57 protein-coding genes and 2 pseudogenes (2 of these 59 cut by a window edge) are annotated in these 54,408 nt (G+C 71.2%); 34 read left to right on the top strand and 25 right to left on the bottom strand.

What is annotated here, in order from left to right:
* The 4 genes in view from ACIBTS_RS35815 to ACIBTS_RS35800 are tightly spaced (at most 5 nt apart) and all read left to right on the top strand, a layout consistent with a single transcriptional unit that may run on beyond the window.
* Positions 1 to 428: the 3' portion of a redox-sensing transcriptional repressor Rex gene (locus tag ACIBTS_RS35815; protein WP_399324863.1), read on the top strand. It extends 337 nt beyond the left edge of the window; 428 of the gene's 765 nt are visible here — the last part of the coding sequence; its start codon lies off the left edge, out of view; its stop codon occupies positions 426 to 428.
* Complete coding sequence (locus ACIBTS_RS35810) at positions 425 to 2,170, top strand: glutamyl-tRNA reductase (RefSeq protein ID WP_399324862.1); 1,746 nt, start codon at positions 425 to 427, stop codon at positions 2,168 to 2,170. Before ACIBTS_RS35815 ends, ACIBTS_RS35810 begins: the two co-directional genes overlap by 4 nt.
* Positions 2,171 to 2,175: 5 nt before the next feature.
* Positions 2,176 to 3,135, top strand: a complete 960-nt coding sequence (gene hemC / locus ACIBTS_RS35805) for a hydroxymethylbilane synthase (RefSeq protein WP_399324861.1) — start codon at positions 2,176 to 2,178, stop codon at positions 3,133 to 3,135.
* Positions 3,132 to 4,838 (top strand): uroporphyrinogen-III synthase, encoded by a 1,707-nt coding sequence (locus ACIBTS_RS35800; RefSeq protein WP_399324860.1) that lies wholly within the window; start codon positions 3,132 to 3,134, stop codon positions 4,836 to 4,838. Before hemC ends, ACIBTS_RS35800 begins: the two co-directional genes overlap by 4 nt.
* Positions 4,839 to 5,180: 342 nt before the next feature.
* Here ACIBTS_RS35800 and ACIBTS_RS35795 read toward each other — a convergent pair whose 3' ends face one another.
* Positions 5,181 to 5,360, bottom strand: a complete 180-nt coding sequence (locus tag ACIBTS_RS35795) for a DUF397 domain-containing protein (RefSeq protein ID WP_399324859.1) — start codon at positions 5,358 to 5,360, stop codon at positions 5,181 to 5,183.
* Positions 5,357 to 5,557, bottom strand: a pseudogene (locus tag ACIBTS_RS35790) (Scr1 family TA system antitoxin-like transcriptional regulator); the annotation flags it as partial. The gene ACIBTS_RS35795 and the pseudogene ACIBTS_RS35790, both read right to left, overlap by 4 nt.
* Positions 5,558 to 5,562: 5 nt before the next feature.
* On the opposite strand from ACIBTS_RS35790, the pseudogene ACIBTS_RS35785 reads away from it, so the two are divergent.
* Positions 5,563 to 5,718 (top strand): annotated as a pseudogene (locus ACIBTS_RS35785) (helix-turn-helix domain-containing protein); the annotation flags it as partial.
* Positions 5,719 to 5,899: 181 nt separating this feature from the next.
* Here ACIBTS_RS35785 and ACIBTS_RS35780 read toward each other — a convergent pair.
* Positions 5,900 to 8,182 carry an N-acetylmuramoyl-L-alanine amidase gene (locus ACIBTS_RS35780; protein WP_399324858.1) on the bottom strand — a complete coding sequence of 761 codons (2,283 nt, stop codon included), beginning with the start codon at positions 8,180 to 8,182 and terminating at the stop codon, positions 5,900 to 5,902.
* A gap of 252 nt (positions 8,183 to 8,434) precedes the next feature.
* Between ACIBTS_RS35780 and hemB the strand changes: the two genes are divergently transcribed.
* On the top strand, positions 8,435 to 9,427 hold the full coding sequence (gene hemB, locus ACIBTS_RS35775) for a porphobilinogen synthase (RefSeq protein WP_399324856.1): 993 nt from the start codon (positions 8,435 to 8,437) through the stop codon (positions 9,425 to 9,427).
* 11 nt (positions 9,428 to 9,438) lie between these two features.
* On the opposite strand, the gene ACIBTS_RS35770 is transcribed toward hemB, so the two are convergent.
* The gene (locus tag ACIBTS_RS35770) at positions 9,439 to 10,176 is read right to left on the bottom strand and encodes a DUF4232 domain-containing protein (protein ID WP_399324855.1); all 738 of its coding nucleotides are present in this window, start codon (positions 10,174 to 10,176) and stop codon (positions 9,439 to 9,441) included.
* Positions 10,177 to 10,364: 188 nt separating this feature from the next.
* Between ACIBTS_RS35770 and ACIBTS_RS35765 the strand changes: the two genes are divergently transcribed.
* Positions 10,365 to 11,768, top strand: a complete 1,404-nt coding sequence (locus ACIBTS_RS35765) for a helix-turn-helix domain-containing protein (protein WP_399324854.1) — start codon at positions 10,365 to 10,367, stop codon at positions 11,766 to 11,768.
* Here ACIBTS_RS35765 and ACIBTS_RS35760 read toward each other — a convergent pair.
* From ACIBTS_RS35760 to ACIBTS_RS35740, 5 genes are all read right to left on the bottom strand, one after another.
* Positions 11,708 to 11,944 (bottom strand): hypothetical protein, encoded by a 237-nt coding sequence (locus tag ACIBTS_RS35760; protein ID WP_399324853.1) that lies wholly within the window; start codon positions 11,942 to 11,944, stop codon positions 11,708 to 11,710. The genes ACIBTS_RS35765 and ACIBTS_RS35760 overlap by 61 nt on opposite strands.
* 136 nt (positions 11,945 to 12,080) lie before the next feature.
* Positions 12,081 to 12,926 carry a DUF4253 domain-containing protein gene (locus ACIBTS_RS35755; RefSeq protein ID WP_399324852.1) on the bottom strand — a complete coding sequence of 282 codons (846 nt, stop codon included), beginning with the start codon at positions 12,924 to 12,926 and terminating at the stop codon, positions 12,081 to 12,083.
* Positions 12,927 to 13,049: 123 nt separating this feature from the next.
* On the bottom strand, positions 13,050 to 13,259 hold the full coding sequence (locus tag ACIBTS_RS35750) for a hypothetical protein (protein ID WP_399324851.1): 210 nt from the start codon (positions 13,257 to 13,259) through the stop codon (positions 13,050 to 13,052).
* Positions 13,260 to 13,449: 190 nt separating this feature from the next.
* Positions 13,450 to 14,262 carry a MerR family transcriptional regulator gene (locus ACIBTS_RS35745; RefSeq protein WP_399324850.1) on the bottom strand — a complete coding sequence of 271 codons (813 nt, stop codon included), beginning with the start codon at positions 14,260 to 14,262 and terminating at the stop codon, positions 13,450 to 13,452.
* An 83-nt stretch (positions 14,263 to 14,345) separates the two neighbouring features.
* Positions 14,346 to 14,975 (bottom strand): TetR/AcrR family transcriptional regulator, encoded by a 630-nt coding sequence (locus ACIBTS_RS35740; protein ID WP_399324849.1) that lies wholly within the window; start codon positions 14,973 to 14,975, stop codon positions 14,346 to 14,348.
* A 102-nt stretch (positions 14,976 to 15,077) separates the two neighbouring features.
* Between ACIBTS_RS35740 and ACIBTS_RS35735 the strand changes: the two genes are divergently transcribed.
* Positions 15,078 to 16,130, top strand: a complete 1,053-nt coding sequence (locus ACIBTS_RS35735; protein WP_399324847.1) for an aldo/keto reductase — start codon at positions 15,078 to 15,080, stop codon at positions 16,128 to 16,130.
* 40 nt (positions 16,131 to 16,170) lie between these two features.
* On the opposite strand, the gene ACIBTS_RS35730 is transcribed toward ACIBTS_RS35735, so the two are convergent.
* On the bottom strand, positions 16,171 to 16,611 hold the full coding sequence (locus tag ACIBTS_RS35730; protein ID WP_399324846.1) for a hypothetical protein: 441 nt from the start codon (positions 16,609 to 16,611) through the stop codon (positions 16,171 to 16,173).
* On the opposite strand from ACIBTS_RS35730, the gene ACIBTS_RS35725 reads away from it, so the two are divergent.
* Positions 16,573 to 17,466, top strand: a complete 894-nt coding sequence (locus tag ACIBTS_RS35725) for an Lrp/AsnC ligand binding domain-containing protein (RefSeq protein WP_399324844.1) — start codon at positions 16,573 to 16,575, stop codon at positions 17,464 to 17,466. The genes ACIBTS_RS35730 and ACIBTS_RS35725 overlap by 39 nt on opposite strands.
* A gap of 148 nt (positions 17,467 to 17,614) precedes the next feature.
* On the opposite strand, the gene ACIBTS_RS35720 is transcribed toward ACIBTS_RS35725, so the two are convergent.
* The 3 genes from ACIBTS_RS35720 to ACIBTS_RS35710 are packed head-to-tail and all read right to left on the bottom strand — an operon-like array spanning position 17,615 to position 19,507.
* The gene (locus ACIBTS_RS35720) at positions 17,615 to 17,770 is read right to left on the bottom strand and encodes a hypothetical protein (protein WP_399324842.1); all 156 of its coding nucleotides are present in this window, start codon (positions 17,768 to 17,770) and stop codon (positions 17,615 to 17,617) included.
* Entirely contained in the window at positions 17,739 to 18,689 is a 951-nt protein-coding gene (locus tag ACIBTS_RS35715) for a helix-turn-helix domain-containing protein (protein ID WP_399324840.1), read from the bottom strand. Before ACIBTS_RS35715 ends, ACIBTS_RS35720 begins: the two co-directional genes overlap by 32 nt.
* Complete coding sequence (locus tag ACIBTS_RS35710) at positions 18,686 to 19,507, bottom strand: peptidoglycan-binding protein (protein ID WP_399324839.1); 822 nt, start codon at positions 19,505 to 19,507, stop codon at positions 18,686 to 18,688. The genes ACIBTS_RS35715 and ACIBTS_RS35710 overlap by 4 nt, the downstream gene beginning before the upstream one ends.
* A gap of 271 nt (positions 19,508 to 19,778) precedes the next feature.
* Between ACIBTS_RS35710 and ACIBTS_RS35705 the strand changes: the two genes are divergently transcribed.
* On the top strand, positions 19,779 to 20,162 hold the full coding sequence (locus ACIBTS_RS35705) for a peptidase inhibitor family I36 protein (protein ID WP_399324838.1): 384 nt from the start codon (positions 19,779 to 19,781) through the stop codon (positions 20,160 to 20,162).
* 78 nt (positions 20,163 to 20,240) lie between these two features.
* On the opposite strand, the gene argS is transcribed toward ACIBTS_RS35705, so the two are convergent.
* Positions 20,241 to 22,007 carry an arginine--tRNA ligase gene (gene argS, locus ACIBTS_RS35700; protein ID WP_399324837.1) on the bottom strand — a complete coding sequence of 589 codons (1,767 nt, stop codon included), beginning with the start codon at positions 22,005 to 22,007 and terminating at the stop codon, positions 20,241 to 20,243.
* A gap of 142 nt (positions 22,008 to 22,149) precedes the next feature.
* On the opposite strand from argS, the gene lysS reads away from it, so the two are divergent.
* Positions 22,150 to 23,922, top strand: a complete 1,773-nt coding sequence (lysS, locus tag ACIBTS_RS35695; RefSeq protein ID WP_319673516.1) for a lysine--tRNA ligase — start codon at positions 22,150 to 22,152, stop codon at positions 23,920 to 23,922.
* A gap of 76 nt (positions 23,923 to 23,998) precedes the next feature.
* On the opposite strand, the gene ACIBTS_RS35690 is transcribed toward lysS, so the two are convergent.
* From ACIBTS_RS35690 to ACIBTS_RS35680, 3 genes are all read right to left on the bottom strand, one after another.
* Positions 23,999 to 25,303, bottom strand: coding sequence for a DUF2637 domain-containing protein (locus ACIBTS_RS35690; RefSeq protein WP_399324836.1), 1,305 nt, complete (start codon positions 25,301 to 25,303; stop codon positions 23,999 to 24,001).
* A gap of 76 nt (positions 25,304 to 25,379) precedes the next feature.
* Complete coding sequence (locus ACIBTS_RS35685; RefSeq protein ID WP_399324835.1) at positions 25,380 to 26,375, bottom strand: DUF3558 domain-containing protein; 996 nt, start codon at positions 26,373 to 26,375, stop codon at positions 25,380 to 25,382.
* A gap of 118 nt (positions 26,376 to 26,493) precedes the next feature.
* Positions 26,494 to 27,348, bottom strand: a complete 855-nt coding sequence (locus ACIBTS_RS35680) for a DUF3558 domain-containing protein (RefSeq protein WP_399324834.1) — start codon at positions 27,346 to 27,348, stop codon at positions 26,494 to 26,496.
* A gap of 236 nt (positions 27,349 to 27,584) precedes the next feature.
* Between ACIBTS_RS35680 and ACIBTS_RS35675 the strand changes: the two genes are divergently transcribed.
* The 3 genes from ACIBTS_RS35675 to ACIBTS_RS35665 all read left to right on the top strand — a co-directional run bounded on the left by ACIBTS_RS35675 (position 27,585) and on the right by ACIBTS_RS35665 (position 29,814).
* Positions 27,585 to 28,778 (top strand): RtcB family protein, encoded by a 1,194-nt coding sequence (locus ACIBTS_RS35675; RefSeq protein WP_399324833.1) that lies wholly within the window; start codon positions 27,585 to 27,587, stop codon positions 28,776 to 28,778.
* 494 nt (positions 28,779 to 29,272) lie between these two features.
* On the top strand, positions 29,273 to 29,506 hold the full coding sequence (locus tag ACIBTS_RS35670) for a hypothetical protein (protein ID WP_319677403.1): 234 nt from the start codon (positions 29,273 to 29,275) through the stop codon (positions 29,504 to 29,506).
* The gene (locus ACIBTS_RS35665) at positions 29,494 to 29,814 is read left to right on the top strand and encodes a hypothetical protein (RefSeq protein WP_319346828.1); all 321 of its coding nucleotides are present in this window, start codon (positions 29,494 to 29,496) and stop codon (positions 29,812 to 29,814) included. The genes ACIBTS_RS35670 and ACIBTS_RS35665 overlap by 13 nt, the downstream gene beginning before the upstream one ends.
* A 19-nt stretch (positions 29,815 to 29,833) precedes the next feature.
* On the opposite strand, the gene ACIBTS_RS35660 is transcribed toward ACIBTS_RS35665, so the two are convergent.
* Positions 29,834 to 30,049: a hypothetical protein gene (locus ACIBTS_RS35660; RefSeq protein ID WP_399324832.1), complete on the bottom strand. Its 216-nt coding sequence runs from the start codon at positions 30,047 to 30,049 to the stop codon at positions 29,834 to 29,836.
* Entirely contained in the window at positions 30,046 to 30,822 is a 777-nt protein-coding gene (locus tag ACIBTS_RS35655) for an SDR family NAD(P)-dependent oxidoreductase (protein ID WP_399324831.1), read from the bottom strand. The genes ACIBTS_RS35660 and ACIBTS_RS35655 overlap by 4 nt, the downstream gene beginning before the upstream one ends.
* A gap of 148 nt (positions 30,823 to 30,970) precedes the next feature.
* Here ACIBTS_RS35655 and ACIBTS_RS35650 point away from each other — a divergent pair, with 148 nt between their 5' ends.
* A complete protein-coding gene (locus ACIBTS_RS35650) occupies positions 30,971 to 31,417 on the top strand; it encodes an ester cyclase (RefSeq protein ID WP_399324830.1) in 447 nt (148 codons plus the stop codon).
* 117 nt (positions 31,418 to 31,534) lie between these two features.
* On the opposite strand, the gene ACIBTS_RS35645 is transcribed toward ACIBTS_RS35650, so the two are convergent.
* The gene (locus tag ACIBTS_RS35645) at positions 31,535 to 31,873 is read right to left on the bottom strand and encodes a YnfA family protein (protein ID WP_319677957.1); all 339 of its coding nucleotides are present in this window, start codon (positions 31,871 to 31,873) and stop codon (positions 31,535 to 31,537) included.
* Between the two features lie 123 nt (positions 31,874 to 31,996).
* Here ACIBTS_RS35645 and ACIBTS_RS35640 point away from each other — a divergent pair, with 123 nt between their 5' ends.
* From ACIBTS_RS35640 to ACIBTS_RS35595, 10 genes are all read left to right on the top strand, one after another.
* Positions 31,997 to 32,506, top strand: coding sequence for a hypothetical protein (locus ACIBTS_RS35640; RefSeq protein ID WP_399324882.1), 510 nt, complete (start codon positions 31,997 to 31,999; stop codon positions 32,504 to 32,506).
* 57 nt (positions 32,507 to 32,563) lie between these two features.
* Positions 32,564 to 33,037 carry a MarR family winged helix-turn-helix transcriptional regulator gene (locus ACIBTS_RS35635; RefSeq protein WP_319677943.1) on the top strand — a complete coding sequence of 158 codons (474 nt, stop codon included), beginning with the start codon at positions 32,564 to 32,566 and terminating at the stop codon, positions 33,035 to 33,037.
* 7 nt (positions 33,038 to 33,044) lie between these two features.
* Positions 33,045 to 34,079: a permease gene (locus ACIBTS_RS35630; protein WP_399324829.1), complete on the top strand. Its 1,035-nt coding sequence runs from the start codon at positions 33,045 to 33,047 to the stop codon at positions 34,077 to 34,079.
* On the top strand, positions 34,076 to 34,906 hold the full coding sequence (locus ACIBTS_RS35625) for a TIGR03943 family putative permease subunit (RefSeq protein WP_399324828.1): 831 nt from the start codon (positions 34,076 to 34,078) through the stop codon (positions 34,904 to 34,906). The genes ACIBTS_RS35630 and ACIBTS_RS35625 overlap by 4 nt, the downstream gene beginning before the upstream one ends.
* Positions 34,907 to 35,096: 190 nt before the next feature.
* Positions 35,097 to 36,188 (top strand): LLM class flavin-dependent oxidoreductase, encoded by a 1,092-nt coding sequence (locus ACIBTS_RS35620; protein ID WP_319676859.1) that lies wholly within the window; start codon positions 35,097 to 35,099, stop codon positions 36,186 to 36,188.
* Complete coding sequence (locus ACIBTS_RS35615; RefSeq protein WP_399324827.1) at positions 36,185 to 36,784, top strand: FMN reductase; 600 nt, start codon at positions 36,185 to 36,187, stop codon at positions 36,782 to 36,784. Before ACIBTS_RS35620 ends, ACIBTS_RS35615 begins: the two co-directional genes overlap by 4 nt.
* A 117-nt stretch (positions 36,785 to 36,901) precedes the next feature.
* Positions 36,902 to 37,603 carry a response regulator transcription factor gene (locus tag ACIBTS_RS35610; protein ID WP_399324881.1) on the top strand — a complete coding sequence of 234 codons (702 nt, stop codon included), beginning with the start codon at positions 36,902 to 36,904 and terminating at the stop codon, positions 37,601 to 37,603.
* Between the two features lie 56 nt (positions 37,604 to 37,659).
* Positions 37,660 to 39,123: an ATP-binding protein gene (locus ACIBTS_RS35605; protein ID WP_319676862.1), complete on the top strand. Its 1,464-nt coding sequence runs from the start codon at positions 37,660 to 37,662 to the stop codon at positions 39,121 to 39,123.
* A gap of 221 nt (positions 39,124 to 39,344) precedes the next feature.
* A complete protein-coding gene (locus ACIBTS_RS35600) occupies positions 39,345 to 40,034 on the top strand; it encodes a hypothetical protein (RefSeq protein WP_399324826.1) in 690 nt (229 codons plus the stop codon).
* A gap of 124 nt (positions 40,035 to 40,158) precedes the next feature.
* The gene (locus ACIBTS_RS35595) at positions 40,159 to 40,821 is read left to right on the top strand and encodes a sigma-70 family RNA polymerase sigma factor (protein ID WP_399324825.1); all 663 of its coding nucleotides are present in this window, start codon (positions 40,159 to 40,161) and stop codon (positions 40,819 to 40,821) included.
* Between the two features lies 1 nt (position 40,822).
* Here the strand turns inward: ACIBTS_RS35595 and ACIBTS_RS35590 are convergent, their stop codons facing one another.
* Complete coding sequence (locus ACIBTS_RS35590; RefSeq protein ID WP_399324824.1) at positions 40,823 to 42,253, bottom strand: helix-turn-helix domain-containing protein; 1,431 nt, start codon at positions 42,251 to 42,253, stop codon at positions 40,823 to 40,825.
* A gap of 172 nt (positions 42,254 to 42,425) precedes the next feature.
* On the opposite strand from ACIBTS_RS35590, the gene ACIBTS_RS35585 reads away from it, so the two are divergent.
* Positions 42,426 to 43,808 (top strand): MFS transporter, encoded by a 1,383-nt coding sequence (locus ACIBTS_RS35585; protein WP_399324823.1) that lies wholly within the window; start codon positions 42,426 to 42,428, stop codon positions 43,806 to 43,808.
* 124 nt (positions 43,809 to 43,932) lie between these two features.
* A complete protein-coding gene (locus ACIBTS_RS35580) occupies positions 43,933 to 44,784 on the top strand; it encodes a PaaX family transcriptional regulator C-terminal domain-containing protein (RefSeq protein WP_399324822.1) in 852 nt (283 codons plus the stop codon).
* 100 nt (positions 44,785 to 44,884) lie between these two features.
* Here ACIBTS_RS35580 and ACIBTS_RS35575 read toward each other — a convergent pair whose 3' ends face one another.
* Together ACIBTS_RS35575 and ACIBTS_RS35570 are read right to left on the bottom strand one after the other, a co-directional pair.
* On the bottom strand, positions 44,885 to 45,718 hold the full coding sequence (locus ACIBTS_RS35575) for an SAM-dependent methyltransferase (protein WP_319675825.1): 834 nt from the start codon (positions 45,716 to 45,718) through the stop codon (positions 44,885 to 44,887).
* Between the two features lie 147 nt (positions 45,719 to 45,865).
* A complete protein-coding gene (locus tag ACIBTS_RS35570) occupies positions 45,866 to 46,150 on the bottom strand; it encodes an SHOCT domain-containing protein (RefSeq protein WP_399324821.1) in 285 nt (94 codons plus the stop codon).
* Positions 46,151 to 46,494: 344 nt separating this feature from the next.
* Between ACIBTS_RS35570 and ACIBTS_RS35565 the strand changes: the two genes are divergently transcribed.
* Positions 46,495 to 46,866 (top strand): hypothetical protein, encoded by a 372-nt coding sequence (locus ACIBTS_RS35565; RefSeq protein ID WP_399324820.1) that lies wholly within the window; start codon positions 46,495 to 46,497, stop codon positions 46,864 to 46,866.
* Between the two features lie 356 nt (positions 46,867 to 47,222).
* On the opposite strand, the gene ACIBTS_RS35560 is transcribed toward ACIBTS_RS35565, so the two are convergent.
* On the bottom strand, positions 47,223 to 47,645 hold the full coding sequence (locus ACIBTS_RS35560) for a DUF6325 family protein (protein ID WP_319675827.1): 423 nt from the start codon (positions 47,643 to 47,645) through the stop codon (positions 47,223 to 47,225).
* Between the two features lie 179 nt (positions 47,646 to 47,824).
* On the opposite strand from ACIBTS_RS35560, the gene ACIBTS_RS35555 reads away from it, so the two are divergent.
* From ACIBTS_RS35555 to ACIBTS_RS35545, 3 genes are all read left to right on the top strand, one after another.
* Positions 47,825 to 49,159 carry a hypothetical protein gene (locus tag ACIBTS_RS35555; RefSeq protein ID WP_399324819.1) on the top strand — a complete coding sequence of 445 codons (1,335 nt, stop codon included), beginning with the start codon at positions 47,825 to 47,827 and terminating at the stop codon, positions 49,157 to 49,159.
* A gap of 196 nt (positions 49,160 to 49,355) precedes the next feature.
* Positions 49,356 to 49,655 carry a hypothetical protein gene (locus ACIBTS_RS35550; RefSeq protein ID WP_399324818.1) on the top strand — a complete coding sequence of 100 codons (300 nt, stop codon included), beginning with the start codon at positions 49,356 to 49,358 and terminating at the stop codon, positions 49,653 to 49,655.
* A 171-nt stretch (positions 49,656 to 49,826) separates the two neighbouring features.
* A complete protein-coding gene (locus tag ACIBTS_RS35545; protein ID WP_399324817.1) occupies positions 49,827 to 51,245 on the top strand; it encodes a DUF2252 domain-containing protein in 1,419 nt (472 codons plus the stop codon).
* Between the two features lie 238 nt (positions 51,246 to 51,483).
* On the opposite strand, the gene ACIBTS_RS35540 is transcribed toward ACIBTS_RS35545, so the two are convergent.
* Complete coding sequence (locus tag ACIBTS_RS35540; RefSeq protein WP_399324880.1) at positions 51,484 to 52,110, bottom strand: TetR family transcriptional regulator; 627 nt, start codon at positions 52,108 to 52,110, stop codon at positions 51,484 to 51,486.
* Between the two features lie 163 nt (positions 52,111 to 52,273).
* Here ACIBTS_RS35540 and ACIBTS_RS35535 point away from each other — a divergent pair, with 163 nt between their 5' ends.
* The 3 genes from ACIBTS_RS35535 to ACIBTS_RS35525 all read left to right on the top strand — a co-directional run.
* Positions 52,274 to 53,407 (top strand): FAD-dependent oxidoreductase, encoded by a 1,134-nt coding sequence (locus ACIBTS_RS35535; RefSeq protein ID WP_399324816.1) that lies wholly within the window; start codon positions 52,274 to 52,276, stop codon positions 53,405 to 53,407.
* 192 nt (positions 53,408 to 53,599) lie between these two features.
* A complete protein-coding gene (locus tag ACIBTS_RS35530; protein ID WP_399324815.1) occupies positions 53,600 to 54,013 on the top strand; it encodes a peptidase in 414 nt (137 codons plus the stop codon).
* A 335-nt stretch (positions 54,014 to 54,348) separates the two neighbouring features.
* Positions 54,349 to 54,408 carry the 5' end (the start) of a response regulator transcription factor gene (locus tag ACIBTS_RS35525; RefSeq protein WP_399324879.1) on the top strand. The gene runs 681 nt beyond the window's last position, so 60 of the gene's 741 nt are visible here — the first part of the coding sequence; it begins with the start codon at positions 54,349 to 54,351; its stop codon lies off the right edge, out of view.

The following is a 54,408-nucleotide window of genomic DNA, read 5'->3' as shown; positions in this document are numbered from 1 at the left end:
GGTTCGCCTCGCGCGGCTTCCGGGTCGCGGCCCTCATCGACGCCGACCCGGCGATGGCCGGGAAGCAGGTCGCAGGGATCGCCGTGCAGCACAGCGACGGCCTGGAGAAGATCATCTCCGACAACGGCGTCTCCATCGGCGTCATCACCACCCCGCCGTCCGTCGCCCAGCAGGTCTGCGACCGGCTCGTGGCCGCCGGCGTCACCTCCATCCTGAACTTCGCGCCGACCGTGCTGACCGTCCCGGACGGCGTGGACGTGCGCAAGGTCGACCTCTCCATCGAGCTGCAGATCCTCGCCTTCCACGAGCAGCGCAAGGCCGGCGAGGAGGCCGCGGCGGCCGACAGCGCCGTACCCACCGTCGTCAGCCGCGACGACACCACCGACCAGGGGCCCGACGGGGACGTACCCGCCGTGATGCCGGCATGAGTCTCCTCGTCGTCGGACTGAGCCATCGCAGCGCCCCCGTGAGCGTGCTGGAGCGGGCCTCGCTGTCTGCGGACGCCCAGCTCAAGCTGCTCCAGGACACGGTCGCCGCCGAACCGGCCGCCGAGGCCGCCGTCCTCGCCACCTGCAACCGCATCGAGCTGTACGCCGACGTGGACAAGTTCCACGCGGGCGTCGCCGAGCTGTCCACGCTGCTCGCCCAGCACAGCGGGGTCGGCCTGGAGGAGCTCACTCCTTATCTCTATGTGCACTACGAGGACCGCGCCGTCCACCACTTCTTCTCGGTGGCCTGCGGCCTGGACTCGATGGTCGTCGGCGAGGGCCAGATCCTCGGGCAGATCAAGGACGCGCTGGCCCGGGCGCAGGAGCTGCACACCGCCGGCCGGCTGCTGAACGACCTGTTCCAGCAGGCCCTGCGGGTCGGCAAGCGCGCCCACTCCGAGACCGGCATCGACCGCGCCGGGCAGTCCCTGGTCACCTTCGGCCTGGAGCAGCTCGCCGCGGGCGCGGACGTGCGGGACTGGGCGCGCGGCAAGCGGGCCCTCGTCATCGGCGCGGGTTCCATGTCGTCGCTGGCCGCCGCCACCCTCGCGCGCGCCGGGGTCGCCGAGGTCGTCGTCGCCAACCGCACCCTGGACCGGGCCGAACGGCTCGCCCAGATACTCGGCGAGGCCGACGGCACGGACGTGTCGGCCCGCGCGGTACCGATGGAATCGGTGCCGGCCGAGCTGACACGTGCCGATGTGGCCGTCTCCTGTACCGGGGCGACGGGCCTGGTCCTGACCGCGGAAGCGGTCGCGACGGCCGTCGAGGGACGCACGGGCACGCCCGTCGCCTTCGCCGAGGACGCCGTGCCGACGGACCCGGACATACAGGTACGGCCGCTGCCGCCGACCTCCGTCGGCGCCGACGAGAACTGCCCGCTCGACCTGGCCGCCGCACCGCAGGCCGCCGCACCGCAGGCCCCCGTGCAGCAGTCCGGGTTCTCCGTGATGGGGGAGGCCGCCGTGGCCGGCATGGACGCGGCGACGCTGGAGCAGCACGCCGCCTGGGTCGACAACGCGACCGTGGACCGGCGCCTCGCCACCCGCCGCAGCCCCGAGGCCGACGCCGAGCTGATCAGCGCGCTCGCCGCGCTCGCCGCCACCGTCGGCCGCATCCCCGAGCGCCGCAGGCCCGAGCCGGTCGCCACGCCGGTGCGGCCCGAGCCGGTCCTCTTCCTGCTCGACCTGGCGATGCCGCGCGACGTCGACGCGGCCGCGCACCGGCTCGCCGGGGTACGGCTCGTCGACATCGAGTCGCTCGCGGAGGCCTCCGCCGACGCGCCGATGGCCGCCGACGTCGACCAGGTGCGGCGGATCGTCGCCGACGAGGTCGCCGCGTTCGGCGCCGCGCAGCGGGCCGCGCACATCACACCGACCGTGGTCGCCCTGCGCGCCATGGCCGCCGACGTCGTCGCCGGCGAGATCGCCCGGCTCGACGGGCGGCTGCCCGGCCTGGACGCCAAGCACCGCGCCGAGATCGCGCAGACCGTGAAGCGGGTCGTCGACAAGCTGCTGCACGCGCCGACCGTACGGGTCAAGCAGCTCGCGGCCGAGCCCGGCGGCGCCGGGTACGCGGACGCGCTGCGGACCCTGTTCGACCTCGACCCGGAGACGGTGGCCGCCGTGTCCCGGGCCGAGGACAGCACCGAGAAGAACGCAGAGAACCGAGGGCCGGCATGAGCGGCATGAGTACGAGAGCACTGAGACTGGGGACCAGGCGAAGCACCCTCGCCAAGGCCCAGTCCGGGCAGGTCGCGGAAGCCGTGAGCCAGGCGACCGGACGGCCCGTCGAGCTTGTGGAGATCACCACCTACGGCGACGTCTCCCGCGAGCACCTCGCGCAGATCGGCGGCACCGGTGTCTTCGTCACCGCGCTGCGGGACGCGCTGGCGGGGGGCGAGGTCGACTTCGCGGTTCACTCGCTGAAGGACCTGCCGACCGAGCAGCCCGAGGACCTGGTCCTGGCCGCCGTACCGGTGCGCGAGGACCCTCGCGACGCGATCGTCGCCCGGGACGCGCTGAAGTTCACCGACCTGCCGCGCGGGGCGCGCATAGGCACCGGTTCGCCGCGCCGCATGGCCCAGCTGAACGCGTATGCGCGCACCCACGGGCTGGACATCGAGACGGTGCCGATCCGCGGGAACGTCGACACGCGGATCCGGTACGTGCAGGACGGCGAGCTGGACGCGGTGGTGCTGGCCGCGGCCGGCCTCAGCCGCATAGGCCGCCTCGACGAGGTCACCGACTTCCTGTCGGTGGACACGGTTCTGCCGGCTCCCGGCCAGGGAGCACTGGCGATCGAGTGTGCGGCGGACAACGCTGCGCTCATCGCCGCGCTCGGAGAGCTCGACGACCCCTTCACCCGGGTCGCCGTGACCGCTGAACGGTCACTGCTCGCCGCCCTGGAGGCCGGTTGCAGCGCCCCTGTGGGCGCGCTGGCCGACCTCCTGGCCGACGGGCAGATTGTCAAGGAAATGCGCCTGCGGGGCGTCGTCGGCACCACCGACGGCACCCGTATGGTGCAGCTGTCCACCACCGGTCCCGTGCCCGAGACGCATGACCAGGCAATGACGCTCGGTCGCGAACTCGCCGCCGAGATGCTTGCCCAGGGCGCGGCCGGTCTGATGGGGGAGCGAGCACAGTGAGCCCCACCACTCTTCCAGCCGCCGGTCCTGAACACGGGCACGTCACCTTCCTGGGTGCCGGACCCGGGGATCCGGGACTACTGACTCTGCGCGCCGTGGAGGCGCTGGCGCACGCGGACGTCCTCGTCGTCGAGCACGAGGTGCTCGACGTCGTACGGTCGCACGCGAGGCCGGGCGTCGCCGTCGTGAACGCGGAAGCGGGTCCTTCGTCGGACCCTCTTCCGGGCACGGGCGCGCCCCTCCCGACGGTCGTTGACGGCACGTCAACAACCGCTGAGGTACCCGCTGTGCGCGATGCCGCACATCTTGTCATGGAGGCCGCGCGGGGCGGCAGGCGGGTCGTCCGTGCGGTGTCCGGGGACCCGGGACTGGATACGTACGCGGCGGAGGAAATGCTCGCGTGCGCGGCGGCCGGCGTTCCCTTCGAGGTGGTACCCGGTGTCGCGGCCGCCGTTGGCGTGCCCGCGTACGCCGGGGTGCCGCTGCGCGACGCGCAGGGCGCGGACGTCCGGTTCGTGGACGCGCGCACGGCTTCGGACCGTTGCTGGACCGAGGTCGGGGCGTCGGACGGGACCGTGGTCGTCTCGACGACGCTCGACTCCGTCGCCTCCGCCGCCGGTGAGCTGGTGTCGGCGGGCCGCAAGCCCGATACGCCGATGACGGTGACGGTGGCCGGTACGACGACCCGGCAGCGGACGTGGAGCGCGACCCTCGGGACCATCGCGCAGACGCTGAAGCAGGCGAAGGCGCTGCCCTCGCCCGAGGGCGGTCGGCCGGTCATAGTCGTGGTCGGCGAGCGTTCCGCCCCTGCCCAGCGCGACCAGCTGGCCTGGTTCGAGTCCAAGCCGCTGTTCGGCTGGAAGGTGCTCGTGCCGCGCACGAAGGAGCAGGCGGTGTCGCTCTCCGACCAACTGCGGTCGTACGGGGCCGTGCCGCACGAGGTGCCGACGATCGCCGTCGAACCGCCGCGGACCCCGCAGCAGATGGAGCGGGCCGTGAAGGGCCTCGTCACCGGGCGCTACGAGTGGATCGCCTTCACGTCCGTCAACGCCGTCAAGGCGGTGCGGGAGAAGTTCGAGGAGTACGGGCTCGACGCGCGGGCCTTCGCCGGGATCAAGGTCGCGGCGGTGGGCGAGCAGACGGCCAAGGCGCTGGTCGCGTTCGGCGTGAAGCCGGATCTCGTGCCGAGCGGGGAGCAGTCCGCTGCCGGGCTGCTGGAGGACTGGCCGCCGTACGACCCGGTGTTCGATCCGATCGACCGGGTGTTCCTGCCGCGTGCCGACATCGCCACCGAGACGCTGGTCGCCGGGCTGATCGAGCTGGGCTGGGAGGTCGACGACGTCACCGCCTACCGGACCGTGCGGGCCTCGCCGCCGCCGGCGGAGACCCGCGAGGCGATCAAGGGGGGTGGCTTCGACGCCGTTCTCTTCACGTCGTCGTCCACCGTGCGGAACCTGGTGGGCATCGCGGGCAAGCCGCACAACGTGACGGTGATCGCGTGCATCGGCCCCGCCACGGCGAAGACCGCCGAGGAGCACGGGCTGCGGGTCGATGTGATGGCTCCGGAGCCGTCCGTGCAGGCGCTGGCGGAGGCGCTGGCCGACTTCGGGCTGCGGCGTCGGGCCGCCGCCCAGGAGGCGGGCGACCAGGTCATCCGGCCCAGCGAGCGGCGGCCGGGGGCGCGGCGCAGGCGGGCCACGTAACCCCGGACCACCGTCCGTGCTGAACCCGCCCCACCCGTAACACCCGGTGCGCCCCGCCGTCTCCGTCGGAGACGGCGGGGCGTTCTCGTGAGCAGAACTCGTGAGCAGAACGGGGGGCTTCGAAGTCGAGCGGTGCAGCCGTCATGTGACTGGTGGATTCGTGCCATACGCGGCCTACTGAGCGGCTGGTCAGCACACCCGGAGCCGGCCCAGATCCACCGATCGCTGCCCGCGGGCCTCGGTATCGCACCGCCCAACTGAGAGCCTCGCATGAGCGTGCGTGCGGGCGGGCTGACCCCCGTCCGGGGCGGTCGGTACGGGAGTACAGCCGACGCGCACGCGTCAGTGGCTGGACGCGTACGGCAGGAAGGCCGCCCAAGCGCTGAGGGTGAGGGCGAGGCGGGGGCCGACGGGGTTCTTGGAGTCGCGGACGAGGACGTGGCTCTCGTCGGGGATGGCCATCTCGACGCAGTCGGGGCCGCTGGACGTGCTGTAGCTGCTCTTTATCCACTCCAGCTTCATGTCTCTCCAAGCACTTTCGTGATGAGGGCCATTGAGTCCCGTGGGCTGAGAGCCTGTGCCCGGATGATTCCATACTGGAATTCGAGGAGTTGCACCTCTTTCGGCTCGGCGATCACACGACTGATGTGCGCCACCTCGACGTGGCCAACGGTGGTGCCGTCCGTGATCCTGAGCAACCTGAACGGTCCGTCGAGCCCGCGAGCTGTCGCTGACCGCCATCGGACTGGCCACCCACATCCTGTCGCTACCGGAGGGCGCCCCGGTCGGTATCCGTAGCCTGGCCGATCGCTTCCCCGAGGGCCGCGACCGAATCGCCTTCGCCCTGCGGGAGCTGGAGGCGCACGGCTACCTGGAGCGGGGCGCTGCGGCGGCGCGCGTCGCGGGAGCAGCCCGGCAGGCACCTCAGGAGGACGACCCAGGCGCCGTCCGGCCGGTGGGCCACGACCTTTCCCGCGTGGCCCTCGCCGAATAGGGAGCCCACAAAGCGACGGCCTTCACGATCAGAGGTGATCGTGAAGGCCGTCGGCGTTTTCCGGGGGCTACTTGATGTACACCAGACCGTCCGTGGTGACCGTCGGGCGGCCGCTGGTGCCCACGACCACGATCTTGATCGTGTGCTTGGCGCTGCTCGACCAGGTCTTGGTCCAGATCGCCTGGCGGTACAGCGTGGTGGCCGACTTCAGGTCGACCGTCGCGACCTTCGTGCCGTCGACGTAGACGTACGCCTGGCCGGAGGTGGTCGCGCGGGAGACCACCCAGGCGGCGGAGCGGCCGGTGAAGGTCCAGGTCAGGGCCGCGCCCTTGGAGCCGCTGGAGTAGGACGCGCCGCCGAGGTAGCTCGTGCTGGAACGGGCGGTCCAGCTGCCGGACTTGACGGCGGAGGTCTCCTGAAGGATCACCGGGGTGGAGGAGAGGGAGGCCGTGCGGTAGTTGCCGGCGTAGTCGTTGGCCCGCAGCGACCAGGTGGTGGCGGTGCCGGGCTTGGCCGTGCGGGCGGAGCTGGTGACGGTGGGGCCGAAGGTCGCGGTGGTGGGCGCGAGCAGCTGCACGGAGCGCAGGGCCTTGTCGTCGGCGGCCTTCCAGCCCAGGGTGACCGGGACGGCGGTGGTGCTGACGGTGCCGGTGCGCAGGGACAGCGTCGGCGCGGTGGTGAAGGTCGGCGCCGTCGTCTCCGCCACGACGTTCAGCGCGGCGGTCGTCGTCGTCTTGCCCGACTGGTGCACCGCGCGCACGGCGACGGTGTGGCTGCCCAGCGGCAGGGTGGCGCTCGCGGAGGTGGCCGTGCCCGTGACGGTGGCCACGGCACTGCCGTCGGCCAGCAGCTCGAACTTCGAGATCAGCGAGCCGGGCGTGGTGGCCGTCCAGTTCACCGTGAGGGCGCCCTTGGTGTAGTACGTCGAGCCGGACAGGCTCGCGCCACCGGCCACCGAGGTGACCTTCAGGCCCTGCACCGGGCCGGCCGCCCAGGCGCGGATGGTCGGCAGCTGGTCGTAGAGGAGACCGCCGGGGCACTGCGTGTTGTAGCCGTCGCGGTGGCCGGAGATCCGGTTGAAGGTGTAGAGGCTGCCCGAGGTGAAGCTCTTGGAGAAGTAGTTCGTCTGGGTGGCGCCCGCGGTGAGCTGGACGGTGCCGGCCGGGTCGGCGCCGTACTGGCCGAGCTTCCAGGCCGCGAGGCGGGCGATGGAGGTCAGCGCGGCGTTGGTGGCGGTGGTCTGGGTGTAGTCACCGATGACGGCGACGGCGTCGGCCTCGCGGTTCCAGCCGTAGGTGTGGGCGCCGAGCACCGGCAGGTCCACACCGCCCTTGCGGCCCTCGTACAGGGTTCCGCACTTGTCGACGAGGAAGTTGTAGCCGATGTCCTTCCAGCCGCTGACCTGCACGTGGTACGCGTAGATGCTGCGGATGATCGACGGGGTCTGGTCGCAGGTGTAGTCGTTGGTGCCGTCCGTGTGGTGCACGAACATCGCCTTGACGTCCTTGTTGTACTCCGGCGCGTCGGGGCTGATCGACTCGTCGGCGCCCCAGTCGGCGCGGGAGCGGATCGGCGGCTCGGGCACGGTGGACTTCGGCGCGGTGGGCGGGGGCGCGACGGTGGCCGACGGGCTCGTCGTCGGGGACGCGGTGCCCGTCGAGGCGCTCGCCGTGACCTCGGGCGCGGTGTCCGTCGGCGACGCGGAGACGGTGTCGGTGGGCGCGGCGGAGACCGTGTCGGACGGCGACGCCGAGGCCGTGTCACCGGGCGAGGAGGACGCGGAGGGGGCGGGGTTCGTGGTGTCGGACGCCGTCGGGGCGGGCGTGCCGTCCATGACGAAGCCGGCCGGCTCGGCGCCGGTCTTCGTCTCGGCGGCGGTCGCCACGCCGGGATCGACCAGGTTGACCTGCAGCCCCTTGGGCAGCGCGGCGCTGGTGCCGTTCTTGCGCACGACCTGCACCTGGACGCCGTCGGACGGGCCGACCCAGACCGGCTCGGACGCGCCGCGCACCTTCGGGCCCGGCCTGTCCAGCGGGTCGACGTCCAGTTCCAGGTCGTGCCAGGCGCTCCACTGGCCGGTGGCGACGCTGCGGGTGCGCACCTGTGCGGTGCCGACGAGTCGCTTGGCGCCGCCGGTCCAGGTGACGCCCAGCAGCGAGAACTGCTCGGTGTCCGTGCGCGGCATCTCCCGCCGGTCGGCCGAGGACGCCTTCAGCGCGAGGTCGTAGACCTTCACCGGCCGCTTGGGCCGGGCCGAGTGATCGGGGGACGGATTGGCGGCGGCGTAGGTCACCACGCCTCCCCCGCCCAGGACCACCGCACCGAGCGTCAGCCAGGCCCGTCTCTTCATGCTCAGCGGTCTGTACGCACGCGTTCCACCCCGACGCCGACGTCGACTCACGACGAAATCCACCCCTGTAGTCACAACTCTGGTCACATAGGGCGCACCTGACACACAGGTAGCCAGTACAGAGAGCGCTGCCTGCCTGAAAAACGTCACACGTGTCCGGGTCGAGATGATGTGGATCACTCGCCGTTGAAGGGCTCGCGGGCCGACTCGGCGTCGGCAAAGGCGGGGCCGGGACGGGCGTAGCGTAGGGGCATGACGAAGTACGGATCCTTCCCCGGTTCGCGTCCTCGGCGGCTGCGGACCACCCCCGTCATGCGGCGTATGGTCGCGGAGACCCGGCTGCATCCGGCCGACTTCATCCTGCCCGCGTTCGTGCGGGAGGGCGTGAGCGAGCCGGTGCCGATCCAGGCCATGCCCGGGGTCGTGCAGCACACGCGCGACAGCCTGAAGAAGGCCGCGCTGGAGGCCGTGGAGGCCGGGGTCTCCGGGATCATGCTCTTCGGGGTGCCGGAGGAGTCGAAGAAGGACGCGCTCGGCACGCCGGGGACGGATCCGGACGGAATTCTCCAGGTCGCCATCCGGGACGTGCGGGCCGAGGTCGGGGACGACCTGCTCGTCATGTCCGACCTGTGTCTCGACGAGACGACCGATCACGGGCACTGTGGCGTGCTCGACTCCGAGGGGCGCGTCGACAACGACGCCACCCTGGAGCGGTACGCCGAGATGGCGCAGGTGCAGGCCGACGCGGGGGCTCATGTCGTCGGGCCCAGCGGGATGATGGACGGGCAGGTCGGGGTCGTCCGGGACGCCCTGGACCAGATCGGGCGGGAGGACGTCTCGATCCTCGCCTACACCGTCAAGTACTCGTCGGCCTTCTTCGGGCCCTTCCGGGAGGCGGTCGGGTCGTCCCTGAAGGGCGACCGGAAGACCTATCAGCAGGACCCCGCCAACTTCCGGGAGTCGATGCGCGAGCTGGCGCTCGACCTGGAGGAGGGGGCCGACCTGGTGATGGTCAAGCCGGCCGGGCCCTACCTGGACATCCTGGCGAGGGTGGCGGACGCGGTGCACGTGCCCGTCGTCGCCTACCAGATCTCCGGCGAGTACTCGATGGTCGAGGCCGCCGCCGAGAAGGGCTGGATCGACCGCGACCAGGCGATCTTCGAGGCGCTGACCGGCATCAAGCGGGCCGGGGCGCGCAACATCCTCACCTACTGGGCCACCGAAGCGGCCCAGAAGCTGCGGTAGTCCGCCTGCCCCTACCAGCCGAGCACGTCGTCCTGGTTCTGCTGCCAGTACGTCACCTTCAGCGAACTGTCGTAGTAGACGCCCTTGGCGGGCAGGGACGGCATCGCGGACGCGCCGCCGTCGCTGTTCGGGGTGTAGCCCTGGAAGGCGACGGTCAGCTTCTTCGCCGTCGTGCCGCCGTCGCCGCTGCCGTCGGCGGCCGACAGCAGGACGGCCGCGTAGCCGGACTCGCCGGGGGTGAGCGTCGTCACCGCCTGCGGCTGCGTCTCCTTGTCGGCCTGCGGGGCCCACTGCATCTCGTCGAAGCGCAGGATCGGGTAGTAGGTCAGGTCGCATGTCTTGGAGCCGGTGTTGGTCACCGTGAGCAGCATGTGGTTGAGCGGGCGGGACATCGGCTGGGCGGTGACCTTGGTGTTGGAGCCGTTGCAGAGGACGCGGGTCGGGGCGGCGTCGGAGCCGGAGCCGGCTCCCGTGCCCTTGCCGGTACCGGTGCCGGTGCCCTTGCCGGTGTGAGCGCCGGCGCCGGTCGAACCCGTGGTGTCCTTCGCGGGGGTCTTCGCCGGGTTCTCGGAGGCGCCTGCCGGCGTCGTCGTGGACTGCGTCGGCTGGGTGGCGGAGTGCGTCGCCGTCGATGACGCCGGGTGCGACGCGCCCTCGTCCTTCACGCCTGTCCCGTTCTCGCAGGCCGTGAGCGCCAGGGCGGTCAGGGCGGTGAGGGCGAGCAGGTGGCGGGTGCGGCGGATACGCATGATGAAGTCCTCTTCCGGGATGGCGAGTTGAAGCGATGTGCTTCGATGGCCAAAGCTTGTGAGGGGATCCGTCCCGGACGCCATGACCTGTGGCCGATCAGGGATGCTGGAACGCCCACAACGGGTTTGACCAGGGGAAACAAGCCGTCCCTGGAACGCGGGGATGGGACATGGAGAGTGGGGAAACGGTGTCTGCGAGCGAGTTCGCCGAGCTGCTGCGGGAGCTCAAGGAGCGGTCCGGGCTGAGCTACGGGACGCTCGCCAAACGGCTCCACATGAGTACGTCGACGCTGCACCGCTACTGCAACGGGGACGCGATCCCCACGGACTACGCGCCCGTGGAGCGGCTGGCCCGGCTCTGCAAGGCGTCCCCGCAGGAGCTCGTCGATCTGCATCGGAGGTGGGTGCTGGCGGACGCGGGGCGCGGGAGGAAGACGGCGGGCGCGGCGGAGGGCGGTGCGGCGGAAGGCGATGTGACGGAGGGCGGTGCGGCGGAAGGCGGTGCGACGGAGGGCGGTGCCGTCGAGACCGGCGGCCTGGAAGCCGGCGGCCTGGAAGCCGGCGTTGAGGAAACGGTTCTCGGTGAGGCAACGGTTCCTGAGGGGGACGGTGGTGTGGGAGGCGAGGAGATCGGTCCTCCCCGGCCTGCGCGAACTCCCCGCCCCGCGCGTCGTGTGCGGCGTTCCCTGGTGCTCGCCGGTGTCGGTGTCGTGGCCGCCCTCGGGTCCGTCGCGCTGGTGCTGTCGCTGACCCTGCCGTCCGGCGCATCGGGCGAGGGCGGCGGCGGGGGCGCCGCGGCGGCCGGGGAGTCCGTGCAGCAGAAGGGAAAGCGGGGCGTGTCGCCGTCTCCGTCGGCGTCCGCCTCTGCCTCCGCGTCCGCGACGGCGACGCCGTCGGACTCTGCCTCGGCCTCGGGGTCGGCGTCCCCGTCGGCCGCCGCCCGCGGCGCGGGTTCCGGGATGCAGGCGGACGATTCCGTCCCGCTGACGGTCAACACCCGTCCGTACGCCTGGGTGGACCCGTGTAGCCAGCACTATCTGATCCGGAGCGGGCCGGACAAGGTCGCACCGCCGCCCGTGGAGCAGGACGCGCCGGCGTGGGTGTCCGCGCACGGGGCCGTGTCGGCGGGGGAGCAGTTCCTGGAGATCACCGTGCAGGGGACCGGTGCGCAGACGGTGGTCGTGGACAAGCTGACCGTCCGGACGGTCAGCAAGGGCGTGCCGCTCGCCTGGAACGACTACGCCATGGGCTATCCGGGCGTCGGCTGCGGTGGCGGGATGCCGACGCGGGCCTTCTCCGTCGCCCTCGACGCGGCGCGGCCGGCGCTGGTGCCCGAGGCGGGGCACCGGGACTTCCCGTTCAAGGTGAGCGAGTCCGACCCGGAGGTCTACTACGTCACGGCCGACGCCTCCGCCTACGACGTGCGCTGGTATCTGGAGCTGTCCTGGACCAGCGGTTCGCGGCACGGCACCGTGACGATCGACGACGAGGGCAAGCCGTTCCGCACGAGCGGCTCCAACGGGCGGCCCGACTACGAGTTCCCGCTCGGCGGTTCCGCGTGGCAGCGGGCGGGGGCATCTCCTACGCCGTAGGAGGCGGAGCCGGTCAGAGGGCAAGAGCCCGTCAGGGTGCCGGCGCTGGACGGGCCCTCGTCGCGCAGGCCCTGGCCGTCGTCGCACGCGGTGAGGGCGAGCGCGGCGACGGCCGTCAGCGCGGCGGCGAGCAGGCGGACGCGGGTGCGGGTGCGGGGGGTGGGGCGAGTGGGCATGGGGCAAGCCTGGGGCGTAGAGCCCGCCGTCTTCCACCTGCGCGGCGCAACTCGGGACGCCGGTCCGGTCCCATCGTGTCTGACCTGCGAGAACGGCGTCCCTTCGGGACGGGATGTGGGACGCCGTTCCCCCGGGTCAGTCCCACCGGAAGGACCAGGCGGGCTCGCCGATCAGCTCCTCGGCGTAGGCGCGCAGGGCGTCCGGGCCGTTCCGGGTGATGGGGTCGGGGCAGAACGCGAAGTGCTCCGCCGCCACCGCCTCGGCCTCCGCGAGGGTGGCCGGCGGGGCCGCGACCGACACGACAAGGGTGTCGAAGCCGAGCGCGACCACCCGTATGCCGAAGCGGTCCTCCCAGGAGCGCAGGACGGCGCAGAGGCGGGCCACGTCGTTCTCGTGGTTCAGGGGGCCGGTCCAGCCGATCGCAGCCGGGATGTCGGCGGACCGGCGGGCCGCGACCAGGGCGAGGTGCGGCTCCTTGAGCCAGGTCCGGGTGCCGTCCGTCAGCGAGTCGGCGATTGCGGCCGCGCGGGCGTCCGGGGTGGCGGTGGGGGAGGTTGCGGGCGCGAGGCCGGGCCAGTCGGAGCCGAAGGGCTCGGTGCCCTCGGCGAGCTCCCCCTCGGCGAGTTCCCCCTCGGCGAGTTCCTCCTCGGCGTTGTCCTCCCAGTACTCCGCGAGGACGTCGTCGGCGTCGTGGTCCCCGGGGTAGGACATCTCGTCGGGCATCAACTCCCAGTCCGTGGGGCCGCCCTGAGGGTCGCCCACGTCCACGAGGACCGGGAGCAGACCCGCGCGGGCGGCCTGCGCGCCGATGGCCTTCCAGGTGCCGGGCGAGGCGGCCTTCTCCGCATGCCACAGCAACGGCTCGTGCCACGGCCCGTCGTCGGTCGTGTCGATCAGTCTCCCGGGCGGGAGTTGCAGCCCCAGGGAACGGCCGCTCGGGTCGGTGGCCAGCCTGGGCAGCGGGTTGGGAAGAGTCGCCATGGAGGTGACTGTAGGGGCAGCCACTGACATTGCCGTGGGCGGGCGGGCGGCGACGGCCGAGGCCCGGCGGCCCCTTCGCGGGGGCGGCCGGGCCTCGGTGGGAGTGGGAGCGGGTCGCCGGCGTCAGCCGAAGGCCTTGACCGTGTTCCAGTCCACCGCCAGGACGGTTTTCACCGGGGCGTTGGTGTTCGTCCGCGAAGCACGTCCGTGCTGACAGCGCCGCATCGTTCGCTGGTCCTTCGTCGGTTCGCCGAATGGGTGGCGGACGGAGCGATGGACGAACCGGGCGAGCCGCCGCTGAGCCCAGAGGCCCGCCGCTGGCTCGACAGCCACTAGCGCCACTGTCACTAGCGCCACTGTCACCAGCGCCACTGTCACCAGCGCCACTGTCACCAGCGCCCCACTGTCACTGGGGTCATGGTCGGCCGGTCACACCGGCCTCATCGGTCAATCCCGCCCCGCTGGGTGTCATCCAGCGGGGCGGGCGAGCCAAATCTGGAGAGCCTGGCCGGCCCTTCTCTTGTCAGGCCTTGTTCACCGGTTCCTGGAGTTCGGTGACCCACTCGTCGTGGTTGTCGGGGCATTCCAGGTTGATTTCTCGGGGGTAGCCGACCGAGCGGTAGCCGTTGGCGTCGATCCAGCGGCCGAGGGTCTGGACGGTGGGCAGAACGGTCTCCATCGAGCCGCGGTGCATGACGGTCGCCGCCTGCTCGACGGGCGGCAGGTCCACGATCTGCAGCCCGTCGTCCTCACTGAGGGGCGCGCAGACCTCGACACCCGCGTGGATGAGGATCCCGCCGTCCGGCGCGTCCTCGTAGTAGGCGACCCCGGGCCCGGATGGGGCGATACCTGCCGCCTCCAGACGCCGGAACAGCTCGTCGTAAAGCGGCTGGACAACCGGGCCGATGGTGTCGAAGTCCGGTGCCACTGCGGTCAGTTCGGCCAGCCGCACGCTCGGCAGGCTCTTCAGTACGACATCGTTGCTGGGCATCTGCCCCTCGCTCTCGATCGAGCGGAGTCTCGCCTCGACTTGGGTCAGTCGGCCCGCCGCGGCCGTCATCGCCGCCTCCAGCTCGGCGCGCCGCAGCCGGAGCATGGCGCGCAGCTCCTCGGTGGTCACCTTCTCGTCCAGGATCGCCTGGACCTGCTGGAGGGTGAAGCCGAGGTCCTTGAGCGCGATGACGCGGTTGAGGCGGGCCAGCTGGGCGGCCGTGTAGTGGCGGTAGCCGGTGGCAGGGTCGACGTGGGCCGGGCGCAGCAGGCCGGTCGCATCGTAATGACGCAGCATCCGGACCGAGACGCGACCGTGCCGGGCGAAGTCTCCGATGGTGAACATGATGTCTCCGAGTTGACCGCCTGACACGGTGTGAGGGTCAAGAACACTGCGCGTTCTTCTTCGAACCGGTTGATGGGAAGCCGTCACGCGCGGCCTTCGTCGCCCCGCCGGTACGCTCCCGCACGCGCTGCCGCCACTGCGGCCTCGGCGGCTCGGTCTGCGGCGGCTTCGTCGAGGCGGTCGCTGCTTGTCAGCAGGCGGTAGTAGAGGGGGGCGGAGACAGCACGGATCACCTCGTGGACATCGGTGTCCTCGGGCACTTCACCCCGGTCGATGGCCTGTTGGACGCAGGGTGCCCACTCCTTGACGCGGATGTCGTAGAAGCGGTGCAGGGCCTCGGCTGTCTTCGCCTCGCAGGTGGCGGCGGCGATCACTGCCTTGAACAGCGCTCCTTGCCGCGGGTCGGTCAGAGTGCGCTGCACGAGCCGGGCGTTGGCCTTGAGATCACCGAGCAGCGAGCCGGTCTCGGTACGTGGCAGTGACTGATCGGCCATGTCCAGCAGCAGATCGGCCACCAGGCCGGTCACTGTTCCCCAGCGGCGGTAGACGGTGGTCTTGCCCACCTCGGCGCGGCGTGCGATGTCGGTGAGGTCCAGGTGGGCAAAGCCGTGCTCCGCCAAGGCGTCCCCAGCTGCCTTCAGCACCGCCGACCGCACCCGCGCCGTGCGCCCACCTGGACGGACGGTCCCCGGATCCGCACCCTCAAACCCCATAACGGGACTCCAGTTTCATTAATTACTCGCACCTGCTACGTTGAGGATCACATTAACGGAACTGCAGAACCATTAGCTAGTCGGGCGACGAGAGGAACAGTCATGGAATACCGGCGGCTGGGCGCATCCGGCCTCAAGGTCCCCGCGCTGAGCTTCGGCGCCGGCACCTTCGGCGGCCAAGGGCCGCTGTTCGGCGCCTGGGGCAACACCGATGCGCAAGAAGCCCGCCGTCTCGTGGACATCTGCCTCGACGCCGGGATCACGATGTTCGACACCGCCGACGTCTATTCCAGCGGGGCCTCCGAGGAGGTGCTGGGCGAAGCGATCAAAGGCCGCAGGGACCGGGTGCTCGTGTCCACCAAGACCGGCCTGCCGATGGGCGACGGCCCGGGCGATGCGGGCTCCTCTCGTTCGCGCCTGATCACCGCCTGTGAGGACGCCCTGCGCCGGCTCGGCACCGACTACATCGACCTGTTCCAACTGCACGCCTTTGACGCCGGCGCGCCCATCGAGGAAGTCCTGTCCACCCTCGACGATCTCGTACGAGCAGGGAAGGTCCGCTACCTCGGAATCTCCAACTTCTCCGGCTGGCAGGCGATGAAGTCCCTCGCGAGCGCGGAGAGATACGGCCACCCGCGCTATGTCGCACATCAGGTCTACTACTCACTCATCGGCCGCGACTACGAATGGGAACTGATGCCACTCGGGCTCGATCAGGGCCTCGGGGCCCTCGTCTGGAGCCCGCTCGGCTGGGGACGGCTCACCGGCAAAGTCCGCCGCGGCCGGCCGCTGCCGGCCAACAGCCGACTGCACCACACCGCGGACTACGGCCCGCCGGTCGAGGACGAACACCTCTACCGCGTGGTCGACGCCCTCGATGAGATCGCGCAGGAGACCGGCAAAAGCATTCCGCAGATCGCCATCAACTGGCTGCTGCAGCGACCGACCGTCTCCTCCGTCATCATCGGTGCCCGCGACGAGAACCAGCTTCGCCAGAATCTCGGCGCCGTCGGTTGGACGCTCACGCCCGACCAGACGGCGAAACTCGATGCGGCGAGCGGCAGGACGGCGCCCTACCCGTACTTCCCCTACCAGCGTCAGGAAGGCTTCGCCCGCCTCAACCCACCAGTTGTCGCACCTCCGCCTGCAACATGACACCGGCGTCACTCAATAAGTGCCCTCAGGTGTGCGTCCCTCAGGTGTGCGTCGGCGGTGTCGCAGACTCGGCCGCTGCCGGGGCCGCGGGGGCGGCGGTGCGGTGGGAGGTCATCGCGGCGGCGGCGATCGCGGTCGCGGCCAGGATCGCCACGGCGGTGGCCAGGGCCGCCTGCGCGGCGGCGTGCGGCGCGTCTGCGCCGGCAAGGTAGATGCCGCCGGCGACCGCGACGCCGAGCGTGCCGCCGAGTTGCTGGACGGCGTTGAGGAGCCCCGCGGCGGAGCCGGTCTCCTGCGGTCCGACGCCGTCCAGCGCGGTGGTGAAGAACGGTGGCGTGAACAGGCCGGCGCCCAGGCCCGCGACGGCGAGCGCGAACGGCAGGGCCGAGGGGTACGCGTCGGGGGCCGCTATCGCCGCCTGTACGCGCAGGCGGGCCTGCGGGTGGTCGCGCTGCCCGCGCCGCGCAGCTCCGGCACCCACCAGTGGTTCGTGCGGCTGACCGCCGCGACGCGTACCGCGCACGACATCGCAGTCGCGCTCGCGCGCCGCCCAGACACTTCGTGGGTGCGGCTGACCTCCGGCGGCACCGAAATCGTGGCGATCATCCACACCACGCCCGCGGGCCCGGACGCCCACGCGCTGCTGCTGCGCGACATCCCGCGCACCGCGGGGATCACCGCGGTCTCCGCGCACTACTTGCTGCACACCTACCTCGGAGGGCCGACCGCGTGGCGCGGCCGTGTCGACTCCCTCGACGCCGCACAGCAGGCGCGGCTGCGCGCCGAGAGCGGCACAGGCCCCGGACCGGACACCGCCCGCGCGCACACCACCGCGGCGGCCCACGGCGAGCCGGCGGCAGGAGCCGGGCCGGAACCAGGCACGCCCGGGTACCTGCTCACTGACGCCGATCGGCTGCTGCTGGACGCGCTGCGCGACGACGCCCGCATCAGCTATGCCGACCTTGCCGCCGCGACCGGCTCGACCGCGTCCACGGTGGCCCGCAGGCTTGCCGAACTGCGTGTGCGCGGCGCGTTGTTCTTCGACGTGGACGTCGACCCGGCGCTGCTGGGTGTCACCGTCTCAGCGTTACTGTGGATGCAGGTAGCGCCCGCGCACCTGGACGACGTCGCCACCGCGCTGGCCGGGCACGAGGAACTGGCGGTGGTCGCGGCGACGACCGGTCCGACGAACCTGGTCGCGCACGCGCTGTGCCGGGACGCCGAGGAACTGCACCACTACCTGACCCGGAAGGTGGCGTTGGGCGCGATCGCGCGGATCGAGACCGCGCCGGTGCTGCGCACCTACAAGGCCGCCGCGACGCTGCGGACCGGCTGAGCAGGGTGGGCCGCCAAGTCCGGCTTCAGAGCCCGCCTGCCCTGCTCGATCGACGCGAGGGGGGTGCGGGAACGCGAGCTCGGGAAGGTGGTGTGGTGCGAGTTCGCGGGACCGCTCCAGGAACTGGTACCGGACGTTAGGCCGGCGGTCAGCGGGGCTTTCTTGTGCGCAGGCGATGCGTCAGCCAGATGCCCAGGCCGATCAGCGGCAGCACGACGGCGGCCGGGATGAGCACGCCCGCCCCGCCGATCAGCAGGAAGCCGATCAGCGCCTCACCGACCGACGGGTCGTCCTGGCCGCCCAACTGGCCCTCCCTGCGCCCGTGTTCCTGATGCCGGCATCTCGGGGGACGCGTGCGTGCCAGGAGTCGGTTCCGACGTGGCCCGGTCCACCATGGCCTGGAAGCATTCCCTCTTGCCGCCCGTCGCAGGGAGGAAGCAGGCCCGGATGACCGTTCCCGCGCGGGTCGTCGCCATGAGGGTGTGGACGTAGGTGTCCGCCTCGATGCGGTTCCTCACCCGGGCTAGGTGGCCGCGTAGTTCGACCTCGTCGCCGATTCGCGTGCCCCACATCCGTACCCATGTGGCCCCGCACATCTCGCTGTACCGCAGTTGTACCGAGGCTCCGGTGGCGGTGACGTGCTCGGCCAGGGTCTGGGGCGCGGGGCCGCACTGCATGACCAGCGGGTCCTTGCCCTCGCAGCCGGTGTCCCGGCAGCGTGGGCCGGTCGCGGACGGGGACGCCGACGGCGATGCCGACGGTCGTGCCCCCTCACTCCCGTGCGGGAGGAGAAGAAGGGTCAGTACGACCGCCCCGAACACCAGGGCGGACACCGACACCAGGACCGCCACGGCCGTCGCTCCCCGGTGACCGGCGGCGTCCGTGGTGCCTCCGGGAGCTGGAGTCGGGGTCGGCGTCGGGGACGGGGAGGGTTTGGTTGTCGTGGTCGTCGGCGTCGGCTCCTTCGGGGCGTCGCTCCACTCCGACTGCGCGAGGTCCCGCAGCGCCAGGTAGCGGCCGGGCGGTTCACCGGCCAACCTGCACAGCTCCTGGACCGCCGGTCGCGGCGGCAGCGTCCTGCCGTTGAGGTAGCGCTCCCAGGACGACTTGCTGAACGTGGTCTTCGCCGCGAGCCCGGCCAGGCTCAGACCCGTGCGTTCCTTCAACTCCCTCAGTCCGGCGGCCAGCCGGGCGCTCTCCGGTGACGGTTCGGGCCTGGTCATCCGCGGAGCGCCTTCCAGGTGAGCGGCCCGACGATGCCGTCGCCCTCCAGACCCGACCGCTTCTGCATGGCCTTGACCGCTCGCCGGGTCAGCGGACCGAACATGCCGTCGATGCCCCCCGGCGAGATGCCCGCCCGGCGCAGCAGGCACTGCGCCTCGGCCACCTCGGGACCGCTGTTGCCGGTGGCGATCTCGGCGTCCTGGGTGCGGCTGATGCCCGCGTACCAGAGCCCGCCGACCCGCTCGATGCGGCAGTTGTACGCGGGAGTCGACGACGACGCCCCGGCGGTGGACGGGCCCGGAGGAGCGACCGCGTGGTCGCCGCCGTGGTCGAGCCGCATGATCAGGAGGACCGCGGTGGAGACGGCCAGGACCAGGGCCACCACTCCCGCGACGAGCGCGATGTGCAGCGAACGCCCGGGAACGAGCGCGCTTGCGGCCCCCTCCTCCGTACCCACAGCCCGCACCGCCGAAGCCGCCGAAGCCGCCGAAGCCGCCTGCGCCGCCGAAGCCGCATGCGACGCCGGCGTCGACGTGGTCGTCCCCTGTGCGGCGCTCCACGTCTCGGCCGCGACCTCGTGCAACGCGAGCAGCCGCACGGGGTCGACGCCGCCGATCCGGGCCAGTTTCTCCACGGCGTCCCGGGGCGGCAGCGACCGGCCGCCCAGATACCGCTCCCACGACTTCTGGCTGTACCCCGTCTTGGCCGCCAGTTGGCGCATGCTCAGCTCGCCGCGATCCGTCAGCCCGCGTAACTCCGTCACCAACTGCCGCACACGCGGATCGAGTTCGGCGGACAGCGCTTTGCGACGCGCCATGTTCCCTCCCCCAGATGCGGTCATGGACCGTGGTCAGCGGCCCCCCGCTGCGTCGCATTCTGCATGAGCGGCTCACCGTCTGCACATGGTCTGCCACAGCCGTCCCGCCGCAGCGTCCCGACGGATGGCATCCACGCAGGTCAGCGGGTGGGACGTCCCAAGAAGCCGTCACTTCCGCGGCGGCCGTGGCGGCCCCTGCTCCCCGCCCCCAGTCTTGTTTGCGAGCCGGCCGGTGCGGTCGGCCCGCTCATGTCTCCAAGGGGGTAACAGCATGCGTATGACCAGGAAGTTCGCCGCCATGACCAGCGGCATCGTGCTGACCGGTGGTCTGCTCGCCAGCAGCGCGGGCATCGCCAGCGCCGGTCAGGCCGCGCCGCGGGCGGCGTCCGACTGCCCGTCGGGCTGGTTCTGCGTCTGGTCCGGAGCGAACTACACCGGCCACATGCAGAAGGTCGAGGGGTCCAACGACGACCTGACCCAGTACTCGGTCTTCCAGGACTTCCAGTCCTGGTACAACCACGGCCGGTCCTGCGACTTCAAGTGGTACTCGGAGAAGAACCACCACGGATCCAGCGGCATCTTCAAGAAGGGCGACAAGGACACCAACTACGGGCGCTACTACATCAAGTCCAACACGTGGGTGAACTGCAGCTGACCCGTCGCCCCACCGGCACACCACGGCGGCGCCCCTCGGGGGAGGGGCGCCGCCCTGCCGCATGCGTCCCGGAGCGTCTCAGAGCCGCTCGGGCGTCCGGATGCCCAGCAGCGCCATGCCCCGGTGCAGGGTGCGGGCCGTCAGGTCCACCAGGAACAGCCGGTTCTCCGTCTGCTCCATGGTGTCGGCCTTCAGCACCGGACACTGGTCGTAGAACGTCGTCAGGTGCGAGGCCAGCTGGTAGAGGTATGCCGCCAGCTTGTGCGGCGCGTACTCCGCCGCGACCTCCGCCAGCAGCTCGCCGAACTGGTCCAGATGCAGGCCCAACGCCCGCTCCGCCGGGGCCAGTTCGAGCTCCGGGTGGGCGGCCGGGCGGGCCTCGCCCGCCTTGCGCAGGATCGACTGGATACGGGCGTACGCGTACTGGAGGTACACGGACGTGTCGCCGTTCAGCGAGACCATCTGGTCCAGGTCGAACTTGTAGTCGCGGACCGCGGACGTCGACAGGTCGGCGTACTTCACCGCTCCGATGCCCACATACCGGCCGTTCTCGACGACCTCCTCGTCCGTCAGCCCGACCTTCTCGCGCTTCTCGCCGACGACGGCCGTCGCCCGGTCCACCGCCTCGTCGAGGAGGTCGACCAGCTTCACCGTCTCGCCCTCACGGGTCTTGAACGGCTTGCCGTCCTTGCCCAGGACCGTGCCGAACGCCAACTGGTGCGCCTTGACGTCCTCGTTCAGCCAGCCCGCTCTGCGCGCCGTCTCGAAGACCATTCTGAAGTGCAGCGACTGACGGGCGTCCACGACATAGAGCAGCGTGTCCGCCTTGATGTTGAAGACACGGTCACGGATCGCCGACAGGTCCGTCGCCGCGTAGCCGTAGCCGCCGTCCGACTTCTGCACGATCAGCGGGACCGGGTTGCCGTCCGGGCCCTTGACGTCCTCGAAGAAGACGCAGAGCGCGCCCTCCGAGCGGACCGCCACGCCCGACTCCTCCAGGAGCCGGCAGGTCTCCGCCAGCATGTCGTTGTAACCCGACTCGCCGACGATGTCCGGGTCCCGGACCGCCATGTCCAGCTTCTCGAAGACCGAGAAGAAGTAGATCTTCGACTCGTCGACGAACTTCTGCCAGATCGCGAGCGTGTGCGGGTCGCCCGCCTGGAGGTCGACCACCCGGCGACGGGCCCGCGTCTTGAACTCCTCGTCGGAGTCGAACAGCTTGCGGGCCGTCTTGTAGAGGCGGTCGAGGTTCGACATCGCCTCCTCACCGCTGACCTGGGACTCCTTGTGGTCCAGCTCGTGCGGGTGCTCGTCCAGGTACTGGATGAGCATGCCGAACTGGGTGCCCCAGTCGCCGATGTGGTGACGGCGCACGACCGTCTCGCCCGTGAACTCCAGGATCTGCACCACCGCGTCGCCGATGACCGCCGACCGCAGGTGACCGACGTGCATCTCCTTCGCCACGTTCGGCTGGGCGTAGTCGATGACGGTGGTGCCGGGGTGCTCGGCCTGCGGGACGCCCAGGCGGTCCGCGTCCGCGTACCGCGCCGACAGGTTCTCGGTGATCGCCCGGTCGGTGATCGTCACGTTCAGGAAGCCGGGGCCCGAGACCTCGATCTCCTTGATCACGTCACCGGTCACGACCTGCGCGACCACCTGCGTCGCCAGCTCCCGCGGGTTGGCCTTCGCCTTCTTCGCGAGGGCCAGGATGCCGTTGGCCTGGAAGTCCGCCCTGTCGCTTCGTCGCAGCAGCGGGTCCGCGGTGCCGGCCTCCGGCAGGGCTGCCGTAAGGGCCGTCGCGAGACGCTGGTGGACCGAAGCGGTGAGAGACGTGACCGGGGCCATGGGAGTGGGTGCCGTTCTCCTGGTGGGGATGGATAGACACGGCCAGTATCCCATGGGGGGTAAAGCGGTTTTCCCGGGCGCGGGGCCGTCTGGGAGAATGAGTCCGTCAGCAAGCCTTCCGAGCAACTCAGAACAAGAGGACGTGCCGATCGTGGCTCAGAGCACCGAGACCACCGACTGGGTCTCCCGTTTCGCGGATGAGGTCATCGAGGAGTCGGAACGCCGAGCCCCCGGCACAGTGACATCAGTCGCTACCGCTCCGGTCGTCGTCGTAGCCTCCGGGCTCTCCCCCTCCGGGCCGATCCACCTGGGCAACCTGCGTGAGGTGATGACCCCGCACCTCGTCGCCGACGAGATCCGCCGCCGCGGGTACCAGGTCCGCCACCTGATCTCCTGGGACGACTACGACCGCTACCGGAAGGTCCCGGCCGGCATCGCGGGCGTCGACGAGTCGTGGGCCGAGCACATCGGCAAGCCGCTGACCTCCGTCCCGGCCCCCGCCGGCTCGACGTACCCGAACTGGGCCGAGCACTTCAAGGCCGCCATGACCGAGGCGCTCGCCGAGCTCGGCGTGGAGTTCGACGGGATCAGCCAGACCGCCCAGTACACCGCCGGCGTCTACCGCGAGCAGATCCTGCACGCCATCAGGCACCGCGCCGAGATCGACGCGATCCTCGACCAGTACCGCACCAAGAAGGCCCCGGCGAAGCAGAAGCAGCAAAAGCCCGTCGACGAGGCCGAGCTGGAGGCCGCCGAGGGGTCCGGCGCGGCCGCCGAGGACGACGGCTCGTCCGGGGCCGGGTCCGTGGGGTACTTCCCGTACAAGCCGTACTGCGGCAACTGCGACAAGGACCTCACCACGGTCACCTCCTACGACGACGACACGACCGAGCTCACGTACTCCTGCACCGCGTGCGGCTTCTCCGAGACCGTCCGGCTCAACGAGTTCAACCGCGGCAAGCTGGTCTGGAAGGTCGACTGGCCCATGCGCTGGGCCTACGAGGGCGTCGTGTTCGAGCCCTCCGGCGTCGACCACTCGTCCCCCGGCTCCTCGTTCCAGGTCGGCGGGCAGATCGTCGGGATCTTCGGCGGCAAGCAGCCCATCGGACCCATGTACGCCTTCGTGGGGATCAGCGGCATGGCGAAGATGTCGTCCTCCCGCGGTGGCGTGCCCACCCCCGGCGACGCCCTGAAGATCATGGAGCCGCAGCTTCTGCGCTGGCTGTACGCCCGCCGCCGCCCCAACCAGTCCTTCAAGATCGCCTTCGACCAGGAGATCCAGCGCCTCTACGACGAGTGGGACAAGCTTGACGGCAAGGTCGCCGACGGCTCCGCCCTGCCGGCCGACGTCGCCGCGCACTCGCGTGCGGTGCGCACGGCCGGCGGCGACCTGCCGCGCACGGCGCGACCGCTGCCGTACCGGACACTGGCCTCCGTCGCCGACATCACCGCCGGGCACCAGGACCAGGCGCTGCGGATCCTCAGCGAGCTCGACCCCGAGAACCCGATCGGCTCGCTCGACGAGGCCCGGCCGCGGTACGACAAGGCCGAGGCGTGGATCAACAACCACGTCCCCGCCGACCAGCGCACCATCGTGCGCGAGGAGCCGGACGCCGAACTGCTGAAGTCCCTCGACGAGGCCTCCCAGCAGTCGCTGCGGCTGCTGCTCGACGGCCTCGCCGAGAACTGGTCGCTGGACGGCCTCACCCACCTCGTCTACGGCGTGCCCAAGGTGCAGGCCGGGTTCCCCGCCGACGCCACCCCCAAGGAACTCCCGCCGGAGATCAAGACCGCCCAGCGGACGTTCTTCGCGCTGCTCTACCACCTGCTGGTGGGGCGTGACACGGGACCGCGGCTGCCCACGCTGCTGCTCGCGGTCGGACAGGAGCGGGTGCGGGCCCTGCTCGGGGAGTAAGCGGCAACGGAGAAGGGGCCCTCGGACCGAGGGCCCCTTCTTCCTGTCTCAGGCTGTCTCAGGGATCTTCCCTGTCTCAGGCGATGTGGTCTTCCTGCAGCTCCGCCGTGTGGCGGTTGGTGAAGCGGTTGACCATACGGTCGGCCTCACGCTGGGGAATCGTTACGCCGAACGTCGCTTCCACGTCGTCCCGCAGCTGACCCGACGTGGGGTAGCTGCCGTCGATCGACTTCTTGAAGACCATGTAGTAGTCCTCCTCGGTCGGCTCCGGAGAACCGCCGCCCTCACCGAGCTCCCGGCTGCGGCCCGGCACCACCGGGATGGGGAACGAACCCGTCTCCTCCGGAGAGGGCTCCTGAGCCGGGGGCTCCTCCTGGTACTGGTCCGTGTACTGCTCGGCCTGCTGCTGCTCCGCGTACCACTGGGCGTACTGCTCCGAGGGGTCGTACGTGGGGTCGTAGCCGCCCTGGTACTGCACCTCGTGCGGCGACTGGAACCAGGGACTCTGGTCCTCCTCCGGCGGCACGGGCGGCTGTGCCTGCGGCTGGGGCTGCGGTTGTTGTTGCTGCGCCGGGGCCGCCGCCAGCTCCTGCGGCCCTGGCAGCCCCGGCAGCCCCTGCTGGGATGCCAGTGCCTGCGTCTGGGGCTGGGCTGCCTGCGTCTGCGCCGGCATCGGGGGCAGCAGGACCGGTTCTATGCCTGCCGCCGCCAGGCCCGCCGGGGCCGTCTCCGCCAGCGGGACGCCGTAACGGGCCAGCCGCAGAGGCATCAGGGACTCCACCGGAGCCTTACGACGCCACGCCCGGCCGAAACGGGAATGCAGCCGCGCCCGATAGACGAGACGTTCCTGCTCCAGCTTGATCACCTGGTCGTAGGACCGCAGCTCCCACAGCTTCATCCGCCGCCACAGGAGGAACGTCGGCACCGGGGAGAGCAGCCAGCGCGTGATGCGCACGCCCTCCATGTGCTTGTCCGCCGTGATGTCCGCGATCCGGCCGATCGCATGCCGCGCCGCCTCCACCGCCACCACGAACAGGATCGGGATCACCGCGTGCATGCCCGTGCCCAGCGGGTCCGGCCACGCGGCGGCACCGTTGAACGCGATCGTCGCCGCCGTCAGCAGCCACGCCGTCTGGCGCAGCAGCGGGAAGGGAATGCGGATCCACGTCAGCAGCAGGTCCAGGGCCAGCAGGACGCAGATGCCCGCGTCGATGCCGATCGGGAACACATAGGAGAAGTTCCCGAAGCCCTTCTTCAGAGCCAGCTCACGGACCGCCGCGTACGAACCGGCGAAGCCGATGCCGGCGATGATCACGGCGCCGGTCACCACCACGCCGATGAGAACGCGGTGCATCCGGGTCAGCTGTATTGGCGCGGACACCCGTACTCCCCTCCCCTTGCGTGTTCTTGCGCGCAACAGGGTGGCACATGTGTGCGGCGCACGCGTCGCCGGACCGTCAGCTCTTCGCCGAAGCGGACGCCTTCGGAGCCGCCGCGGCGGCCTTCGACGCCGCCGCCGACGCCGACGTGGACGCAGTCGCGGACGGCGAGGCCTTCCCCGTCGGAGAGGCCGCCTTCGAACCCGAAGCGGAGGGGGACGGGGCGGCCGGGCCCGACGGCGACGCGCCCGAACTCCCGCCACTGCCCTCGCCGTTGGCCGACTGCACCGCGGCCACCGCCTCCTTCACCGCCTTCTCCGCCGACTTCGTCAACGTGTCCGCGCTCGGCGTCTTGTCACCCGCCAGACCGGCCCCGTTGTAGTCCAGCGTGACGACGACGTTCTCCACGCGCGCCACAACCGTCTGCTGCTTGAAAGCGCCTTCCGACTTCTTCAGGTCGTAGCGCACCAGCGTCGCCTCGTCGCCCGTGCCGGCCACCGGCGTCGCCTTCGTGTTCTTCGCGCCCGACACCACCTGCGCGTCCTTGACCTGCTTCGCGTAGTACGTCTTCGCCTGCGACGCGCCGTCGCCGGTCGTCGCATCCGACTCGAAACGCAACAGGGACACGTTCAGCCAGCGGAACTGCGAACCCTTCACACCGTTGTTGGCCAGACTCGACCAGGAACAGCTCGCCCGCGCACCCGTGTCGCTGGACGTCCCCTCCTTGCCCTTGGCCGCCCCCTTCGGCACCAGCTCCGTCAGCGTCTTCTTCGACAGCACCGCACACGCCTGCGGCAGCGTCTTGTACGCCGCCGCCTGCACGGTCGGCGCGGCACTCGCCGCCGAGTCACCCGAACCGGAGCCGGTCGTGGCGCTCGTGTCCTGCGCGTCCTTGCCGGAGTCGGAGCCGGAGTCCGAGGAGCAGCCCGCGGCGATCAGCATCACCGGGACGGCCACCGCGGCGGCCAGGAGGCGGTTCAGCCCTCCGGCACGCACCACGCGCTCGTCACGCTGCTCACACTGGTCAAACTGGCCGTCACGCTGGGCTCGTCGCTGCATGGTTCCTTCACTCATGACGCTCGTGGTTCCTGCGGTCGGATCGGGTCCGAGGGGCCACGGTACGCGGTGAGGACTCTGTGCGGTTCCGCTTCAAAGCCTTTGCGGGGGCGGGGCGGACAGGGCCGAAGTGGCCTCAACCGGCCAGGGAGTCGGACAGCTGTGCGGCCAGTTTCCGGGCCTTGTCCTGCATTTCCTTGCTGTCCGGGACCACGCCCACGGTCGCCGGCTGCTCCTCGTACTCGATCGTCACGATGACGTTCGACGTGCGGAACGCCACAGTCACCGTGCGCTGCTTGGCCGTCGAACCGGAACTGTTGAGCACGTCGTCGACGAACGCCTCGTCGCCCAGATCGTCCAGGAGCCGGGGCTGGACGTCGACGGCCGCGACGGTGGAGGAGGGGGAGGCGGAGCCGGTGGAGGAGAGCGAGGCGGAGAGCGAAGGGGAGGGGGAAGCGGAGAGGGAGGCAGCGGCAGAGGTAGAAGGGGAGGGGGAGAGGGGGGCCGTCGCGGAGGGGCTCGCGCTCGTGGAGGGGAGGGGCGCCGGCAGGTCGGCGGCGGTCACCTGCTTCGCGAACAGGGCCTCCGCCTGGCTGTCGTCGCTGACGGCGTTGTCGTAGGAGACGACGCGCTCGAAGTCGACGAAGAGATGGTCGGTGGCGTCCGAGGCCTCCACCTTCCAGCGGCAGCCCACCTTGCGGTCCGTGTCGTACGTCAGCGTCGCCTCGCCCGCGTAGGCCGCCGTGCGCCGGGTCTCGTCGGTGAGCTGCTTGATGCCGGGGAGAAGAGAGTCGAGCGTGTTCCGGCTGACGACGCCGCAGGCCTCCGGAAGCGTGGCGTACTTGCCCGGCTGGGCGGCGGCGGCGGACGTGCCGACCTGGCCCGGGTTGGAGTTGTCCGTCGAGCCGCCCTCGTCCGAGCCGCCGGTGCAGCCTGCCAGCAGCGCCGCGAGGAGCACGACGACGCCGGGTACGTAGGCCTTCCGCTGCACGGTCGGCTCCTCTCGACGGTGATGAACGCTGATGAACGGCGGTGAGGGGTGGCTCCGAGGGGTGGGTGCCCCCGTGTCCCCGCTGGTTAATCGCTTGCCGGGCGGGGGTGGCCCCTGCAGACAATGTGTATCGCACGCAACGCCGTGGATGCCGGTCCGTCGTCCCTTTTCAATGACCTTGGCTCTGGTTTTGCGGTCTATGACTTCTGCACTGTTTCCGGGGGAATGAGGACGAAATGTCGTACGTGGAAATGCCGGGCGCGAAGGTACCCATCCGCATGTGGACCGACCCGACGTCGGTCGAGGAGGGCGCACTGCAGCAGCTCCGCAACGTCGCCACCCTCCCGTGGATCAAGGGCCTGGCGGTCATGCCGGACGTCCACTACGGCAAGGGCGCGACGGTCGGCTCGGTCATCGCGATGCAGGGTGCCGTGTGCCCTGCGGCGGTGGGGGTGGACATCGGCTGCGGAATGTCGGCGGTCAAGACGTCACTGACGGCGAACGACCTGCCCGGAGACCTGTCCCGGCTGCGCTCGAAGATCGAGCAGGCCATTCCGGTCGGGCGGGGGATGCACGACAGTCCCGTCGAGCCGGGGCGGTTCCATGGGATGGCCACTGCGGGGTGGGACGAATTCTGGGGGCGGTTCGAGGGAGTCGCCGAAGCGGTCAAATTCCGTCACGAGCGCGCCATGAAGCAGATGGGAACGCTCGGATCCGGAAATCACTTCGCAGAAGTTTGCATAAGTGGTGACGGATCGGTCTGGCTCATGCTCCACTCCGGCTCCCGGAACATTGGCAAGGAACTGGCCGAGCATCACATTGGCGTGGCTCAGAAGCTTCCGCACAACCAAGGGCTCATCGATCGCGATCTTGCTGTGTTCGTCGCGGACACTCCGCAGATGGCGGCCTACCAGAACGATCTCTACTGGGCTCAGGAGTACGCGAAGTACAACCGATCGATCATGATGGGTCTGTTCAAGGACGTTCTCCGCAGGGAGTTCAAGAAGGCCCGGGTGACCTTCGAGCCCGAGGTGAGCTGTCATCACAACTACGTGAGCCGAGAGCGTTACGACGGCATGGACCTGCTCGTCACACGTAAGGGGGCGATCAGCGCCAGGGCCGGCGAGTACGGCATCATCCCGGGCTCGATGGGCACGGGCTCGTACATCGTGAAGGGTCTCGGCAACGAGAAGGCCTTCAACTCGGCGTCGCACGGTGCCGGTCGGCGGATGAGCCGCAACGCGGCGAAGCGTCGCTTCACGACGACGGACCTGGAGGAGCAGACACGGGGCGTGGAGTGCCGTAAGGACTCCGGCGTCGTGGACGAGATCCCGGGTGCGTACAAGCCGATCGAGCAGGTCATCGATCAGCAGCGGGACCTGGTGCAGGTCGTGGCGAAGCTGAAGCAGGTCGTGTGCGTGAAGGGTTGAAATGAGCGAGAGGCCCAAGCCGTTACGGCTCGGGCCTCTTTGCTCACTGCTCGCTTGCCGGCATCGGGACTTGGCCAGTCCGCAACCGCCAGAGACGCAAGCTGCAACTCTGGACGGTTCTGCTCAATGCTTCAGCAGCCGACTCGGCGTTGTTGTGTTTCAGCAGCACTCGGTCTTCTTCCACCTTCCAACGGCGGTGGGTCATCACCTTCATGCCTGCCGGGCGGGCCCAGGGCGAGGGCCGTTTTGTTGACGTTTCTGGCGTGAGCCCAGGTCGCCAGTTCGTCCGCCGGTCGGGTGATCGACGACGTTCACTCGTGTGGGTTCAGGTGAGTCGTTTCTCCATCAAATGGGGGAGTGGGAACCGGGGCGGGGGCGAGTGTTGTCCTGAAAGTAGTAGTCGTACAGGAGTGCGGGGATACGGGGGCTCTTCGATGGGGCGTTGTCAGCGGATACGTGCGTCGGTCTGGGTTGCGGGGCTGGTGTTGGTGGGTGTGGGGGCTCTCGCCGGCTGTTCGCAGGAGTACAACGACGAGCGGGGCAAGGGGGACGCCCCGGTGAAGGGGCGTGCGGGGGACGACACTCCCGCCGAGGTGTTCAACATGCCCGACGGGTTCGGGAACCTGGCCACGAAGTGTGTGGGGCACGGGTTCCGGGCGTATGTGACCACCAACGCCACGGGGCCGTCCAACGTGCAGATCGTCGAGGACAAGACGTGCGGCGGCTGACGGCCGTCGGCACCGCCCTTGTGCTCGCCCTGTTGCTCGGCGGGTGTTCGCAGGAGTACTACGACGAGCGGGGGAAGGCCGACGCCCCGGTGGCGGGGAAGGCGGGGGAGGACTCTCCCGCCGAGGTCTACAACTTCCCGGACGGCTTCGGGAACCTCGCCACGAAGTGCGTGGGGAAGGGGAAGCGGGGTTACGCGACGACGCGGGACATCCATGTGGAGGGCGAGGACGAGAGCGACGCCGAGATCGTGATCATCCCGGCGAACGCCGTCGTCGTCGACGACCCCGACTGCCTTGGTCGTCCGTAGCCCCTGGGAGTCCCTGGGGCTACTTCGCGTGGCGGACCGCGTAGATCATCACGAAGGCGATGACGTGGATGCCGAAGAGGAAGTACGCCAGGAAGACCCACATGTGACGCTCGTTCTTCGTTTCCTGGATCAGGCGGGCCTGTTCGAGCGACTTCGCCCGCTCGTCCGCCCCGTCCGCCCCGTCGGCCCCGTCCGCTCCGTCGGCCTCGTTCTTCTCGTCCTGGTCGGGCATCACAGCTCCCGGTGGACCTTCGTGTTCGACGCCTGGGCGCGTGGGCGCAGGACGAGGAGGTCGACGTTGACATGGCTGGGACGGGTCACCGCCCAGGTGATCGTGTCCGCCACGTCGTCGGCCGTCAGGGGTTCGGCCACGCCCTCGTACACCTTCGTCGCCTTCTCGGTGTCGCCGCCGAAGCGGGTGAGGGCGAACTCGTCGGTCTTGACCATGCCGGGGGCGATCTCGATGACGCGGACCGGCTGGCCGACGATCTCCAGGCGGAGGGTCTCGGCGAGGACGTGCGCGCCGTGCTTGGCGGCCACGTAGCCAGCGCCGCCCTCGTAGGTGCCGTGGCCGGCGGTCGAGGAGATGACGACGACCGTGCCGTCGCCGCTCGCCACCAGCTTCGGGAGCAGGGCCTGGGTGACGTTGAGGGTGCCGAGGACGTTCGTCTCGTACATCGTGCGCCAGTCGGCCGGGTCGCCGGTGGCCACCGGGTCGGCCCCGAGCGCGCCGCCCGCGTTGTTGACCAGCACGCCGATGGTCTTGAAGGCCGTCGCGAACTCGTCGACCGCGTCACGGTCCGTCACGTCCAGCTGGTACGCGGTCGCCGAGTGGCCCGCCGCGTCGATCTCCTCCGCGAGTGCCTCGATGCGGTCCTTGCGGCGGGCGGTGAGGACGACCCGGTAGCCGGCCGCGGCGAGCCGGCGGGCGGTGGCGGCGCCGATTCCGCTGCTCGCACCGGTGACGACGGCGATGCGGGACGCGGCGGACGGTACGGCGGTGGCCATGAGGTGCTCCTCGGGACGCGGCGGACGGCTGGCTGCTGCCAAGCGTAGGTGACGTCAGAAGGTGAGCCGCCTGCCTTTTCGATGGGCGGACGGTTTCGCGGGGTGGGACGATGAGAGGGGTGATCCTCCTGCTCTGCGGAGGTCGATCATGGGACAGGCACGAGAGGTCATGGACCGGCTCACCGAGGCGGTCACCACCCACGCGGAACCCCAGCGCATCGCCGAGCTGTACGCGCAGGACGCGGTCGCCTTCACCCCGGACGCGGGGGAGATCCACGGGCGCGACAACATCGCCGAGTACTGGCGGCAGATGACGGAGATGGTTCCCGACGGCAGGTTCGAGTCGGTGCACGCCTACGAGATCGGCAACACGGCCATCGACGAAGGGTTCTTCAGCGGCCGTAACACGGGGCCGATCCAGCTGCCCACCGGGGAGTCGCTGCCGGCGACGCAGAAGGAGGTCAGGATTCGGGGGGTGGATCTCGCCACCGTCGACGCGGACGGACGGATCGTCGACTACCGGCTCTACTTCGACGAGATGGAGTTCATGGGGCAGCTGGGGCTGCTGCCCGACGAGCCCTCCCCCAAGCCCTGAGCCCACGAGCCCTGAGCCCACGAGCCCTGAGCCCACGAGCCCTGAGCCCACGAGCCCTGAGCCCCCAAGCCCTGAGCCCACGAGCCCGAAGCTCCCGCCGTTCGCCGTCAGGTCCCGTCAGCCGCCGTTTCTCGGCGTCCACATGATCACGGCCATGCCGGCGAGGCAGATCAGTGCGCCCGTCACGTCCCAGCGGTCGGGGCGGTAGCCGTCGGCGACGACGCCCCACAGCAGTGAGCCGGCGACGAAGACGCCGCCGTACGCGGCGAGGATGCGGCCGAAGTGGGCGTCGGGCTGGAAGGTGGCGACGAAGCCGTACGCGCCGAGGGCCAGGACGCCCCCGGTCGCCCACAGCCAGCCGCGGTGTTCGCGCACGCCCTGCCAGACCAGCCACGCGCCGCCGATCTCGAAGAACGCGGCGACGACGAAGAGGGCGGCCGAGCGGAGGATGAGCATGGCCGCAGCTTCGCACGGCGGTCCGCTGTCACCTGTTGGAGGGCGCCTGCGGGGCGCCCCGCGTGGGATATATCCGGGCATACGTCGCTTGCGGCACGGTGCGTGAGGAGTGGTGGCATGGGCATGCGCAGGATGCGGGGTCTCGTGGTGTGGGGTGCCGTGCTGGCGGTGGGGGCGGGAATCTCGCCCGCGCGGGCCGCGGGGGCCGCGGGGGCTGCGGGCGGTGCGATCGCGGGCGATGCGGCGACCGAGGCGGATCTGTCGTATCACGGCTTCGCGGTGATGGACGGCCCTCGGGTCGACGTACGGCTGACGCCGCACAACCACGGTCCTGGGGACGTCGCCGACGCGACGGTGCGGTTGCGCTGGTCGGTGCCGTTGGCGGCGGGGGAGCAGCGGTTGTCGGCGGGGTGTGCGCGGACGGGTCGGCAGGAGGTGGTGTGCCGGACGGGGGCGTTGGCCGCGGACGGGCCGGGGGAGCAGATCGTGTTGCGGGTTTGGCTGCGGGGGCGGCCGAGGGAGGTGACGATGGCCGTCGACACGCTGTGGGGTGGTGGGGCGGTGGACCGTAACCGGTCCAATGACCGGCAGCAGGTGCTGGTGCTGGACACGGGGGACGCCTACTTCTTCTGATGTCCTTGGTGTCCCTGAGTACGATCTCGGCACACGGCGCCGGCGAAGGGGTGGGCGATGTCCCAGAACGTGCGGTCGAGGCTGCTGGACGAGCTGTCCACGGTCTCCCGCCGGTACGTGGCGTCGTACGCCTTGTTCGATCAGGCGCTCGCCGACCGGCTCGGGCTGCACCCGACCGATCTGCAGTGTCTGAACCTGTTGACGCTGGAGCGGGAGCCGGTGACGACGGGCCGGGTGGCCGAGCTGACGGGGCTGACCACGGGGTCGGCGACGCGGCTGGTGGACCGGCTGGAGAGGGCGGGGTACGTGGTCCGGGAGCGGGACGTGGCCGACCGGCGGCGGGTGCTGGTGGCGCCGGTGCCGGAGCGGATCGCCGAGTTCGGGCGGATGTGGGAGCGGCTGGGCGGGGACCGCTCGCCCTTGTTCGAGGACTTGGCGGACGCCGAACTCGCGGTGATCGTGCGGCATATGAGGCGAACGGTGGAGTTCCACGGGGAGCGGATCACGCGGTTGCGGGAAGGTCAGGTGTAGGGGCGGGATGCAGGAGACGGAGATAAGGGTGCGGCCGGCGGCGGCGGTGGCGGTCGAGGGGGCGCAGGGTGTCGGGGGTGGGCGGGGGCTGCCTCGGCACTGGCCGCTGTTGCTGCTGGGGGCGGCCGTGGTGCCGGGGGCGGTGCTGGTGGTCGTCGGGCGGTCGTTGGACGACCCGGCGGTGCAGGCGTGGCGGACGGTGTGTCTGGCCGTGACCGTGCAGGCGCTGCCGTTCCTGCTGTTGGGGACGGCGCTGTCGGGGGCGATCAACGCGTTCGTGCCGACGCGGGTGTTCGAGCGGCTCCTGCCGAAGCGGGCGGCGCTGGCCGTGCCGGTGGCGGGGATGGCCGGGGTGGTGCTGCCGGGGTGCGAGTGCGCGTCGGTGCCGGTGGCGAACAGTCTGATCGGGCGGGGGGTGACTCCGGCGGCGGCGTTCGCGTTCCTGCTGTCGGCACCGGCCGTGAACCCGGTCGTGCTGACCGCGACGGCCGTCGCTTTCCCGGGCAGTCCGGAGATGGTGCTGGCCCGGTTGCTCGCGTCGCTGGTCACGGCCGCGGTGATGGGTTGGCTGTGGCTCTGGCTGGGGCGGGAGGAGTGGCTGAAGCCGAGGGTGCGGCACACGGGGCACGTCCCGGGGCGCAGTCGGTTCACGGAGTTCCGGCGCGGTTTCCAGCACGACTTCCTGCACGCGGGGGGTTTCCTCGTCGTGGGGGCGATGGCGGCGGCGACCTTCAATGTGGCGGTGCCGCGTTCGGTGCTGGACGCGTTCGCCGGTTCGCCGTGGCTGTCGGTGCTGTTCCTGGCGGCGCTGGCGATCGTGCTGGCGGTGTGCAGTGAGGCGGACGCGTTCGTGGCGGCGTCGCTCAGCGGTTTCTCTCCGGTGGCGCGGCTGGCGTTCATGGTGGTGGGGCCGATGGTCGACCTGAAGCTGATCGCTCTGCAGGCGGGGACGTTCGGGCGGGCGTTCGCGGTGCGGTTCTCGGCGGCCACGGCCGTGGTCGCGGTGGTGTGCAGCGCGGTGATCGGAGGGGTGCTGCTGTGAAGCGGTTCGTGCAGGTGGGGCTGCTGGTGCTCGGGGGACTGGGGTTGTTGCACACCTCGCTCTTCACGGACGAGTACCTGCGGTTCGTGAAGGAGGGGATGCGGCCGCTGCTGGTCGCGTCGGGGGTGCTGCTGATCGCGCTGGGGGTGGCGGAGGCGTGGGCTTCGCCGCCGAAGGAGGTGCACGGAGACGGGCCCGACGCGGGGCATGACGCGCACGGCCATGAGCACAATGACGGCCACGGCCACGGCCACGGCGACGGGGGCGGTGACGGGGGCGGTGACGGCCACGGCGACCGGGATGGCCACGGTCACGATCACTCCCGTGTGCCGCGTGTCGCCTGGTTGCTGTTCCTGCCGGTGTTGAGCCTGCTGTTCTACGCGCCGCCCGCCCTCGGGTCGTACACCGCCTCCCGGGAGCCCGCCAAGGTCGTCGCGGTGCAGGAGGACGACTTCGATCCGCTGCCCGCGACCTCGCCGCTTCCGATCACGCTCACCGAGTTCACCCAGCGGGTGCAGCAGGACCGTTCGCGGGCGGTCAAGGGGCGCCCGGTCCGGATGACGGGGTTCGTGACGCCCGCCGACGGGGACGGCTGGTATCTCACCCGGATCATCATCAGCTGCTGTGCGGCGGACTCGACGACGCTGAAGGTGCGGGTGTACGGGGTGACCGCGCCGAAGGTCGACACGTGGGTGACCGTCGACGGGGTCTGGCACGAGGGCGGGACGCTGGGTACGTCGTCGGCGGCGGTCGCGGTGGACGCGCGCACGGTGGAGAAGGTGCGGAAGCCGACCAACTCGTACATGGACGCCTTGCCGTTCGACTGACGACGACTGACGACGGCGGGGCAGCGGGGACGGCGGGGGCAGCGGGGACGGCGGGGCAGCGGGGACGGCAGGGACGGCAGGGACGGCCATAAGGGGCGGGAAGCGGACTGAAGGAGCCGGAATAGAAATCGTGAGGGGGTCGTTCCACGGGTATAGTTGAACCGTCAACAACTTTGGAGGGTGAGCGACCATGCAGTTCGGGATCTTCTCGGTGGGCGATGTCACGCCGGACCCGACGACGGGCCGTACGCCGACCGAGCGTGAGCGGATCAAGGCCATGGTCGCCATCGCGCTCAAGGCCGAGGAAGTCGGGCTCGACGTGTTCGCCACCGGTGAGCACCACAACCCGCCGTTCGTGCCCTCGTCCCCGACGACGATGCTCGGGTACATAGCCGCGCGGACGGAGAAGCTGATCCTCTCCACCTCCACCACGCTGATCACCACCAACGACCCGGTGAAGATCGCCGAGGACTTCGCGATGCTCCAGCATCTGGCCGACGGGCGCGTCGACCTGATGATGGGGCGCGGCAACACCGGTCCGGTATACCCCTGGTTCGGGCAGGACATCCGGCAGGGCATCAACCTCGCCATCGAGAACTACGCGCTGCTGCGCCGGCTGTGGCGCGAGGACGTCGTCAACTGGGAGGGGAAGTTCCGCACCGCCCTGCAGGGGTTCACGTCGACGCCGAGGCCGCTGGACGACGTACCGCCGTTCGTCTGGCACGGCTCCATCCGCTCGCCCGAGATCGCCGAGCAGGCCGCGTTCTACGGTGACGGCTTCTTCCACAACAACATCTTCTGGCCGGCCGACCACACCAAGCAGATGGTCGAGCTGTACCGCACCCGGTACGCCCACTACGGGCACGGCACGCCCGAGCAGGCCATCGTCGGGCTCGGCGGGCAGGTGTTCATGCGGAAGAACTCGCAGGACGCGGTGCGCGAGTTCCGGCCGTACTTCGACAACGCGCCGGTCTACGGGCACGGGCCCTCCCTGGAGGACTTCACCGACCAGACCCCGCTGACCGTCGGCACGCCCGAGCAGGTCATCGAGAAGACGCTCAAGTTCCGTGAGTACGCGGGCGACTACCAGCGTCAGCTGTTCCTCGTGGACCACGCGGGGCTGCCGCTGAAGACCGTGCTGGAGCAGCTCGACATGCTCGGCGAGGAGGTCGTGCCGGTGCTGCGCAAGGAGTTCGCCGTCGGGCGGCCGGCCGACGTGCCGGACGCGCCGACCCACCGGTCGCTGCTGGCGGAGAAGGAAGCGAAGGAGGTCGTGGCATGAAGCTCGTCGTCGTGTCGGCGGGGCTGAGCGTCCCGTCGTCGACCCGGCTGCTGGCGGACCGGCTGGCCGCCGCGACCGCCGGGCGGACCGCGGCGGAAGTCGAGGTCGTGGAGCTGCGCGACCTCGCCGTCGAGATCGCGCACAACTTCACCAACGGCTTCCCCGGGCGGAAGCTGGCGGCCGCGCTGGAGGCGGTGTCGGCGGCCGACGGTCTGATCGTCGTCACGCCGGTGTTCTCCGCCTCCTACAGCGGGCTGTTCAAGTCGTTCTTCGACGTGCTCGACCCGGACGCGCTGGCGGGCAAGCCGGTGCTGATCGCCGCGACGGGCGGTTCGGCGCGGCACTCGCTGGTGCTGGAGCACGCCCTGCGGCCGCTCTTCGCCTACCTGCGGGCGGTCGTCGTCCCGACCGCCGTCTACGCGGCCTCGGAGGACTGGGGTGCGCAGGGGCTGCCCGAGCGGATCGAGCGGGCGGCGGGCGAGCTGGCCGCGCTGATGACGGGACTGTCGGCGGCCCGCCCGGCGAAACCGGCGAAGGACGAGTTCGAGGTCGTCCCCTTCGCCGAGCAGTTGGCGGCCCTGCGGCCCGCAGGCTGAGAACCGTCGGCCGGTTGCCTGCGGCAGAGTGAGAGGCCAGTAAGAAGGCCTACCGAAGGAAGATCATCAGGTCGTCCCGGTCGGAAAGCTTGGCAAACTGGACCGGTGCCTCCCACCCTGCTGCTCGCCGAAGACGACCGTGCCATCCGCCACGCCCTGGAACGCGCCCTGGCCCTGGAGGGCTACCAGGTCACCGCGGTCGCCGACGGCGTCGAGGCGCTGGCACACGCCCACAAGAACCCGCCGGACGTGCTCGTCCTCGACGTCATGATGCCCGGGATCGACGGCCTCCAGGTCTGCCGGGTGCTGCGCGCCGAGGGCGACCGCACGCCCATCCTGATGCTGACCGCGCTGGTGGAGACCGCCGACCGGATCGCCGGGCTGGACGCGGGCGCCGACGACTACGTCGTCAAGCCGTTCGACGTCGAGGAGGTCTTCGCCCGGCTGCGGGCGCTGCTGCGCCGGACCAACCCCGACGCCGCCGCCCCCGTCCCGGAAGCCCCGAAGCAGGTGTCGGAGCGGTATGTGGACGGGGCCGGGCTGCGCATGGACCCGCAGGCGCGGCGCGCGTGGCGGGGCGGGCGGGAGCTGGAGCTGACCCGCACCGAGTTCGAACTGCTGGAACTGCTGGTGCGCAACGCGGGGATCGTCCTGGACCACTCCACGATCTACGACCGGATCTGGGGCTACGACTTCGGGCCCGGTTCCAAGAACCTCGCCGTCTACGTCGGCTACCTGCGCCGTAAGCTCGACCAGCCGGGTTCCCCGCAGCTGATCCACACCGTGCGCGGGGTCGGGTACGTGCTGCGCGAGGACTGAGGGACGAGGACGGGAGTGGGACGCGGTGAGGCGAGGATGAGGCGACGGTGAGCCTGCTGCGTCGGCTGCGGCGGCTGCTGTCGACGCCGCGGCCGAAGCTGGTGTCGCTGCGGACGACGTTCGCCGTGTCCTTCGCGGCCGTGACCGCCGCCGTCACCGTCCTCGTCGGCGTCCTGTCGTACTCGGCGGCCGCCCGGCTGGTCCGGGTCGACCAGGAGTCGGTGTTCGACGAGGTCGTGCAGGACCTGCGGGACGAGGTGCGCGACCACCCGATGACCCCGGAGGACTTCTCCTCGGCCGAGCCGGGCCACGACATCGTGCGGCCGGCCCGGACGGACGTGCAGGTGCTGGGCCCGGACGGGGCGGTGGTCGACGGCGGCAGCCCCGGACTGCCGGTCGTGTCCGTCGACCGTACGATCGCGGTCGCCGTGACGGCCGGGCGGATGGCCGAGCACAAGGACGTGGACGTCGGCAGCGACGTCTACCGCATCGCGACGGTGTCCCTGGGCGGCGGGCGGGGCGCGGTGCAGGTGGCGCAGGAGTTCAGCGACACCGAGGATCTGCTGCGGGCGCTCCAGCAGCGCACCCTGATCCTGATGATCGCGGTCGTGACGGCCGCGGGCCTGTTCGGCTGGTGGCTGGCCAGGCGCATCACCCACCGGCTGGTCATCCTCACCACGGCAGCCGAGGACGTCGCCCGCACGCGCCGGCTCGGCGTGCAGGTGCCGGTCACCGGTTACGACGAGGTGGGTCGGCTCGGCCGCGCCTTCGACCGGATGCTGGGCCGGCTCGCCCAGTCGGAGGAGGACCAGCGGCGGCTCGTCCAGGACGCGGGACACGAGCTGCGGACGCCGCTGACATCGTTGCGGACGAACATCTCGCTGCTGCGCCGCATCGACGAGCTGCCGCCGGACACCCGTGACGAACTGGTGGCGGACCTGACCCAGGAGGCCCGTGAGCTGACTGACCTGGTCAACGAGCTCGTCGACCTCGCGGCCGGCCAGTCCGACAGCGAGCCGCCGCGGAGGGTGGACCTCGCCGACATCGCCGAGGAGGTCGCGGGTCTCGCCCGGCGGCGCACCGGGCGGCAGATCCTGATCCGGGCGAGCGGCGAGACCAGCACCTACGGGCGGCCGGGCATGCTCCAGCGGGCGCTGTCCAACCTCGTGGAGAACGCGACCAAGTTCGACCGCGAGGGCACCGCGCCGGTCGAGATCGCCGTCACCGGGCCCGCCCGGCCGGGTGTCGTCCGCGTCGAGGTCCTCGACCGCGGTCCCGGCATCGCCGAGGCCGACCTGACCCGCGTCTTCGACCGCTTCTACCGCGCCGCCGAAGCCCGCTCCCTGCCCGGATCCGGTCTCGGTCTGTCGATCGTGCGCGAGGTGGCCCTGGCGCACGGCGGCGCCCCCTTCGCCTTCCACCGCGCGGGCGGCGGCTCGGTGATCGGCTTCACGGCGGGCGGTGGACTACCGGACGGCGGCCGGAGCGACGAACGGGCGCGCATGCGGGGGCCCGGCTGAGCACACCTGCCTCCGAGCGACACCGGCAGCGGCAGCGACACCGGCAGCGACACCGGCACCGGCAGCGACACCGGCACCGGCAGTGGAAGCGGAGGCAGCGGCAGCGGTGTCGCGGCGAGTCGGCCTGTGGTGTGGATCACAGGCCGGGGGTTGAGTGGGGTGGTGGGTGGAAATCCGTACCCCGTACGACGACCGGTGTCCGGATGCGAGGATGAGGCGCCATGACCGCTGGGTGGTGTTCTCGCACGTTACGGGCCGCGCTGTTCGCGGCCGTCTGCGTGCTGCTCGCCGCCCTGGGCCACGTGCTGATGTCCGGGTCCGAAGTGCCCGCGTGGGCGCTGGCCCTGGGCGCGGCCGTCACCGGGATCGCCGGCTGGTCCCTCGCGGGCAGGGAGCGCGGACTGCCGTTGATCGTGACGGTCGTCGTCGCCGCGCAGACGGCCCTGCACTCGGCGTTCTCACTGACCGGCTCGGAGCCGACGGCTGCCGGCATGGCGGCCATGGACATGGGCTCGATGCGCATGGGCTCCATGGGCTCCATGGGCATGAGCCGCATGGATCACATGAGCCGCATGGATCACATGGATCACATGGATCACGTGGGCCACTTGGGGCGAGGCGCCGGTGACGGTGGCTCGTTCTCGTTCGGGATGCTCGCCGCCCACCTACTCGCCGCGCTGCTGTGCGGGCTGTGGCTGGCCTACGGCGAGAAGGCCGCGTTCCGGATTCTGCGTGCGGTCGCCGGATGGCTGGCCGCGCCGCTGCGGCTGCTGCTCGCTCTGCCCGCCGTCCCGGACCGTCCGCGCGTCCGGATCGGCCGCCGCCGCTCGGACCGAGCGCCGCGGCTTCTCCTTCTCACCCATGCGATCACCACGAGGGGCCCGCCCCTGAGGGCCGCTGTCGCCGTCTGACCTGACCGGCCGACAGCAGGCGATCCGACCCGAGGCTGCTCACCCGCGCCTCGGGCCGTCTCTCCTTCATGCCCTCATGCCCCATGCCCTTTTGCCCTCATGGATGATCCGAGAAGGACACCAGGTGATCACGTCTGCCCAAAGGGCGCCCCAGGTGCCCCAGGCGCCCCAGATTTCCCAGGCTGCGCTCGACGAGTCGATAACCGCGTGGGCGCTCGCCGCCCGGGCCGGTGACGCGGACGCGGTCGAGCGATTCGTCCGCGCTCTGCACCGCGACGTCGTGCGCTACGTCGCCCATCTGTGCGCCGATCCCCAGGCGGTCGACGACCTCGCGCAGGACACCTTCCTGCGCGCCCTCGGCAGCCTGCACCGGTTCGAGGGCCGTTCCTCGGCGCGGTCCTGGCTGCTGTCCATCGCCCGGCGGGCGGTGGTCGACAGCTACCGGTACGCCGCCGCCCGGCCCCGGCTGTCCGACGTACCGGACTGGCAGCTCGCCGCGGAGCGCGCCCAGCCGCGCGACCTGCCCGGCTTCGACGACGGCGTCGTCCTGCTGGACCTGCTGGCCTCGCTCCCGGCCGAGCGGCGGGAGGCGTTCGTCCTCACGCAACTGGCGGGCCTGCCCTACGCGGAGGCGGCTCGGGTGAGCGACTGTCCGGTCGGCACGGTCCGCTCGCGTGTGGCGCGGGCGCGGGCCGCGCTGGTGGACCTGCTGGAGGAGGAGTCGGCCGAACCCACCACCCTCGCCGGTCCCACCGCCCTCGCCGGTCCCACGGCCCTCGTCGCCTGAGTCACCGTGTTCTGCTGAAGGCGGTGGCCCGTGCGACCGCCTTCAGCAGGGCCTGCCAGGGCCAGAAGAGGAACGGCCGTGTCGGCAGGCCGACCTCACGGAGTTTCAGCACTTCGCCGACCGGGAGGGGGGTGCAGTTCAGGGCCAGCAGCCGCAGCCCCTGCTGATCGTCGCGCTCCCGGCACGCCTTGATGAACCGCTCCAGTACGTCGAGGGGAGCATGGTTGCCGATGGCGGTCATCAGGTGGTCGGTGTGCAGGGGGAACAGGCCCACGTGCCGGGTCCCGAGGAACGTTCTCGTGCGCCACAGGCGGTAGAGCGTGATCCCGTTGCAGCACTGTGCCGCCTCGACGAGCAGCCGTTCGGCGTCGAGGCGTCGATGGCCCGCGCGAAACGCCTGCCAGAGCACGGGCAGCAGGTCGGGCTCCGCTTCGCAGATGTCGCTCAGCACCTGGTCCGCCTCGTGGTCGCGGTCCTCGTCGCGCAGTCGCTCCACCGCCGCGACGACCTTCAGGACGCCGACCCTCACCTCCGCCGACGTCGACGGGACCGCACCATCCGCACTCCCCTCCGCACCCCTCTTCGTGCCTTCCGCCCCTTCCTGCACTTCCACCCCGTCCCTCGCGTCCCTCGCGTTCGGCGTGTTCGGGGCGTCCGTGGCGTTCGCCGGCGTCTCCGGGGAGGGCGTCTTCAGGACCGGGCTGTCGTAGCGCGCGATCTCCTGCGCGGTCTCCTGCGCCATGGCCCGCAGGTGCCGGGCCTCCTTCTCGTGCAGGCGTAACAGTGCCTCGTGCTGGCGGATTTGGTCCTCCAGCTCGGCGATCCGCCCCCGGGCCACATACCGCTCGGCGGTGGTCTCACCGATCTCCCGGGCGTGGTCGTCGGCGGCCGCGATCAGCACGGTCAGCTGGTCCTCGGCCTGCCGGCGCAGGGCCCGTTCCCGGTCCAACTCGTCGCGCAGTACGCCGAGTTCGGTGGCGGTCCGCACCCGGACCCGTTCCAGTTGCTCCCGCAGTTCCTCGAGGTCGAACTCCCGTGCCCGTAACGGCTTCGTGGTGCGCTCGGCGTCGAGCACCGCGTACAGCAGGCGGCGGGTCTCCTGGACCGCGTCCGGGTCGCGGTCGGTCCCGGCGGCGGCCTCGCACACCCGGTGCAATGCCGTGACCTGTGCGCGGCTGGGCACTTCGTGGCCGCTGAGGAAGTCCGACAACCGCGAGGCGGTGAGGGCGACGCCCCGCTGTTCGAGCCGTTGCACCAGCTCCGGGACGGTCAGGCCGGACGCCTCCCGCAGCGCGCGCAGCTGCGCGACCAGTGCGCGGCGCGGTCCGTCGGGTATCCGGTCCAGCACGGCGAGCTCGTCGGAGCCCTTTCCCGTTCCCGCCTGCCCCGCGTCCAGCTCACGGCCCACCGCCACCCCCGGGTTCCTCGCCACGCACCGTCACCTTCGGCTACTGAGGTCGGAACTGTACTCAACGGCCCGAGAAGACCGGGGTGAAACCTGTCAACCCGCCACCCGACCGAGCAAATGTTGTGCACTTTATTGACGGCGGTCAGGGGTAGGCCTAACTTCGCGGTGTCCTTCCCCCCGCTCAAGGGAGATCGCGATGTCCCCGTCCCCCATCGCATCACCGTCCCCGTCCCCGTCCTCCTCCCCGCCCCCGTCCGCGAACGCCGAACGCACCCGGCAGCTGCGTGTCGTCGCCGCCTCCGGGCTGCTCGGCACCGCCGTGGAGTTCTACGACTTCCTCGTCTACGGAACCGTCGCCGCCCTCGTCTTCGGCGAGCTGTTCTTCCCCGGCGCCGATCCGGCCGTCGGCACCATCGCCGCGTTCGGCACCTTCGCCGCCGGCTATGTCGCCCGTCCGCTCGGCGGCATCCTCTTCGGGCACTTCGGCGACCGGCTCGGCCGCAAGTCGATGCTGCTGCTCACCATGGGGCTGATGGGCGGCGCGAGCTTCCTCGTCGGTCTGCTGCCCACCTACGACACGATCGGCGTGTGGGCGCCGGTGCTGCTGATCGCCCTGCGCGTCGTGCAGGGCGTCGCCATCGGCGGCGAGTGGGGCGGCGCGACCCTGATGGTCGTCGAGCACGCGGGAGAGCGGCGGCGCGGACTGTGGTCCAGCTTCACCCAGATGGGCGCCCCGCTCGGCTCCCTGCTCTCCACCGCCGTCGTCACACTCGTCGTCACCCTCCCCAAGGACGAGTTCGCGGCCTGGGGCTGGCGGGTGCCGTTCCTGCTGAGCGTGGTGCTGCTGGGCGTCGGGCTCTTCGTCCGTCTGAAGGTCGTCGAGAGCCCGCTGTTCGCCGAGGTGAAGAAGGAGCGCGCCGAGTCACGGCTGCCGATCCTCGACGTGCTGCGCCGCCCCCGCCCCGTCCTGCTGGCCTGCTGCGTCGGCATCGGCGCGTTCACCGCCCAGTCGCTGCTGACCAGCTATCTGATCGCCTACGCCACGGGCATCGGCTACGCCCGCCCGCAGGTGCTCACCGCGCTCACGGTGTCCGCCTCCGTCGCCCTCGTCGTGCTGCCCTGCGCCTCCACGCTCTCCGACCGTGTCGGCCGCCGCCCGGTCGTCCTCGTCGGCGCCCTCGCCTCGGCCGCGCTCGCCTTCCCGGTGATGGCGCTGGTCGACTCGAAGTCGCCAGGACTGCTGATCCTCGCCGTCGTCCTCGGCCACGGCATCGCCCAGTCCACGATGTACGGCCCGCTGGGCGCCCTGCTCACCGAGATGTTCGGCACCAAGGTCCGCTACACCGGCGCCTCCCTCGGCTACCAGGGCGCCACCCTCATCGGCGCCGGCTTCTCCCCGATGATCGCCGGAAGCCTGGTGGCGGGCAGCGGCGACAGCACCCCCGTCGCCCTGCTGCTGTGCGGCGGCGCGGCGATCACCGCCGTGACCGTCCTGTTCGTCCGCGAGACCAGCCGGGAGTCCCTCACGGGCGCCGCCGAGGACTCCGAGGTCCCCCACACCCAGGAGATCTCCGCATGACGACGCCCACCCGCACCCGTACTGCCTCGACGGCCGCCCTGTCGCTCGCCCACCCCGCCGACCACCAGTGATGCCGTACGACCGCCCACCGCACCCGCCGACGGGCGGTCGTACCCTTTCCCCCGTGGAGGACGACGACATCTCGGACACGGACAGCATCGACGGCGCCCCGCAACTGCGGCCGCAGTCGCTCATGCTCGCCTTCTTCGGCAACCACGTCCTGGAGGAAGGCGAGTTGTGCGTCTACTCGGGCAGCATCATCGACGTCCTCGGCCGCGTCGGCGTCGGTGAGCAGGCCGTACGCTCCACGCTGACCCGGATGGTCAGCCGGGGTCTGCTGCGGCGGCAGCGGGAGGGCCGCAGGATGTACTTCGGCCTGACCGAGCAGGCGACGCGCGTCCTGCAGGACGGCCGGGTCCGCATCTGGCGCGAGGGCGCGGTCAACGACGACTGGGACGGCGACTGGACGCTGCTGGGCTTCTCCCTCCCGGAGTCCCGTCAGCGCGAACGCCACGACCTGCGCTCCCGGCTCATCTGGTCGGGGTTCGGCGCGCTGTACAGCGGGCTGTGGATCGCGCCGGGGAGGGTGGACGTGGCCGCCGTCGTCGCCGAACTCGGTCTGACCGCGCACGTCAAGATCTTCCACGCGTCGGCCGACGCGGCCACCGACATCGGCCTCATGATCCGCGAGACCTGGGACCTGGAGAGCGTCGCCGCGCGCTACGTCTCCTTCGACAAGCGCTGGACGGCCCATCTGAACGCCGGGCCCGGCGACGATCCGATCGGGGCCCGGCTGCGGCTGGTCAGCGAATGGCTCTGGACGATCCGCACGGACCCCCGCCTCCCGGCCCGCCATCTGCCCCCGGACTGGCCGGCCCGGCCCGCCCAGGAGACCTTCCGCAAGGTCGCGGACCAGACCACGGCCCCCGCGCGGCGCCTGGCCCACGAGCTCCTGGACACGATGCCGCTGCGGTGAGCCGTTCCCCGGCCAGAACCGTTCCCCGGCCGGAACCGTTCGCCGGACAGAGCAGTTCGTCGGGCAGAGCAGTTCGCCGGCGCGAACCGCCGGCCGGACCTCAGCCGTCCTTGCGGGCGACTCCGCCGTAGATGCCGATCGGCGGGGCGTCCTGCGGCAGGGGCTCGTCGGGGCGCCAGTGCGGGACCAGGACCAGACCCGGGTCGGCGAGGGTGAGGCCGCCGAAGAACTCCAGGACGCGGGCGTGGTCACGGGGGTTCATGGTGGCGGTGGCGTTGTTGTAGACCTTCACCGCGTCCTCGCGGTCGTTGTCGTGGATGTCGACCGTCGCGTGGGACAGGACGAGGTAGGAGCCGGCCGGCAGCGCGTCGAGGAAGGCGGCGACGATGGCGTCCGGGTCCTCCTCCTCGGTGATGAAGTGCAGGATGGCCACCAGCAGCAGCGCCACCGGCTCGTCGAAGTCGATGACCCTGCGCACGTCGGGGTGGTCGAGGATGGCCCGGGGGTCGCGCAGGTCGGCCAGGACGACTGAGGTGTGGTCGTCGTCGTCCAGCAGGGTCCGTGAGTGGGCGCTGACGATCGGGTCGTTGTCGACGTAGGCCACGCGGGTCTCGGGGGCGATGGCGCGCGCGATCTGGTGCACGTTGGGCTCGGTCGGCAGGCCCGTGCCGATGTCGAGGATCTGCCGGATGCCGCCCTCGGCGACGACGTGCCGCACGGCGCGGTGCATGAAGGTCCGGTTCGCCCGGACGGCCAGCCGGACCTCCGGCGCCGCCTTGATGAACCGCTCGGCGGCTTCCTGGTCGACCTCGTAGTTGTCCTTGCCGCCGAGGAAGTAGTCGTACATCCGGGCCGGGTGGGGCTTGCTCGTGTCGATCTTCAGGGAGACGCCGTCGCCGCTGCTGTTGCCGTCGCCGCTGAGGGGAGAGGCCATCTGCCTGGCTCCGTCCTGGACTTCGTGTCCTGCCGCCGGATGAACCGTGATGAGTGACTGTCGGATCATCATCCTGGCATGTCTTCGGCGTCGGCCAACCACGGCCTGCTCCAGGGCAGTTGTCAGGGCGGCGGAGCCCGGCCCGGCTCAGCCGAGCAGCCTGCGCTTCTGTTCCGCGAACTCGGCTTCGGTGAGCACCCCTTGCTTCTTGAGCTCGCCGAGCTCCTTGAGCTGGTCGAGCTTGCTGTTCATGTCGTCGGCCTGCGGCGGCGCGGCGCGCTGCGGCTGCTCGTAGGACTGCTGCTGGGGTTCCCGGTAGCCCTCCTGGGCCGCCCAGCGCCCCTGCTGACGGCGCGACACACGGTTGGAGACGGCGGTCGCCGTACCCGCGACGACCGCGGTGCGGGCGACTCCGCGAAGAAGACCTGGCATGGCCCATCCCCTCTCGTCCGTAGGCAATTCCATTGGACCACCGAGCGAGGGCGGCCGCGATTCCTCCGAAGGTCGTGCCGGCGGGCATCGGCCTGGTCGGCGTGACACCCAGAGGGAGAGATCGGGCGACCGCCATCGCCCTCGGCCGGGTGGGCACCGGCGAGGGCTTCGGCGTCCGCGCGCCCGCGCACGAGGCGGACGTCTCCCGGGAGGGATTCAGCCGACCGGTCCTGCCCCGGGTGCCGGGGGTCGCAGGTCACGGCAGGCTGGATCGAAGAGGCCTCAGGTTTCCCGCTGATCCCGCTGATCCCGCTGACTTCCCGCACAGACGAGGACTCGTCGCCATGATCCGTCGTAGCCGGGCCGGCCGCTGGGCCGGAGCCGTCGCTGTGCTGCTCGCCGTCGCGGGCTGTGCAGAGCAATCCGCCATGGGCACGATCGAGTACACCACCGCGGCGAAGCGGGTGGTGAAGCTTCAGAGCCCGCCCGACGACGGCTGCCATCTCCTGCCGGGCGGCGCCCACAACGTGTGGAACTACACGGTCGACGACATCCGGCTCTACGCCAACGCGGACTGCGTGCTGACCCAGGCCGGCGACGACCAGAGCGGCCGGGTCGGCGGAGAGAGCTTCTATCTCGGGACGCAGATGTCCGTGCAGTACACACCGGGCCAGTCCCCGTGGCTGAGCTACTCCGTCGTCGGCGGAGGCGGCTGAGCGCGCGGCCATCGGCCGCCCGCCTCCGGGCCGTCCCTGCCCGCCTCCGGGCCGTCCCCGTCCCCGGCCGTCCCCGCCGTCTCTGCACGTCCCCGGGCCGTCCGCGCCCGTCCCCGGGCCGTCCGCGCCCGTCCCCGGGCCGTTCCTGCCCGTCCGCGCCCGTCCGCGCCCGTCCCCGGGCCGTCCCGGGCCGTCCGCGCCCGCCTCCGGGCCGTCCCGGGCCGTCCGCGCCCGCCTCCGGGCCGTTCCTGCCCGTCCGCGCCCGGCCCCGGGCGAGTCCCTGCCCGTCCCCGGCCGTCCACGCCGTCCGCGCCGTCCCCGCCCGTTCCTGCTCGTCCCCGGCCGAGGCCGTCGCCTCAGGAGGCGGCCTCGGCCGCTTCCAGCGAGGCGAGGATCGCCTGCACGGGCAGCCGTCCGGAGGCGACCAGCTGGCCGCCGCCGCGCCGCAGGGCGGCCGCGAAAGGCGCGGCCCACACGTTCTCGTAGATCAGCAGCCCCGCGGAGTTGCCCGGCTCGACGGCCGCGGCGGCCTCCTCCAGGTCGTCCTGGCCGAGCAGACCGGAATGGGCGCCTTCGAAGACGGCGAGGTCGAGCTTGCCGTCACCGGTGAGATCAGCGATCTCCAGGGCGGTCACCGAGCCGTCCTCCTCCTTCCTGATGAACATCAGGTCCAGGATCCGGATGAGGCCGCGGTCCACCAGATCGACCAGCAGCGGGAAGCCCTCGCCCGTCATCCGGTTGCCGGCGAACTCCACCACCAGGTAGTCGACGGGGCCCATCTCCTCGAGTTGCTCGCTCTGCTCGCTCTGTTCGCTCACGGTTTCACCTCTGGTGCTCGAGCGGCGGCCCCCTGACTGCCATTGCATCACCCGGTATGGGCCGTCGCACCCGGTGCGCGTTCACCTGACCGGATCCTCCCGGCTCGCCGGACCGCCCTGTCGGCGATCTCCTCGAAGGCATGACTGGCAGCGATACGCCCCCGGCACGGCCCGGGGGCCCCTCCGGGGGCTCCGCAGAGGAACGCCGACGCGCCCAGAAGGACCGGGAGCTGGACGAACTGCATCGCCGCCTGAGCGAGTTGGAGCGCGCCCGGCACGAACCGAAACACCGGCTGCGGGCGCTGGGATCGGTCCTGCTGATCATCCTGGCGTCGCTGCTGGCGCTGCTCGCCGTGGTCGCGGTCTGGGCGAACAGCATTGTCCGCGACACCGACCGCTACGTCGCCACCGTGGCGCCGCTGGCCTCCGACCCTGACGTCCAGCAGGCCGTCACCACCCGCGTCACCAACGTCGTACTCCAGCAGATCGACGTGGACGCCCTGGTCGCGGAGCTGAGCCGGGCCGCGTCGCAGAAGGGCGTGCCGCCGAAGGCCGCGAGCCTCATCGGCAACCTGAGCGGCCCCATCAACAGCGGTCTGAAGGAACTGGTGAGCAGCACCGTGATGAGGGTCGTCTCCAGCTCTGCCTTCGAGACGGCCTGGACGAACGCCAACCGCCGGGCCCACAGTGCCGTCGACAAGGCGCTGACCGGCTCGGGCGGCGGTGCGGTACAGGTGAAGAACAACCAGGTCGCCATCGACGTCGCGCCCATCGTGGCCCAGGTGAAGCAGCGGCTCGTCGATGCGGGACTCGCGGTGGCGGCGAAGATCCCCGACGTGCACACGGACTTCGTCGTCGTCGAGGGCAAGGACATCGGCAAGATCAAGTCGTATCTGAGGGTGCTCCAGATCGTCGGCACCTGGCTGCCGATCACCGCGGTGCTGATCGCCGCCGGGGGCGTGTTCCTGGCCACCCACCGGCGGCGGGCGCTGATCGGGGCCGCGATCGGGGTGTTCCTCGCCATGGTGCTCCTGGGCGTGGTGCTCGCCGTGTTCCGCGCCGTGTATCTGGACCACCTGCCACCGGGGACGAACTCGGACGCCGCGGGCTCCGTCTACGACGCGCTGGTGCGCTTTCTGCGCTCCGGCATCCGGGCGGTCGGGGCGCTGGCCGTGGTCACGGCCCTCGGCGCGTTCCTTGTCGGCCCCTCCCGGCCCGCCGTGTTCACCCGGCACTTCTGCACCAAGGGCATCGGAGCGGGGCGCGAGGTGGCGACCTCGGCGGGGCTGCGCCTGGGCGCGGTGGGCGGATTCGTGCACCGCTTCAAGGGGTGGATCGGGGCGGCGATCCTGGCCGTGGCCGCGGTCGTCCTGTTCACGTGGAGCTATCCGACCATGGCGGTGGTGCTCTGGACGGCGGTGATCGTGCTGGTCGCCTTCGCGCTGCGCGAGTTCCTGGACACCGGTCCGGCGTGACCCCGGCACGGTCCGGCGCCGCCCGGGGGTCACCTGGGCGAGGCGTGCGGGCGGCAGCACCGCCGTTCTCACCCGTTCGGCCCACGTAGCCCTCCCGCCGCAGGCCGGGAGGGCGTGGTCCGGGGCACGCTGGCAGCATGCAACCTGCGGGGCAGCCCCCACTGGCCCGTCCGGCGCCCCGGTCCCGCCGGGAGCGGTGGCGTGCGCGGGGCACGGCGGTCGGGGCCCGGGCGCCCTCCTGGCGGGCGCGGCCCTGAGCGTCCTCACCTCGGTCGCGCACCTGTACGTACCGCGGGTCCTCAACCACAGCCTCGACAAGTACGGTTCGCTGGGCGCCGTCTTCCCCCTGCTGTCGTGGCTCATCGCGCTGTGCGTGGTCGTGACCCTCTGCATCACCGCCGGCGCGGTGATCGCCCGCGAACCCGCGGTGGCCCGGCGGCTGGGCGGACCCGAGTCGCCGCGCCCATCCACCGGCGATACGTTGGAAGACGGATAGCGGTCGACCATTTCCTCCGACAGGACGATCCAGCAGGACGATCCGACAGGACGATCCGACAGGACGACCCGGCATGTCCGAGGCGCGGCACCACGACGTCGTCATCATCGGCACCGTCGCGGCCGTCGCCGACGCCCTGCGCGTCGGCGACCACATCGTGGAGCGTCTGCAATGAGTGACAACAACCCCACCGGCCACGAACTGCGCCACCGCACCCCGAAGGAACGCGCAGAGCGCGGCAGGGCCGCCCGGTCCGCCGTACCCCGGTCCGCGCACGCCGAGTTCACTCCGCCGCCGAAGCGCACCGACCCGGTGGACATCATCGACGCGCAGTCGGCGAAGCGGGTCCAGGAACTCGTCCCGATCCGCTACGGGCGGATGAGCGAGTCACCGTTCCGCTTCTACCGGGGAGCCGCCGCCATCATGGCCGCGGACCTCGCCGAGACGCCCCGCACCGGCATCAGGGTCCAGTGCTGCGGCGATGCGCACATGCTGAACTTTCGGCTGCTGGCCTCCCCGGAACGCCGGCTGATGTTCGACATCAACGACTTCGACGAGACCCTGCCCGGCCCGTGGGAGTGGGACGTCAAGCGGCTCGCGGCCAGCCTGGTCATCGCAGGCCGCGCCAACGGGTTCCGCTCCAAGGAACGGGCGTCCGTGGTGCGGGCCGCCGTACGGTCGTACCGCGAACGGATGCGGGAGTTCGCGGACCGGGGCAATCTCGACGTCTGGTACACCCGCTTCGAGGCGGACGAACTGCAGCAGCAGTTCGACGTGGACCTCGACGCCAAGACCCGCGAACGCTGGGCGGAGACCCGGGAGAAGGCGCACGCGCACGACACGCTCCAGGTCTTCGACAAGCTCACCCATGTGGTCGACGGCAAGCGCAGAATCGCCAACGACCCGCCGCTCCTGATCCGGCTCGAGAACCTGCTGCCGAAGACCGAGGGCCACATGCTGGAGACCGAGATCAGCAGGCTCGTCGAGCGGTACGGCCAGTCCCTCCAGACCGACCGCCGGTTCCTGCTGGAGAGCTACCGCGTCGCCGACGTCGCCCGCAAGGTCGTCGGCGTGGGCAGCGTCGGAACCCGCTGCTGGATCATCCTGCTGCTCGGCAAGGACGACGAGGACCCGCTGTTCCTCCAGGCGAAGGAGGCCGACGAGTCGGTGCTCGCGCCCTACGTCGGCGCCGGCGGATTCCGCACCCAGGGCGAGCGGGTCGTCGCCGGACAGCGGCTGATGCAGGCCACCAGCGACATCTTCCTCGGCTGGGAGCGCGCCACGGGCATCGACGGACGCCGCCGGGACTTCTATGTCCGTCAGCTCAGGGACTGGAAGGGCATCGCTGTCGCCGAGAACATGTCGCCCAAGCGGATGTCCCTGTTCGCGCAGCTGTGCGGCGCCACGCTGGCCCGCGCCCACGCCCGGTCGGGCGACCGTATCGCCATCGCCGCCTACCTGGGCCGCGCCGATGTCTTCGACCGCGCGCTGGCGACCTTCGCCGAGCTGTACGCGGACCAGAACGAGAAGGACCACCAGGCTCTCCTCGACGCCGTCGAGGCGGGCCGGGTCCCCGCCGAAGCGGCGTGAAAGCGGTGACTCAGCCTGGTGCGCCTTCCTGTGTGTCGACGCCCGGCCGTCCCCGCGTTCAGCGGGCCGCACCCCGGGCAGCGCCTCCTACGTGGCCCCGCCCGAGTGCAGACCGCCGACGGGAAGGTGCCCGCCGCGCCCGGGCAGCCGCGCCACCACCAGCCGTCCTGATGAGGAACCCGCGGAAGCTGACGCGGCTGGACGTACCGGCCAACTCGCCAGGTGAGCCCGCCGGCGTCTACTTCGCTGCGAGGAGGGCCTCGATGGCCGGGGCGAGGCCGTCCTCGATCTCGCCGCGGGTGAGGGAGGTCACCGCCGGGAGACGCAGCAGGTAGCGGGTCAGTCCGAGGCCGAGGAGCTGGGCGGAGACCAGTCCGGCCCGGCGTCGGGCGGTTTCCGGGCCCAGGGCGGCGGCCAGCGCCGGGGCGATCTGGTGCGCGAAGATCTCGTGCATCCGCGCCGCGGCCTGCTCGTTGGTGACCGCCGAGCGGAGCAGGACCAGCAGCGCTTCGTCGGCCGGGTCGCCTTCCCAGCGGTCGAGGAAGTGCCGTACCAGCACCCGTGCCAGCTCGTCCGCCGGAACGGCGGTGAGGTCCGGCAGCCGCAGGTCGATGGCGAGTGCCGCGTCGAAGAGCTGTGCCTTGTTGCCGAAGTAGCGCATGACCATCGACGGGTCGATCCCGGCGTCGGAGGCCACGCCGCGGATGGTGGTGCGTTCGTAGCCCTGGGCCGCGAACCGCTCCCGTGCGGCGCGCAGGATCGCGGCCTTGGTGCGGTCGGAGCGCTTGTCGGCACCGGTGGTCTCGGCGCCGGCGGTCCCGGCACCGGTGGTCACGGCGCCGGTGGTCCCGGTGTCCTCGTTCATGCCAGGTCCGTCGTTCATGCCAACGACTGTAGGCCAACGAGTGTTGACTTTCCAGTGGGAGTTCGAGCATCCTGTCAACAGATGTTGGCCAACGCTTGTTGACCAACGCCTGTTGGCCTATCTCGCGCATTCCTGAACGGAAGGCTCCGCCATGGACAACGGCATGAACACCACCCCCGCACTGCCCGCCCGCACCGAAGTCGCCGTCGTCGGCGCCGGTCCGGCCGGTCTCGCGCTCGCCGTCACCCTCGCCGCCGCCGGCGTCGACTTCGTCGTCCTGGACAAGCTGGCGGAGGGCGCGAACACCTCACGCGCAGCCGTCGTGCACGCCCGCACCCTGGAGGTCCTGGACGAGCTGGGAGCCTCCGCGGAGCTGATCGCGCGCGGCATCCAGGTCACCCGGTTCGCCGTCCGCGACGGCGCCCGCCGGCTGCTGACCGTGCCGTTCGACAAGCTGCCCACGGCGCACCCGTACACGCTGATGGTTCCCCAGTACGAGACCGAGAGCGTGCTGCTGGACCGGCTGCGGGCGCTCGGCGGCGAGGTGCACCGCCCGTACGAGGTCGCTTCCGTCGTCCAGGACGAGGACGGGGTGACCCTCACCACGACCACCGGGGAGTCGCTGCGCGCCGCCTACGCGGTCGGCGCCGACGGCATGCACAGCACCGTCCGCGAAGCCGCGGGCATCGGGTTCACCGGCAGCGCCTACGGCGAGTCCTTCGTGCTCGCCGACGCGGTGATGGACTGGGCGCCGGGCCCCCGCGAGGTGTCGCTCACCTTCGGCGCCGCCGGCCTCACCGTCGTCGCACCGCTTCCCGGCGGCCACTACCGGGTCGTCGCCACCGTGGCCGACGCCCTGCCCGCCCCCGACCTCGCCTTCGTCCAGCGGCTGTTGGACGAGCGCGCCCCCGGCCGGGCGAAGGTCACCGCTCTCGCCTGGTCCTCACGGTTCCGCGTGCACCACCGGGTCGCCGACCACTACCGGGCCGGCCGCCTGCTTCTGGCCGGCGACGCCGCGCACGTGCACAGCCCGGCCGGCGGTCAGGGGATGAACACCGGCATCCAGGACGGCTACGCCCTCGGCCGGGCGTTCGCCACCGGACGGCTCGACGGCTACGAGGCACAGCGCCGTCCCGTCGCCCAGCGCGTGGTCGCCTTCACCGACCGGATGACCCGCATGGCCACCACCCACAACCCCATGGCACGCGGCGCCCGCAACATCGCGCTTTCCCTGCTCGGCCACACCACCCTGCCCAAGAAGCTCGCCACCGAGCTCGCCGAGCTCAACTACCGCTGAGCCCACAGCCGACGGGACCTCCCGAGGCCGACGGGTGGTGTGGCGGAAGATTGGCAATCTGCTGGTCTCCCGCTCTCCGTCTGCTGGGCTGTCTCTCGACCGCGGGTTCCTAGGGTCGTCGTCATCCCCCGGAGGTCCGGTTCACAGGCCTCCGAACCCGCAAGTGATTCCCCAGTGTTTGGAGACACCCCGATGCGTGCTCTGCCTCGTCGTGCCGTGCTGGCCGCTCCCGCCGCCGCGCTGATGTTCGCGCTCGTCGCCTGCGGCGGTTCCGACTCCGGCTCCGACGCCTCCAGCGCCGCGGGCACCCAGCAGTCGGCCCAGAGCGCGGGCGGCGCCCAGGCGGCCGGTGGGGCCGGCGGTGACACCGACGACAAGAAGGAGCCGCCGCTGACCGGTGACATCAAGCAGAAGGCCGAGGCCGCCGCACTGGCCGCGTACCCGGGCACCGTCCTGAAGTCCGAGGAGGACGCCGAGAAGCCCGGCATGTACGCGGTGGAGGTGAAGCAGGCGGACGGCACCTCGATCGAGGTGTACCTCGACACGTCCTTCAAGGTCACCGACACCAAGAAGGAGGGCACCGAGGAGGCCGGGGACGCGAGCTGACGGCCACCGCCCGTGCCGTGGCCCCGCCCGTGCCGTGGCCCCGCCCCTGCCGTGGCCCCGCCCCTGCCGTGGCCCCGCCCCTGCCGTGGCCCCGCCCCTGCCGTGGCCACGGCCCGTGCCGCGGCCACGGCGCCCGGACGTCCCGCCCACGCCACGGCCCACTCCCCGGCCGGCGTCGCGCGACGTCCCCGCCATCGCCGTCCGGCCGACGGCTCCCGCCCCCTTCGGCCGGACGGCTCCCGCTTGCCCACTGTCGTCCCGTACGTCTCCCTCGCCCCAGGCGGCTTCCCGTGAACTCTCCGACTGCTCAGGCACAGCTGTGCGAGCCTGGCGCCATGCGGCTGCTGCTCATCGAAGACGACGACCGAATCGCCGGCCCCCTCACCGAGGGCCTG

The sequence above is a fragment of the Streptomyces sp. NPDC050121 genome (genome assembly GCF_044460385.1).
Classification (GTDB): domain Bacteria; phylum Actinomycetota; class Actinomycetes; order Streptomycetales; family Streptomycetaceae; genus Streptomyces; species Streptomyces soliscabiei.
Note: the sequence above shows the minus strand (reverse complement) of the source record. Positions and strands in the feature narration are given on the sequence as shown.

Bases quoted from the DNA above. Each gene is read 5' to 3' on its own strand.
- ACIBTS_RS35810 (WP_399324862.1), top strand. From the start codon at position 425: ATGAGTCTCCTCGTCGTCGGACTGAGCCATCGCAGCGCCCCCGTGAGC.
- hemC (WP_399324861.1), top strand. From the start codon at position 2,176: ATGAGTACGAGAGCACTGAGACTGGGGACCAGGCGAAGCACCCTCGCC.
- ACIBTS_RS35795 (WP_399324859.1), bottom strand. From the start codon at position 5,360: ATGAAGCTGGAGTGGATAAAGAGCAGCTACAGCACGTCCAGCGGCCCC.
- ACIBTS_RS35780 (WP_399324858.1), bottom strand. From the start codon at position 8,182: ATGAAGAGACGGGCCTGGCTGACGCTCGGTGCGGTGGTCCTGGGCGGG.
- hemB (WP_399324856.1), top strand. From the start codon at position 8,435: ATGACGAAGTACGGATCCTTCCCCGGTTCGCGTCCTCGGCGGCTGCGG.
- ACIBTS_RS35770 (WP_399324855.1), bottom strand. From the start codon at position 10,176: ATGCGTATCCGCCGCACCCGCCACCTGCTCGCCCTCACCGCCCTGACC.
- ACIBTS_RS35760 (WP_399324853.1), bottom strand. From the start codon at position 11,944: ATGCCCACTCGCCCCACCCCCCGCACCCGCACCCGCGTCCGCCTGCTC.
- ACIBTS_RS35755 (WP_399324852.1), bottom strand. From the start codon at position 12,926: ATGGCGACTCTTCCCAACCCGCTGCCCAGGCTGGCCACCGACCCGAGC.
- ACIBTS_RS35745 (WP_399324850.1), bottom strand. From the start codon at position 14,262: ATGTTCACCATCGGAGACTTCGCCCGGCACGGTCGCGTCTCGGTCCGG.
- ACIBTS_RS35740 (WP_399324849.1), bottom strand. From the start codon at position 14,975: ATGGGGTTTGAGGGTGCGGATCCGGGGACCGTCCGTCCAGGTGGGCGC.
- ACIBTS_RS35735 (WP_399324847.1), top strand. From the start codon at position 15,078: ATGGAATACCGGCGGCTGGGCGCATCCGGCCTCAAGGTCCCCGCGCTG.
- ACIBTS_RS35715 (WP_399324840.1), bottom strand. From the start codon at position 18,689: ATGACCAGGCCCGAACCGTCACCGGAGAGCGCCCGGCTGGCCGCCGGA.
- ACIBTS_RS35710 (WP_399324839.1), bottom strand. From the start codon at position 19,507: ATGGCGCGTCGCAAAGCGCTGTCCGCCGAACTCGATCCGCGTGTGCGG.
- ACIBTS_RS35705 (WP_399324838.1), top strand. From the start codon at position 19,779: ATGCGTATGACCAGGAAGTTCGCCGCCATGACCAGCGGCATCGTGCTG.
- argS (WP_399324837.1), bottom strand. From the start codon at position 22,007: ATGGCCCCGGTCACGTCTCTCACCGCTTCGGTCCACCAGCGTCTCGCG.
- ACIBTS_RS35685 (WP_399324835.1), bottom strand. From the start codon at position 26,375: ATGAGTGAAGGAACCATGCAGCGACGAGCCCAGCGTGACGGCCAGTTT.
- ACIBTS_RS35675 (WP_399324833.1), top strand. From the start codon at position 27,585: ATGTCGTACGTGGAAATGCCGGGCGCGAAGGTACCCATCCGCATGTGG.
- ACIBTS_RS35655 (WP_399324831.1), bottom strand. From the start codon at position 30,822: ATGGCCACCGCCGTACCGTCCGCCGCGTCCCGCATCGCCGTCGTCACC.
- ACIBTS_RS35650 (WP_399324830.1), top strand. From the start codon at position 30,971: ATGGGACAGGCACGAGAGGTCATGGACCGGCTCACCGAGGCGGTCACC.
- ACIBTS_RS35645 (WP_319677957.1), bottom strand. From the start codon at position 31,873: ATGCTCATCCTCCGCTCGGCCGCCCTCTTCGTCGTCGCCGCGTTCTTC.
- ACIBTS_RS35640 (WP_399324882.1), top strand. From the start codon at position 31,997: ATGCGCAGGATGCGGGGTCTCGTGGTGTGGGGTGCCGTGCTGGCGGTG.
- ACIBTS_RS35635 (WP_319677943.1), top strand. From the start codon at position 32,564: ATGTCCCAGAACGTGCGGTCGAGGCTGCTGGACGAGCTGTCCACGGTC.
- ACIBTS_RS35630 (WP_399324829.1), top strand. From the start codon at position 33,045: ATGCAGGAGACGGAGATAAGGGTGCGGCCGGCGGCGGCGGTGGCGGTC.
- ACIBTS_RS35620 (WP_319676859.1), top strand. From the start codon at position 35,097: ATGCAGTTCGGGATCTTCTCGGTGGGCGATGTCACGCCGGACCCGACG.
- ACIBTS_RS35615 (WP_399324827.1), top strand. From the start codon at position 36,185: ATGAAGCTCGTCGTCGTGTCGGCGGGGCTGAGCGTCCCGTCGTCGACC.
- ACIBTS_RS35600 (WP_399324826.1), top strand. From the start codon at position 39,345: ATGACCGCTGGGTGGTGTTCTCGCACGTTACGGGCCGCGCTGTTCGCG.
- ACIBTS_RS35585 (WP_399324823.1), top strand. From the start codon at position 42,426: ATGTCCCCGTCCCCCATCGCATCACCGTCCCCGTCCCCGTCCTCCTCC.
- ACIBTS_RS35575 (WP_319675825.1), bottom strand. From the start codon at position 45,718: ATGGCCTCTCCCCTCAGCGGCGACGGCAACAGCAGCGGCGACGGCGTC.
- ACIBTS_RS35570 (WP_399324821.1), bottom strand. From the start codon at position 46,150: ATGCCAGGTCTTCTTCGCGGAGTCGCCCGCACCGCGGTCGTCGCGGGT.
- ACIBTS_RS35565 (WP_399324820.1), top strand. From the start codon at position 46,495: ATGATCCGTCGTAGCCGGGCCGGCCGCTGGGCCGGAGCCGTCGCTGTG.
- ACIBTS_RS35560 (WP_319675827.1), bottom strand. From the start codon at position 47,645: ATGGGCCCCGTCGACTACCTGGTGGTGGAGTTCGCCGGCAACCGGATG.
- ACIBTS_RS35555 (WP_399324819.1), top strand. From the start codon at position 47,825: ATGACTGGCAGCGATACGCCCCCGGCACGGCCCGGGGGCCCCTCCGGG.
- ACIBTS_RS35545 (WP_399324817.1), top strand. From the start codon at position 49,827: ATGAGTGACAACAACCCCACCGGCCACGAACTGCGCCACCGCACCCCG.
- ACIBTS_RS35540 (WP_399324880.1), bottom strand. From the start codon at position 52,110: ATGAACGAGGACACCGGGACCACCGGCGCCGTGACCACCGGTGCCGGG.
- ACIBTS_RS35535 (WP_399324816.1), top strand. From the start codon at position 52,274: ATGAACACCACCCCCGCACTGCCCGCCCGCACCGAAGTCGCCGTCGTC.
- ACIBTS_RS35530 (WP_399324815.1), top strand. From the start codon at position 53,600: ATGCGTGCTCTGCCTCGTCGTGCCGTGCTGGCCGCTCCCGCCGCCGCG.